At 70.7% G+C, this 57,671-nt stretch carries 44 protein-coding genes and 1 tRNA gene (1 of these 45 running past the window's edge); 22 read left to right on the forward strand and 23 right to left on the reverse strand.

Annotated elements, in window-relative coordinates; all coding sequences use genetic code 11:
* Window positions 1-333 precede the first annotated feature (333 nt).
* Together ACFYYF_RS33080 and ACFYYF_RS33085 are read right to left on the reverse strand one after the other, a co-directional pair.
* Window positions 334-1,092, reverse strand: a complete 759-nt coding sequence (locus ACFYYF_RS33080; protein WP_388781117.1) for a hypothetical protein — start codon at window positions 1,090-1,092, stop codon at window positions 334-336.
* 534 nt (window positions 1,093-1,626) lie between these two features.
* Window positions 1,627-1,956 (reverse strand): hypothetical protein, encoded by a 330-nt coding sequence (locus tag ACFYYF_RS33085; protein WP_388781119.1) that lies wholly within the window; start codon window positions 1,954-1,956, stop codon window positions 1,627-1,629.
* A 206-nt stretch (window positions 1,957-2,162) separates the two neighbouring features.
* Between ACFYYF_RS33085 and ACFYYF_RS33090 the strand changes: the two genes are divergently transcribed.
* Entirely contained in the window at window positions 2,163-3,410 is a 1,248-nt protein-coding gene (locus ACFYYF_RS33090; protein ID WP_388781121.1) for a ricin-type beta-trefoil lectin domain protein, read from the forward strand.
* A 244-nt stretch (window positions 3,411-3,654) separates the two neighbouring features.
* Here ACFYYF_RS33090 and ACFYYF_RS33095 read toward each other — a convergent pair whose 3' ends face one another.
* On the reverse strand, window positions 3,655-4,686 hold the full coding sequence (locus ACFYYF_RS33095) for a LysR family transcriptional regulator (protein ID WP_388781123.1): 1,032 nt from the start codon (window positions 4,684-4,686) through the stop codon (window positions 3,655-3,657).
* Window positions 4,687-4,889: 203 nt separating this feature from the next.
* On the opposite strand from ACFYYF_RS33095, the gene snpA reads away from it, so the two are divergent.
* Window positions 4,890-5,570 (forward strand): snapalysin, encoded by a 681-nt coding sequence (gene snpA / locus ACFYYF_RS33100; protein ID WP_361685161.1) that lies wholly within the window; start codon window positions 4,890-4,892, stop codon window positions 5,568-5,570.
* A gap of 151 nt (window positions 5,571-5,721) precedes the next feature.
* On the opposite strand, the gene ACFYYF_RS33105 is transcribed toward snpA, so the two are convergent.
* Window positions 5,722-8,727: a BTAD domain-containing putative transcriptional regulator gene (locus ACFYYF_RS33105; RefSeq protein WP_388781125.1), complete on the reverse strand. Its 3,006-nt coding sequence runs from the start codon at window positions 8,725-8,727 to the stop codon at window positions 5,722-5,724.
* Window positions 8,728-8,958: 231 nt separating this feature from the next.
* Here ACFYYF_RS33105 and ACFYYF_RS33110 point away from each other — a divergent pair, with 231 nt between their 5' ends.
* Window positions 8,959-9,576 (forward strand): RICIN domain-containing protein, encoded by a 618-nt coding sequence (locus ACFYYF_RS33110; RefSeq protein ID WP_388781127.1) that lies wholly within the window; start codon window positions 8,959-8,961, stop codon window positions 9,574-9,576.
* A 43-nt stretch (window positions 9,577-9,619) separates the two neighbouring features.
* On the opposite strand, the gene ACFYYF_RS33115 is transcribed toward ACFYYF_RS33110, so the two are convergent.
* Window positions 9,620-10,918 carry an endo-1,3-beta-xylanase gene (locus ACFYYF_RS33115; RefSeq protein ID WP_388781129.1) on the reverse strand — a complete coding sequence of 433 codons (1,299 nt, stop codon included), beginning with the start codon at window positions 10,916-10,918 and terminating at the stop codon, window positions 9,620-9,622.
* 78 nt (window positions 10,919-10,996) lie between these two features.
* On the opposite strand from ACFYYF_RS33115, the gene ACFYYF_RS33120 reads away from it, so the two are divergent.
* The 5 genes from ACFYYF_RS33120 (at window position 10,997) to ACFYYF_RS33140 (ending at window position 17,227) form a co-directional block, all read left to right on the forward strand.
* Window positions 10,997-12,196 carry an extracellular solute-binding protein gene (locus tag ACFYYF_RS33120; protein WP_388781455.1) on the forward strand — a complete coding sequence of 400 codons (1,200 nt, stop codon included), beginning with the start codon at window positions 10,997-10,999 and terminating at the stop codon, window positions 12,194-12,196.
* Window positions 12,197-12,286: 90 nt separating this feature from the next.
* Window positions 12,287-13,255, forward strand: a complete 969-nt coding sequence (locus tag ACFYYF_RS33125) for a carbohydrate ABC transporter permease (RefSeq protein WP_388781131.1) — start codon at window positions 12,287-12,289, stop codon at window positions 13,253-13,255.
* Window positions 13,256-13,306: 51 nt separating this feature from the next.
* The gene (locus tag ACFYYF_RS33130; RefSeq protein ID WP_388781133.1) at window positions 13,307-14,254 is read left to right on the forward strand and encodes a carbohydrate ABC transporter permease; all 948 of its coding nucleotides are present in this window, start codon (window positions 13,307-13,309) and stop codon (window positions 14,252-14,254) included.
* Window positions 14,255-14,330: 76 nt separating this feature from the next.
* The gene (locus tag ACFYYF_RS33135; RefSeq protein WP_388781134.1) at window positions 14,331-16,052 is read left to right on the forward strand and encodes a glycoside hydrolase family 43 protein; all 1,722 of its coding nucleotides are present in this window, start codon (window positions 14,331-14,333) and stop codon (window positions 16,050-16,052) included.
* A 140-nt stretch (window positions 16,053-16,192) separates the two neighbouring features.
* The gene (locus tag ACFYYF_RS33140) at window positions 16,193-17,227 is read left to right on the forward strand and encodes a LacI family DNA-binding transcriptional regulator (protein ID WP_388781136.1); all 1,035 of its coding nucleotides are present in this window, start codon (window positions 16,193-16,195) and stop codon (window positions 17,225-17,227) included.
* Between the two features lie 71 nt (window positions 17,228-17,298).
* Here ACFYYF_RS33140 and ACFYYF_RS33145 read toward each other — a convergent pair whose 3' ends face one another.
* On the reverse strand, window positions 17,299-19,431 hold the full coding sequence (locus ACFYYF_RS33145) for a glycoside hydrolase family 6 protein (RefSeq protein ID WP_388781138.1): 2,133 nt from the start codon (window positions 19,429-19,431) through the stop codon (window positions 17,299-17,301).
* A gap of 752 nt (window positions 19,432-20,183) precedes the next feature.
* On the opposite strand from ACFYYF_RS33145, the gene ACFYYF_RS33150 reads away from it, so the two are divergent.
* From ACFYYF_RS33150 to ACFYYF_RS33165, 4 genes are all read left to right on the forward strand, one after another.
* Entirely contained in the window at window positions 20,184-21,995 is a 1,812-nt protein-coding gene (locus tag ACFYYF_RS33150; RefSeq protein ID WP_388781140.1) for a cellulase family glycosylhydrolase, read from the forward strand.
* Between the two features lie 130 nt (window positions 21,996-22,125).
* Entirely contained in the window at window positions 22,126-22,521 is a 396-nt protein-coding gene (locus tag ACFYYF_RS33155) for a VOC family protein (protein WP_388781142.1), read from the forward strand.
* Window positions 22,522-22,692: 171 nt separating this feature from the next.
* Window positions 22,693-23,244: a YciI family protein gene (locus ACFYYF_RS33160; RefSeq protein ID WP_388781144.1), complete on the forward strand. Its 552-nt coding sequence runs from the start codon at window positions 22,693-22,695 to the stop codon at window positions 23,242-23,244.
* A 97-nt stretch (window positions 23,245-23,341) separates the two neighbouring features.
* Window positions 23,342-23,998 carry a DUF6461 domain-containing protein gene (locus tag ACFYYF_RS33165; protein ID WP_388781146.1) on the forward strand — a complete coding sequence of 219 codons (657 nt, stop codon included), beginning with the start codon at window positions 23,342-23,344 and terminating at the stop codon, window positions 23,996-23,998.
* 90 nt (window positions 23,999-24,088) lie between these two features.
* On the opposite strand, the gene ACFYYF_RS33170 is transcribed toward ACFYYF_RS33165, so the two are convergent.
* Together ACFYYF_RS33170 and ACFYYF_RS33175 are read right to left on the reverse strand one after the other, a co-directional pair.
* Window positions 24,089-25,075: an NAD-dependent epimerase/dehydratase family protein gene (locus ACFYYF_RS33170; RefSeq protein WP_388781148.1), complete on the reverse strand. Its 987-nt coding sequence runs from the start codon at window positions 25,073-25,075 to the stop codon at window positions 24,089-24,091.
* 130 nt (window positions 25,076-25,205) lie between these two features.
* Entirely contained in the window at window positions 25,206-26,486 is a 1,281-nt protein-coding gene (locus ACFYYF_RS33175; RefSeq protein WP_388781150.1) for an MFS transporter, read from the reverse strand.
* A gap of 30 nt (window positions 26,487-26,516) precedes the next feature.
* On the opposite strand from ACFYYF_RS33175, the gene ACFYYF_RS33180 reads away from it, so the two are divergent.
* Entirely contained in the window at window positions 26,517-27,812 is a 1,296-nt protein-coding gene (locus ACFYYF_RS33180; RefSeq protein ID WP_388781152.1) for a M48 family metallopeptidase, read from the forward strand.
* A gap of 55 nt (window positions 27,813-27,867) precedes the next feature.
* On the forward strand, window positions 27,868-28,257 hold the full coding sequence (locus tag ACFYYF_RS33185; RefSeq protein ID WP_388781154.1) for a signal peptidase I: 390 nt from the start codon (window positions 27,868-27,870) through the stop codon (window positions 28,255-28,257).
* Between the two features lie 262 nt (window positions 28,258-28,519).
* On the opposite strand, the gene ACFYYF_RS33190 is transcribed toward ACFYYF_RS33185, so the two are convergent.
* Together ACFYYF_RS33190 and ACFYYF_RS33195 are read right to left on the reverse strand one after the other, a co-directional pair.
* Window positions 28,520-29,509, reverse strand: coding sequence for an aldo/keto reductase (locus tag ACFYYF_RS33190; protein WP_388781156.1), 990 nt, complete (start codon window positions 29,507-29,509; stop codon window positions 28,520-28,522).
* A 198-nt stretch (window positions 29,510-29,707) separates the two neighbouring features.
* On the reverse strand, window positions 29,708-30,925 hold the full coding sequence (locus ACFYYF_RS33195) for an MFS transporter (RefSeq protein ID WP_388781158.1): 1,218 nt from the start codon (window positions 30,923-30,925) through the stop codon (window positions 29,708-29,710).
* Between the two features lie 89 nt (window positions 30,926-31,014).
* On the opposite strand from ACFYYF_RS33195, the gene ACFYYF_RS33200 reads away from it, so the two are divergent.
* The 5 genes from ACFYYF_RS33200 to ACFYYF_RS33220 all read left to right on the forward strand — a co-directional run bounded on the left by ACFYYF_RS33200 (window position 31,015) and on the right by ACFYYF_RS33220 (window position 34,814).
* Window positions 31,015-31,776: a DeoR/GlpR family DNA-binding transcription regulator gene (locus ACFYYF_RS33200; RefSeq protein WP_388781160.1), complete on the forward strand. Its 762-nt coding sequence runs from the start codon at window positions 31,015-31,017 to the stop codon at window positions 31,774-31,776.
* A gap of 105 nt (window positions 31,777-31,881) precedes the next feature.
* Complete coding sequence (locus ACFYYF_RS33205) at window positions 31,882-32,478, forward strand: hypothetical protein (protein ID WP_388781162.1); 597 nt, start codon at window positions 31,882-31,884, stop codon at window positions 32,476-32,478.
* 61 nt (window positions 32,479-32,539) lie between these two features.
* A complete protein-coding gene (locus ACFYYF_RS33210) occupies window positions 32,540-33,388 on the forward strand; it encodes an SDR family oxidoreductase (RefSeq protein WP_388781164.1) in 849 nt (282 codons plus the stop codon).
* Between the two features lie 41 nt (window positions 33,389-33,429).
* Window positions 33,430-33,828 (forward strand): nuclear transport factor 2 family protein, encoded by a 399-nt coding sequence (locus ACFYYF_RS33215; protein WP_361685201.1) that lies wholly within the window; start codon window positions 33,430-33,432, stop codon window positions 33,826-33,828.
* A 350-nt stretch (window positions 33,829-34,178) separates the two neighbouring features.
* Window positions 34,179-34,814, forward strand: a complete 636-nt coding sequence (locus ACFYYF_RS33220; protein WP_388781166.1) for a TetR/AcrR family transcriptional regulator — start codon at window positions 34,179-34,181, stop codon at window positions 34,812-34,814.
* 411 nt (window positions 34,815-35,225) lie between these two features.
* Here ACFYYF_RS33220 and ACFYYF_RS33225 read toward each other — a convergent pair whose 3' ends face one another.
* The 3 genes from ACFYYF_RS33225 to ACFYYF_RS33235 form a co-directional block, all read right to left on the reverse strand.
* Window positions 35,226-36,422, reverse strand: coding sequence for an NAD(P)/FAD-dependent oxidoreductase (locus ACFYYF_RS33225; RefSeq protein ID WP_388781168.1), 1,197 nt, complete (start codon window positions 36,420-36,422; stop codon window positions 35,226-35,228).
* A 128-nt stretch (window positions 36,423-36,550) separates the two neighbouring features.
* Complete coding sequence (gene sigJ, locus ACFYYF_RS33230; RefSeq protein ID WP_388781170.1) at window positions 36,551-37,495, reverse strand: RNA polymerase sigma factor SigJ; 945 nt, start codon at window positions 37,493-37,495, stop codon at window positions 36,551-36,553.
* Between the two features lie 181 nt (window positions 37,496-37,676).
* Window positions 37,677-38,225 carry a putative immunity protein gene (locus tag ACFYYF_RS33235; RefSeq protein ID WP_388781172.1) on the reverse strand — a complete coding sequence of 183 codons (549 nt, stop codon included), beginning with the start codon at window positions 38,223-38,225 and terminating at the stop codon, window positions 37,677-37,679.
* A gap of 297 nt (window positions 38,226-38,522) precedes the next feature.
* On the opposite strand from ACFYYF_RS33235, the gene ACFYYF_RS33240 reads away from it, so the two are divergent.
* A complete protein-coding gene (locus tag ACFYYF_RS33240; protein WP_388781174.1) occupies window positions 38,523-39,179 on the forward strand; it encodes a hypothetical protein in 657 nt (218 codons plus the stop codon).
* Window positions 39,180-39,307: 128 nt separating this feature from the next.
* Entirely contained in the window at window positions 39,308-40,546 is a 1,239-nt protein-coding gene (locus ACFYYF_RS33245; protein ID WP_388781176.1) for a hypothetical protein, read from the forward strand.
* A 25-nt stretch (window positions 40,547-40,571) separates the two neighbouring features.
* On the opposite strand, the gene ACFYYF_RS33250 is transcribed toward ACFYYF_RS33245, so the two are convergent.
* Window positions 40,572-41,168, reverse strand: a complete 597-nt coding sequence (locus tag ACFYYF_RS33250) for a VOC family protein (RefSeq protein ID WP_388781178.1) — start codon at window positions 41,166-41,168, stop codon at window positions 40,572-40,574.
* 117 nt (window positions 41,169-41,285) lie between these two features.
* On the opposite strand from ACFYYF_RS33250, the gene ACFYYF_RS33255 reads away from it, so the two are divergent.
* Entirely contained in the window at window positions 41,286-42,518 is a 1,233-nt protein-coding gene (locus tag ACFYYF_RS33255; RefSeq protein ID WP_388781180.1) for a serine hydrolase domain-containing protein, read from the forward strand.
* A gap of 9 nt (window positions 42,519-42,527) precedes the next feature.
* Here ACFYYF_RS33255 and ACFYYF_RS33260 read toward each other — a convergent pair whose 3' ends face one another.
* The 9 genes from ACFYYF_RS33260 to ACFYYF_RS33300 all read right to left on the reverse strand — a co-directional run.
* The gene (locus ACFYYF_RS33260) at window positions 42,528-43,688 is read right to left on the reverse strand and encodes a VWA-like domain-containing protein (protein WP_388781182.1); all 1,161 of its coding nucleotides are present in this window, start codon (window positions 43,686-43,688) and stop codon (window positions 42,528-42,530) included.
* 41 nt (window positions 43,689-43,729) lie between these two features.
* Complete coding sequence (locus ACFYYF_RS33265) at window positions 43,730-44,941, reverse strand: sigma 54-interacting transcriptional regulator (protein ID WP_388781184.1); 1,212 nt, start codon at window positions 44,939-44,941, stop codon at window positions 43,730-43,732.
* On the reverse strand, window positions 44,938-46,890 hold the full coding sequence (locus ACFYYF_RS33270; protein ID WP_388781186.1) for an ankyrin repeat domain-containing protein: 1,953 nt from the start codon (window positions 46,888-46,890) through the stop codon (window positions 44,938-44,940). The genes ACFYYF_RS33265 and ACFYYF_RS33270 overlap by 4 nt, the downstream gene beginning before the upstream one ends.
* Complete coding sequence (locus tag ACFYYF_RS33275; RefSeq protein ID WP_388781188.1) at window positions 46,887-48,020, reverse strand: gala protein; 1,134 nt, start codon at window positions 48,018-48,020, stop codon at window positions 46,887-46,889. Before ACFYYF_RS33275 ends, ACFYYF_RS33270 begins: the two co-directional genes overlap by 4 nt.
* A 106-nt stretch (window positions 48,021-48,126) precedes the next feature.
* Window positions 48,127-48,202: transfer RNA gene (locus tag ACFYYF_RS33280), tRNA-Arg, on the reverse strand.
* 114 nt (window positions 48,203-48,316) lie between these two features.
* Window positions 48,317-49,096, reverse strand: a complete 780-nt coding sequence (locus tag ACFYYF_RS33285) for an alpha/beta fold hydrolase (RefSeq protein WP_388781190.1) — start codon at window positions 49,094-49,096, stop codon at window positions 48,317-48,319.
* Window positions 49,097-49,157: 61 nt separating this feature from the next.
* On the reverse strand, window positions 49,158-50,294 hold the full coding sequence (locus tag ACFYYF_RS33290; protein WP_388781192.1) for an alpha/beta hydrolase: 1,137 nt from the start codon (window positions 50,292-50,294) through the stop codon (window positions 49,158-49,160).
* Window positions 50,291-53,122: a thioester reductase domain-containing protein gene (locus ACFYYF_RS33295; protein ID WP_388781194.1), complete on the reverse strand. Its 2,832-nt coding sequence runs from the start codon at window positions 53,120-53,122 to the stop codon at window positions 50,291-50,293. The genes ACFYYF_RS33290 and ACFYYF_RS33295 overlap by 4 nt, the downstream gene beginning before the upstream one ends.
* A 66-nt stretch (window positions 53,123-53,188) precedes the next feature.
* On the reverse strand, window positions 53,189-57,671 hold the end of the coding sequence (locus tag ACFYYF_RS33300) for an SDR family NAD(P)-dependent oxidoreductase (protein WP_388781197.1). It continues 9,515 nt past the right edge of the window; only the last 4,483 of its 13,998 coding nucleotides appear in the window; its start codon lies beyond the right edge, outside the window — the gene reads right to left on this strand; its stop codon occupies window positions 53,189-53,191.

Below are 57,671 nucleotides of genomic sequence, written 5' to 3' on the forward strand. Positions count from 1 at the left end.
AGACCCGATAAGTCCGACGCGCTCGAAGCCACCCCAACCACCCCCGGGACCCACTGCCAACCAGCCTACGCCTACGACAAAAGCAACGGCATTGGGCTTAGGGGTTGTCTCACGCGACTTGTTGTTCGAGCGGGGTCGGCTGCATCGGGCTGTACGGAGCTCGGGACCTGGGGCGAGGTGGACTGAGCCTCGGTGAACGTCGAAGCGGCCTCCATTCGCGTCAGGGGATCCTGACCGGGGACGAACTCGGTCAGCGGGGCGGCACGTCGCACGCGCTGCCCTGCTGACCGATGCCCTGGACATTCCACTCGCCGTCGATGATCCGGGCCGGCCTCATGGCGTGGGGGCGCGTGTCACTTCCTTCGAGTTCTCCCAGTGCCGATCGAAGTACGACTTGAAGTAGGCTGCGGCCTCGCTGTCCTCGATGCGCATGCCCTGGACTCGGTCGCCGACGGTGAATGCGAGGAACACGGCGCTCGTATCCATGATGGCCATGCTCATGAGATCGGCCTTGATGGGCCAGGTCACTTCACGAATGCTGTAGCTGCGCAGGTGCCGGGTCTGTTCCCGGTGCCGAGCCGTCCAGCTGGCATACCCTCTGGACGAGCCGAGACAGAACAGGCGGCGGACTGATCCGCCGTTGTGCGCCCAGTCCAGTACCGCCTGAAAGTAGTCGGAGAAGGCTGCGGATGACGCACTGAAGTCATCTGGAGTTTCAAGCCGCATGTACCAGGCGTCCATATGACTTGGGCAGCGATTGACGAGGTAGTCGACCTCCGCCCTGTAGAAGGCGGCCGCGTCCGGATAGTGCTCTATACGTGATGAGTTGACCTGATCGAAGTCGCGCCGCAGTAGCTCGACTTCGGCACGGAGATCGGCCAGTTCTCGTTGCGACGCGGTGATGGGGACGAGGGAGCGCAAGATCGCATAGACCGCCGTGAACAGGAATGGCATCTGCCAGGCGGCGGACAGTCCGAAGAGTGCAGCGGTCACTGATCCGCAGACGGCGATGAGGCAGGCGATGGCCAGCCCTCGCTCATCCCAACGCTCCAACAGGCTCCCCGGCTCCGACGCGGTCCGCGAACCAGCCATCCATTCCTCACAGACTCTCGATGCCACGTCCGTCCAGGGGGTGAGCCCCGTTGAGCTCAATTCCCTACGCCTCTTGAGCTGAATCACGCCCGGCACCTGGAGCGCGAACCTCAAGGTGGCCGACACAGCCACTCTGAACGTCTCGGCCGACCGTAACGACGAGGAAAGCAGGTACTGCCGACGGCGGACGGCCTCCACTCGCAACCTGGTCACGCCCCCGCCGAGCATGCCGCGAGGATCGAACTGAGGACCGAACCGAGGACCCAACCATGGACGCCGGACCCTCCAAATCCCGTTCCGTTCCCGAGCCTTGACTGCATTGGTCCGGTCCAATAGCGTCGCCCCGCACAGAACTCCACATGGTTCAACACCAACCAGCCGTCACCTGCACTGATGTTGGCCCGCTGGTCGGGCGACGCAAGCCCGGGGGCCGCTGTGGGCCTGCCTCTCCACGGCAGCCCAGGTCCGTTGCTCGCCCTGTTCCTCGTCATCCGGATCCGCAAGAGCGCGTGCACCGCTCACCGTTGGTGGAGATCACCCGCGGCGGCTCATCGGCAACTCGGTCATGCCTTTTCCTCGGAGGTCAAGACACATGCAATTACCCCTTGCACGACCGCGGCGCGGCGGCTGGAGGAGAGCGCTCAGGCTGGTCCCCGTCGTCGCGGTCACGGTGGCGACCACTCTCGTCGGGGCGCTGAACGCCGAGGCGGCCGTGCCCTCGCCGCCCGCCGGCTTCAGCCTCACCTGGAGCGACGACTTCAACGGCGCGTCCGGCACCGGCATCGACCAGAGCCTGTGGAAGTACGACACCGGGCCGGGGAGCAACTTCGGCACCGGTGAGATCGAGACCATGACCAGCAGCACGTCGAACGTCTATTACGACGGCCAGGGCCACCTGGTGCTCCAGGCCCTCCGGTTCCGACCCGCGGGCCGGTTGGACCTCCGGGCGGGTCGAGACCCAGTCGGCGTCCTTCGGCGCTCCGGCGGGCGGCGTCGTACGCATCGAGTCCGTCCTTCAGCAGCCCAACGTCACCACCGCCAGCGGAGCGGGCTACTGGCCGGCGTTCTGGATGCTCGGCGCGCCGCTGCGCGACGGTGTGACCTGGCCGAAGTCCGGCGAGGTCGACATCATGGAGGACATCAACGGCCGCAGCTCCGTCTTCAGCACCCTGCACTGCGGCGTGAACCCGGGCGGCCCGTGCAACGAGTCGACCGGCCTCGGCTCGGGTGAGCGCGCCTGTTCGGGCTGCCAGACCGGCTTCCACGACTACGCGGCCGAGATCGACCGCTCGGTGTCGCCGGAGCAGATCAGGTTCTACCTCGACGGGAACAACTTCTTCACCGTCAACGCCAACCAGGTGGACGCGACGACCTGGGCCGACGCGGTCGACCACCCCTTCTTCATCATCTACGACCTCGCGATCGGCGGCGGCTTTCCCGACGCCTTCGGCGGCGGCCCGAACGCGTCCACGGTCTCCGGCGGCAAGCTGGTCATCGACTCCGTGGCCGTCTACAACAAGGGGCCCGGTTCCGGGGGTGGCGGCGGCGGTTCGGTGACCGGTCAGACGATCACCGGTCCGGGTGGCAAGTGTGTGGACGTGGCAGGCGACGACACCGGCGGCGACGGCACCGCGGTCCAGCTGTGGGACTGCCAGTCGGCGGCCAAGGACCAGCACTGGACCTGGAGCGGCCAGACTCTGCAGACCCTGGGCAAGTGCCTCGACATCGCCGGCGGCAACAGCGCCGGGGGGACGAAGCTCCAGCTCGCCACCTGCAACAGCGGCGGCTACCAGAACTGGGCGCGGCAGACCGACGGCTCACTGCGGAACCCGACCAGTGGCCGGTGCATCGACTCGCCGTCGGGCGCCACCGCGAACGGCACCCGCCTGCAGATCTGGGACTGCAACGGCTCCGACGCGCAGAAGTTCGCCATCGGCACCCCCCTCTACGGTCCGGGTGGCAAGTGCGTGGACGTGGCAGGCGACGACACCGGTGGTGACGGCACCGCGGTCCAGCTGTGGGACTGCCAGCAGGCCACTTCGCTCGACCAGAAGTGGACCTGGAGCGGCCAGACCCTGCGAACTCTCGGCAAGTGTCTGGACATCGCCGGTGGCGTCAACGCCAACGGCACAAAGCTCCAGCTGGCCACCTGCAACGGCGGCGGCTACCAGAACTGGGTCGCCAACGCCGATGGTTCGATGTCCAACCCGGCCACCGGCCGGTGCATCGACTCGCCCTCGGGTGCCACCGCGAACGGCACCCGATTGCAGATCTGGGACTGCAACGGCTCCGGTGCCCAGAAGTTCTCCCTGGCATGAGCGAGGATCGCGGCCGTCGGCACCAGCCGGCTCTTGTCGGGTTCTGACAGATCGTCCTCCCGTACGAACCGTGGCCGGGTACATCGAAGAGCTGCACCTCAACCGGTGTGGCTCTTCGGTGTTGCCTCGGTGGGGGCGGACGGAGGACACCAGTCACGTCCCCGTGTGGCCTCCGACTCCACGTGATGCCGACAGCGGACCGGTGCTTCAGTCGAACTCCGCGGGCCGAGACACTCGGCGGCGTCTAACCGTGTCGCCGCGCTTTCGGCTCCGGCACCGGCACCGGCGCGGGTGTCTCGAATGTGACGGCGGTCGCGGTTTCACACAGCCCTGGCGAGGCTTCCGGTGTGCCCGAACGCTCCAGCCACGCGCGGTAGACGGGCGCCTGGTGGGCCACCTCCCAGTAGGCCTCCACCAATTCCTCGTAGCCGTCGTCCAGTTCGGCCTCCGAACGGGCGGCGAGCAGCAGGCGCACCCCTATCGGGTCGCCCTCCAAGGGACGGGCCACGACGTCGGGGCGCGGTAGCGCGGTGGGCTGGCTGACCGTGACGACGTCGCCGGTGGCGGCCAGTGAGTACGCCGTGAGGTAGTCGCCGTGGAGCATGTCCGGCTCGATCCCCGCGTCACGCAGGACCCGGCAGAGGCCGTCCCATTCGCCGTCCACCGTGGAGTCCACCATCCACCGGTCGTCGGCCAGGTCCGTGAGGCGTACCTCGGTCCGCCGGGCCGCGGGGTGGTCGGGGGCGAGGGTGACGAACTGCGGTTCGCGTTCGATCACGGCGCGCAGACAGAGCCCGGGCGGGACGCACAGGGGGCTGCCCTCCACCTCGTGCACGAATGCCAGTCCGAGCCATCCCCCGGCGACCATCCGCAGCAGGGAGTTCGCGGAGACGTCCATCCGGAGGGTGGGATCGGTGCGGGGAACGCGGGCGCGTAATCGGCGCAGCCAGCCCGGCAGGGCCCGGCTCGCGGTCGCACCGATGTGCAGGGTGTTCGCGTCCGCCGCCCTGGCCACCGCCGCTCTCGTCTCCGTGACGATCGCGGCGAGTTCGGTGACGAGCGGTCTGGCGCGGCTCAAGACCGCCAGGCCCACTGGTGTGGGGCGGCACCCCGTGCCCGCGCGGACGAAGAGCTGCGCGCCGAGCGCCTGCTCGATGCGACGCAGCTGGGCGCTCAACGAGGGCTGGGCCACGCCGAGTTCACGTGCGGCCTTGTGCAGGCTGCCCGCGTCGGCGATGGCGCACAGGGCACGTAGGTGCCTCACCTCGAGCTCCATTCGGGAAGGGTAAGGGAGCTTCCGCTTGGTGCACCAGATGTTCAAATCGCTACGAACACAGACGAGTTGGTGGCCTGATAGTGCCGCGCTATCCCCGATTGGCATTACCCAGGACCCCCTTGGTCTCCGCGAGACTCCTGCTGAACCAATCGTTCACCACCCCACACGAACGAGTAGGAGCACCACACATGTTGTCCTCCCCCATGAGGTCGAAGACATCCAGGAGACTCCTGGCACTCACGCTCGGCCTCGGTCTGGCATCCGCGGCGATCGGCACGGCGGTCCCGGCGAGCGCCCGGCCGGCGGACTCGGCCCCGGCAGGGTCCACCGCCGTCGCGAGCGCCCGGTACGCCGGCTCGGCCGAAGACACCGCAGGCAACAAGGCGTTCTTCGAAGCGGTGCTGAAGTCGGTCGCCAAGAAGCAGGCGGCGAACCCCTCCCTGGCGTCGGTGACCGTCTACTACAACGCCTCCCAGGCGCCGACCTTCCGCTCCCAGATAGCGAGTTCCGCCTCGATCTGGAACAGCTCCGTGTCGAACGTCAAGCTCCAGGCGACATCGAGCGGTGCGGACTTCACCTACTACGAGGGCAACGACTCACGCGGGTCCTACGCCTCCACGAACGGCCACGGCCGGGGCTACATCTTCCTCGACTACGCGCAGAACCGGCAGTACGACTCGATCCGTGTCACCGCTCACGAGACCGGTCACGTGCTGGGTCTGCCGGACCACTACAGCGGTCCGTGCAGCGAGCTCATGTCGGGAGGCGGCCCGGGTACGTCCTGCACCAACCGCTACCCGAACGCGGCCGAGCGCTCGCGTGTCAACCAGCTCTGGGTCAACGGCCTCGCGAAGGCCATCGCCAAGCTGAACAAGACGCGCTGACCCGACGCCCGGCGGAAACTCCGGGCCGTACAGCACAGCAATCCGGTTCGGGCCGTGACCTCACGTCACGATCCGAACCGGGGTCGTTCCGGGCAGGGGTCCGTATCCTCGCCGATGACTCTGAGACGCTGCGCGCGGTTCCTGAACGTTCTCACCTCCCGCGAACGCGAGCGTTCGACGGCGGCGGAGGATCCCCCGGCCCCGGTACGGCGTCGTAGGCGTACGCAAGCACCTCGTCGAGACTCAGTTCCGCTCCCCGGGAGTACGCGCTCTCGTAGGAGGCGTCTCCGATGAGCTCTCTTGCCGCCTGTTCACACTGAACGCGTGCCGCCCTCAGCTCCGGCGACCCCAACTGGGGCGGGCCCGACATCTGCCAGATGCGCTGGCCGGCTGCCAGTAGGCACACGGCACGCCGGGCGTCTCCTCCGGCCAGGGCCGCCTGCGCCAGGGTTTCGATGCACATGGCGAAGCCCAGCGAGTCACACAGCTGGTATCGCACGGTCAGAGCGGCCCATGCGTGGGTGACCGCGGAACCGATGTCGCCGCGTGCGAGATCGACGGAGCTGCGAAGGCTGTCCCCCCAAGCTCGTGTCCACACCTCGCCGCAACCGTCGGACAGCGATCGCTGTTCTTCCAACACGCCGACAGCAGCCTCGAGCTCACCACGGAGAAGGTGCACGAATCCGCGGCCGATGAGACACATCGCCAGAGCGTTCGCTCCGGAGCCGGTGTCTCTCTGCAGCCGGACCGCCCCCGCGGTGAGCACGGCAGCCTTATCGAGATCCCCGCGCAGTGCCGCCTCCGTGCCGAGCAAGTGCTGGGAGAAGCCGAGTGCCAACCCATCACCGGATGCCGCAGCTAACGACCGGCACGCCACAGCGACTCGGTGGACGGCATCGGCGTCCCCCTGCCCCATGGCCACATGCCCACAGGCCCACAGCGCCCGGACCCGCTCGGCGCCGGGCTCTTGATTCAGGCTCAGAAAGCGGTCGAGGTAGTGGCGTCCCTCCGCGTAGAGCCCGCACGACGTCCAGTACCACCACAGGCGTCCGACCAGGTCGAGGCCGGCACGGTGCTCCTCCGGACGGGAGAGGCAGAAGTCGATCGCCGACCGGATGTTGTCGTGCTCCAGCCTCATCAGCCGGCACCAGCTCAGTTGATTCGGTCCGAACCATCCGTCCTCGAACCGGCGTGCGGAGCCCAGGTAGTGGTCGCGGTGCCGTATGCGCAGGCGCTCCGGCTCGCCGCGCCGCCAAAGCTGCTCGGCACCGTACTGGCGTACGACGTCCAGTAACCGCAGCCGGGTCCCGGAGATGCCGTCCTCCCATTGCAGGACAGACTTCTCCACCAGGCCCGACAGCAGATCCGCCGCAGCTGCCCGTGGCAGTTCCCGGTCGCAGCAGACGGCCTCCACGGCATCGAGACGGAAACTGCCGGAGAACACCGACAGCCGGGCCCACAGCAGGCGCTCCCCCGAGGAGCACAGGTGATAGCTCCAGTCCATCGTCGCGCGCATCGTCTGCTGTCGGGGCAAGGCCGTGCGCCTGCCGAACCCGAGTGGGGTGAACGAATGGTCCAGGCGTTCCATGATCTGCTCCACCGACATCGAGCGGAGCCGTACCGCGGCAAGCTCCAGAGCCAGGGGAATGCCATCGAGCATGGCGCACAAGCGGCCGACCGCCTCACGGTTGTCGGGGGTGAGGGAGAATTCCTGGTTCGCGGCATGAGCCCGCTCGACGAAAAGCGCGACTCCGTCGGATTCCACCGTGCTCCCCCGTGGGTGGACGGGCCGGGGCACCGACAAGGGCGCGAGCACGAAAACCTCTTCCCCGACGATGTTCAGGTGCTCTCGGCTCGTGGTGAGAACGTGGACCCCCGGCGCACTCTTCAGCAGGCTCTCCACCAGCACGGCGCATGCGTCGATCAGATGTTCACAGGTGTCCAGCACCAGTAGCGACTCGCGGGAGACCAGGAACCCCTGCAACACCTCAGCAGGTGGTTTGACGGTCCGGTCGTCCAGTTCCAGCGCCTGCACGACACTGTGGGCGACCATGCCGGGGTCCTGGACGGCCGATAGTTCGACGAACCACACGCCGTCGGGAAAGATCTGATGCGCATCGCGTGCCACCCGCAGCGCCACACGTGTCTTCCCCACACCGCCCACTCCGGTCAGTGTCACCAACCGGGATCCTTTCACCAGTTTTCCTACGGCCTCCAGTTCGGACTGGCGCCCGACGAAGCTGGTGACCTCGACGGGTAACTCGCCGGCCCCGCGCCGGCCCGTCCGTACTCGCAGCGCCGGCCCACTCTCAGCGCCTTGCGTATCTCCTGGCACCACGGGCGACTCTGTGAAGGAGGCCGACTCGGCCGATCGCTCCCCCGGCTCCACCGCACCTCTCGTCGTGACCACATCCAGTGTCCCGTCGTGCCGGCGCAGCATGGCTGCGTGCAACTGCTGGAGCGCCGCGCCGGGTTCGATGCCGAGTTCTTCCGTGAACTGCCTTCGCGCGTCGCGGTACAAGGACAGCGCGTCGGCCCGGCGCCCAGTGCGATAGAGCGCCAGCATGGCCTGGCCACGCAGTCGCTCACGAAAGGGCTGAGATCGCGTCAGTTCCTCGAGTTCGACTACGACGTCCGCGTGCCGACCCAGTTCCAGTTCGACCTCGGCGTACTCCTCGTAGACTTGAAGGCGCTGCTGTTCAAGGCGTGTCGCTTCCGTGGCGAGCAGGCCGACATCGCTGACATCAGCCAAGGCGGTCCCCCGCCACAGCGAGAGGCCCTGCCGGAGCAACTCACCGGCCTCCTCCAACAGCCCGCTTCGCCGGGCGAGCAGACCTCGGTCGGCAAGGTCCACGAAGCGCAACAGGTCCAACTCCGTACGGTCGACCGTCAGCGAGTAGCCCAGCGGCCCGTGCCGCAGGTTCTGGGCGCCTTGCAGTTCCCGCCGCAGCCTGTGCACGTAGACCTGCAGGGTCTTTCTCGCACTCGGCGGCGGCCGGCCGTCCCACAGCGCGTCGAGCAGGTCCGAGAGCTGAACGGGCCTGCCCGCACGGATCAGCAGCACGGCCAGCAACCGCCGGAGCATGGGCGCCGACAATACGACGGGCCGACCGTCACGGTGCACGATCAGCGGCCCGAGAACACCGAACTCGAACATTTGTCCCCCCGTGGATTCGAAGCGAGCTTGCCCGAGCCCAAGGAAGCGGGTCAAGAACCGGCGCAACCACGGCGCAACCAGGTTGCAAGCGACGAGGCGGACAGTGGGGCGGACGCGAGCCCCCCGGCAAGCCGAGCATGCCGCCGGACCGGAATGGTGGCAGGACGACGGTCCACCGGTGCACGAGCGCCACCGACCGCCCGACGATCGTCCAAGCAGAAGGGATAGGGCATGAGCAACCTGCGCCATCGACTCGCCCGCGTCATGACGAGCGCCGCAGTCCTCATCGGACTGGGTATTTTTCCGGTCGCCGTGAGCGGGCCGGCCCACGCCGCCTCGCTCAGCTGCTCCTCGCGTTTCGACTCCACCTGGAGCAGGGGTCCGTACTTCTACGGAGCCGTGGCGGCGAGCAACGCCCGGGGACAGCGCACGGTGATGGACATCAAGGGTCCCTCGACGGCGAACGGGGCACTGGCCCACATCTGGCACTGGTACGCCGGGAACAGCCAGTACTGGTGTCTGAAGAAGCACACCTTCACTGATGGTTCCTACGCCTACCAGATGCGCAACTACTACGGCGGCGGCTGTCTCGACGTCGCTGTCAACAGCCCGATCGCCAACGGCGACAAGGTGTGGCAGTGGGGTTGCAAGTCCAGCAGCATCAGTAGTCAGCTCTGGGCCATCGAAGCACGAGGGACCGTGAGCACGCCCGACGGATCGGAGACGTCCTACGTGATCCGGCACGACGACACGACCCAGTGTGTGGACGTCAAGGGCGAAGGCGTGACCGACGGCACCACGTTGCAGACGTGGTCGTGCAAGTACAGCGGCAACCAGCTGTTCTACTGAGTCCTGAGGCCGGGGCCCGCCCCAGTGCGGACCCCGGCTCGGGTCAAGGGGCGGTGTAGGTGAATGCCGGGCTGGTGATCTGTGCGGTCTGGTTCGTGGGCTGGTAGTCGAAGGTGTACGTGAGCGTGTCGTGCGAGGTCAGGGGAACCGGCTTCTCCCAGCGGTTCGCCGAGGTGTTCCAGGTGAGGAAGTAGTTGGCCTGGGTTCCGTCGTTCACGCGGTAGTGGACGGTCACGAACGTGGCGGTGAAGCCGGTGGGCTTGAACCAGACGACGGGGCTCGCGCCTTGGGTGACGCCCTGGGTGAAGCCGGACTGGGAGGGCGGGTCCGTGGGGGTCGGCGTGGGGGTGGGAGTGGGGGTCGGCGTGGGAGTGCCTGTGCCGCCGTCTCCCGGTGTGGTGCCGGTTCCGCCGGCCCACTGGGAGCCGCGCAGTTCGTTCAGGAAACGGTCGCGGATCGTCGGGTCCGCCTGGATGCGGGCGTCACCCCAGTAACCGTTGGAGCAGCCGGCGCCGCCCGCCGCGGCTCCGTCGGCGCACTGCCACTGCGTCTGGCTGTCCCAGTCGGTGTTGATGTAGGCGGCCGCACGGACCACATCGCGGTTCGCGCCGATCCAGGCGAAATAGGGTTTGTACCACTCGTTCCAGATGGTGTCCGCGTCGGCGGCGACACGGTTCTTGCGCATGATGCAGCTCTTGGTGTGCCCGCCGTTGTCGTAGCCCTGGGGTGAGGACTCGGCGACCATCACCGGTTTCCCGTGGCCGCGGGCGAAGTTGAGCACACGGTCCTGCAGCGCCGTGGGAGAGGTGTCGTAACTGCTGCATCCCCACTGGGTACTGATGGATCCGCTCCCGTAGAAGGCGGAGATGCCGACCCAGTCGACGTACTGGTCACCGGGATACCAGGTGTCGTAGTGGGCGGGGTCGGTGACGACGTACTTCCATTCGGGGTGGTCGGGGCTGGTGTTGAGGGGCCAGGCCGCGGTCTGCCAGACGGTGGCGACCTTGGTGGCCCCGAGGGCGTCGATGCGGCCCTTGATGTAGACGAAGGCCTTCTTGTAGAAGTCGGCGTTGTAGCAGTTCCAGGGACCGTCGAACTCGTAGCCGATGCGCAGGTAGACCGGGCGGTTGTAGCCCTTGAGCTTGTTGACCATCTCGTCGACCTTGGCACGGTACTGGGTGACGAGGTTCGGGTTGCCCGCCCTGACGTCGCTGTCGGTAGTGCCGATGATGGCGCGCAGCGGCTGATTGTTGCACCCGGTCGTTGCATCGGACAGGCGAAGGACGGCCGGTGGGGCGTCACTGCGCCCCGTCCGTCCCCGCTGCCCTCCGGAGGTCTCCATGGGCCCCTCGCACATCCGCCATCTCGCCGCGGCCGCCGGCCTGAGCATGCTCGTCGCACTCACCGGCTGCTCCTCCGAATCCGCCGGGTCCGGCGGCGACATCACCCTGACCGTCGCCACCTTCAGCGACTTCGGCTACAAGCCCCTGATCGCCGCCTACGAGAAGTCCCACCCCGGCATCACGATCAAGGAGCGGGTCTCCCAGCTGGACCAGCACCACAACAGCCTCGCCACGCAGCTCGCCTCGGGCAGTGGCGCCGCCGACGTGGTCGCCATCGAGGAGGGCTACCTGCCCAAGTTCCGCCGGTTGTCGGACAAGTTCACCACCTCGCCGACTACGGCGCGCTCCGGCGCAAGGACGAGTACCTGCCGTACGAGTGGTCCCAGGCCACCGCGGACCAGGGGAAGTTCGTCCTCGGGTACGGCACCGACGTGGGCGGCCTGGCCATCTGCTATCGCCGTGACCTCTTCCAGCGGGCCGGACTGCCCACCGACCGTGAAGACGTCGGAAAGCTGTGGCCCACCTGGGACGACTACTTCAACGCCGGCGACACGTTCAGGTCCAAGGTGAAGGACCACGCGTGGTTCGACTCGGCGGGCAATGTCTTCAGCGCGATGATGAACCAGACGGAGGTCGGCTTCTTCGACACGTCCGACTCCTACGTCGCCGACACCAACCCGGACGTGAAGAAGTCCTTCTCCGTCACCTCCGAGGCGGCCGCGGACGGACAGTCGGCGAACCTCGTGCCGTTCAGCCAGCAGTGGAACGCCGGCATCAAGCAGGGAAAGATGGCCACCATCACCTGCCCCGCCTGGATGACCGGCCTGATCCAGACCGCAGCCGGCTCGGACGGCGCCGGGAAGTGGGACATCGCCTCCGTCCCCGGCGGGGGCGGCAACTGGGGCGGCTCGTTCCTGACCGTGCCCAGGCAGGGGAAGCACATCAAGGAAGCCGCCGAACTGGCCGACTTCCTCACCTCGGCCGACTCGGAGAAGAAGATCTTCACCGGCCCGACGGGGTCTCTGCCCTCCCTCACCGAGGCCCTGTCCGACCCGGCCGTCCAGGACACCCGCAAGGCCTACTTCAACGACGCGCCCACCGGCAAGATCTTCGCGGCCTCAGCCAAGGGCCTGCGCCCCAGTTTCCGCGGCACCAAGGACCAGCAGGTGCGCATCCCGTTCACCAACGCCCTCCAACTGGTCGAGCAGGGCAAGGAGTCTCCCGCCGGGGCATGGCGCAAGGCCCTGGCCGACGCCGAGAAGAACCTCAAGCACTGACCGGCCCGCACGTCCCGACCCGCCCCGCGCTCACCCGCCAGCTCGTCCTCGCCCTCGTCCTCGTCCTCATCTCCGCCAGGAGGATTCACCGTGACGGCCGACGCCGCCGGTACCGCGCGCACGCTCGCGACCGCGCCGGGACAGCCCCGTCGTTCCGGGATCCGGTCCCGGCGCGCCGGCCGACTGGTCCCCTACAGCTTCATCGCCCCCTTCTTCCTCGTCTTCGGGCTGTTCGGCCTCTACCCGCTGCTGTACACCCTGTGGGTCTCGCTGCACCGCTGGGAACGGCTGACCGGCGACGGAGGCAGCGGACTGGCCAACTTCCGGGACCTGTTCGCCGACCCGGACTTCTACACCGCCACCTTCAACACCTTCAGCATCTTCGTGCTGTCGACGGTTCCGCAGCTGATCCTCGCCCTCACCGTGGCCTGGTTGCTGGACCGCCGGCTCCGGGCCCGTACCGCCTGGCGTGCTCTCGTCCTCGTACCGCAGTACGTGTCGGTCGTCGCGGTAGCCCTCGTCTTCTCCCAGCTCTTCGGCCGCGACTTCGGAGTGGTCAACTGGGCTCTGGAACAGCTGGGTCTCATCAGCGATCCGGTCGACTGGACGGCCGACAGCTGGAGTTCGCACCTGGCCATCAGCTGCATGGTGATGTGGCGCTGGACCGGATACAACGCCCTCATCTATCTCGCGGCCATGCAGGCCGTGCCACGCGACCTCTACGAGTCCGCACTCGTCGACGGCGCGGGACGGCTGCTGACCCTCCGACGCATCACCTTGCCCGCGATCCGGCCCACTCTCGTGTTCACCGTCGTCATCTCCACCATCGGCGGACTCCAGCTCTTCGCCGAACCGTTCCTCTTCGACCCGCAGGCCAACGCCGAGGGCGGCACCGAGCACCAGTTCCAGACCCTGACGCTGATGCTCTACAAGTACGGCTTCATCAACAACGACGCGGGCTACGCCTCGGCCATCTCCTGGGTCCTCTTCCTGGTCATCGCCGCCGTCGCCGCCGTCAACTTCCTCGTCGTCCGCCGCCTGGGCGGCTCCGCCCGCTGACCCGAGGCGGTTTCCGGGAGGAGACCGCCCGCCCCGAGAGGAGCCACGCCCATGGCCTCGCCACTCACCACCGGCAGTCCCCGCCCGGACACGGCCGGACGCGCTTCGGCCGAGGACGCACCACGATCGCACGCCCGCGCCTCCCGGCTCCCGGTCCGCCGCGGCAGCGGCCTCCGTCATCACGACAGCGCGGGCCCGCTGTCCTACGCGTTGCTCGCCGCCTTCGTACTGGCCTCCGTCTTCCCGCTGTACTGGACGTTCGTGGTCGCCTCGCACGGAGACAACTCCGTGCTCGGCGGCGCGACTCCGTCCCTCGTGCCCGGAGGTCACCTGGCCGAGAACATCCAACGGGTATTCGACACGGTCGACTTCTGGAAGGCGCTCGGCAACTCCGTGACCGTCGCCGCCTGCACGGCCGTCAGCAACGTCCTGCTGTCCTCCCTGGCCGGTTTCGCGTTCGCCAAGCTCCGCTTCCCCGGCCGCAACGCCCTGCTCGTCGTCGTGGTCACCACGGTGATGGTGCCGACCCAACTCGGCATCATCCCGCTGTACTTGCTGGTCACCGACATGGGTCTGTACGGACGGCTCAGTGCCCTGATCGCGCCCGCGCTGGTCTCCGCCGTCGGAGTGTTCTGGATGCGCCAGGCCATGGAGGAGAACATCCCCGACGAACTCATCGAGGCGGCCCGCGTCGACGGAGCGGGCCGGCTCCGTACGTTCTGGTACGTCGCCTGGCCGGGGGTGCGTTCCACGGCCGCCGTCCTCGGCATGTTCACCTTCATGTTCGCCTGGAACGACTATTTCTGGCCCCTGATCGCGCTGCCCCCGGAGAACGGGACCGTCCAGATCGCCCTGAACCAGCTGGCAGCGGGCTACTACACGGACTACACGCTCATGCTCGCCGGTGTCGTGGTCTCCGTACTGCCCGTACTGGTCCTCTTCGCCCTGCTCGCCCGGCAGATCGTCTCGGGTGTCATGGCCGGCGCCGTGAAGGGATGAACGCCGGGACCCGGCCGCCCCGACCTCTCCTTCCCACCGCCGTACGACGTCATCCCACCGAGCCCCGAGGACGAGCATGACCGCCGCCGTACCCGCGACCGGACGCCCCGTACCGGTCCCCGACGACACCCGCGCACCGATCCGCAACCCCGTGCTCACCGGGTTCCATCCGGACCCTTCCCTGCTGCGGGTCGGCCAGGACTACTACCTCGCCACCTCGACCTTCGAGTGGCTCCCGGGTGTCGCCCTCCATCACTCGCGCGACCTCGTGCACTGGGAACACCTGGGCGGTGCCCTGACCGAGGAGCGCCTCCTGGACCTGGTCGGCGTGCCCGACTCGGGCGGTGTGTGGGCCCCGTGTCTGTCCTTCGCCGACGGACTCTTCCACCTCGTCTACTCCGACGTGAAGAGCCTGGCGGGCGCCTTCAAGGACGTGCACAACTACGTCGTGACCGCCTCGGCACCGACCGGCCCCTGGTCGGACCCCGTCTCCGTGGCCGGTCAGGGTTTCGACCCCTCGCTCTTCCACGACACCGGCCCGGACGGCACCGGACGCAGCTGGCTCCTGTGGCTCGAATGGGATCACCGGCCGGGTGACAACGCGTTCGCCGGCATCCTGCTCCAGGAATGGGACCGCGCAGCGCGCCGCCTGCGGGGACCCGTCCACCGTGTCTTCACCGGTACCGAACTCGGCCGTACGGAAGGCCCTCACCTCTACCGGCGCGACGGCTGGTACTACCTGGTCACCGCCGAGGGCGGAACCTCCTGGGACCACGCGGTCACGGTCGCCCGCTCCCGCGACATCACCGGCCCGTACGTCCCTGATCCGGCGGGACCTCTGCTCACGTCCGCCGGCGACGAACGCCTCGGCCTCCAGAAGGCCGGCCACGGCAGTCTGGTCGACACCCCCGACGGCGACTGGTACCTCGCCCACCTGGCGGCCCGCCCCCTCACCCCGCGCGGGGCCTGTGTCCTGGGCCGCGAAACCGCGATCCAGCAGGTGCGCTGGACGGACCACGGCTGGCCGCGCGTCGACGGAGACGCCGGTGCCGCCCGGCCGGCCGCTCAGGTACCGGCACCGACTTCCGCGGCACGCTCCGGACAGGCGCCCGCATCGCCCTCCACGGCGCGCTCCGCCCCTGCCCGGCAACGGCCCGACTCCCCCTCCGGACTCCTGGGACCGGAGTGGATGACCTTGCGACGCCACCCGGACCCCCGCTGGCTGACCGCCGCGACGGAGTCCGGCGGACTGCGCCTGTACGGGGAGGAGTCGCTCTCCTCCCGGCACCGCCAGAGCCTGGTCGCGCGCCGGCAGCAGCACACCCGGTTCCGGTTCGAGGCCACCGTGTCGTTCGCACCCGGCGTGCCCCAGCAGATGGCCGGCGTCGTCCACTTCTACAACACCGGTCTGTGGCACTACGCGCACCTGACCAGGGACGAGCGGCTCGGCCGAGTGCTCCGACTGGCCGTGTGCGACCGGGGCCGCTACAGCGAAACTTCCGCCCCCGTGCCCGTACCGGACGAGGAGCCCGTACGGCTGCGACTCACCGGACTCCACGACGAGGCGGCCTTCGCCTGGTGGGACACGCGGACGGGAACCTGGTCCCCGCTCGGCCCGGTCCTCGACGCCACCCGGCTGTCCGACGAACACGCGACGGTCGGGGACGCGGACGGGCACTTCAGCGACTGGGGCTTCACGGGCGCCGTCGTCGGACTCTGCGCCCAGGACCTCACCGGCGCCCGCCTCCCCGCGGACTTCACGGGTGTCAGCTACCGGGGGCTCGACGACGAACGGTGACGGTGAGCGGGCCGGGATGTCGGCAAGGCGGGGACCCGGACCGCTCGGCAGGGCCCCGGCCTTAGGCTGACCGGGCAAGGAAACGGCCGGCGCGGGCCACAGCGCCGTGCGGCCGGACGGAGAAGGGGAACACACGGCGCATGAGCAGTCAGCCGGGAGCCAAGGTGACGATCGGAACCATCGCCGCCGAGGCCGGTGTCTCCACCGCCACCGTGTCGAAGGTCCTCAACGGTCGCAGTGACGTCTCGGCCGCCACCCGCGAGCGCATCCAGCAGATCGTGGCCCGGCGTCACTACCAGCGGCGCGGCGGCCGTCGCCGCGGCGGCATCGTCGATCTCGTCCTGAACGAACTCGACAGTCTGTGGTCCATCGAGATCATCCGCGGTGCCGAGGAGACCCTGCGGGCCGCCGGTGTCAGCATGGTCCTCTCGGCCGCGCACGGGAGCGGCGCGGGCACCAGTGCCTGGCTGGAGCAACTGACCGCACGCAGATCCGACGGTGCCGTCCTCGTCGTCTCCGACCTCAACCTGCGCCAGCGTACGAAACTGACGTCACTCGGGGTTCCGTTCGTCCTCGTCGACCCGGTGGGCACCGTGGAGGCCGGTGTACCCACGATCGGCGCCACCAACTGGGCCGGTGCCGTCGCGGCCACCGAGCACCTCATAGGTCTCGGACATCGGCGGATCGCCCATCTCGCGGGCCCTCGGCAGCTGTTGTGCAGCAGGGCCCGTGCCGACGGTTTCCGCGCCGCGATGGAGGCCGCCGAACTCGACGTGCCGACTGGGCAGGTGAGATACGGCGAGTTCAACGACGAGTCGGGGCGTGCGGAGACCGACGCCCTGCTCGACGAGGCCGAGCGCACCGGACTCCCCCTGCCCACCGCCCTGTTCGCCGCGAGCGACCTCCAGGCGTTCGGCGCGTTCACGGCACTTCGCGCACGGGGGCTGCGCGTCCCGCACGACATCAGTGTCGTCGGCTTCGACGACGTTCCGATCGCGCGGTGGAGCGACCCCACCCTCACCACCGTGCGGCAGCCGCTCCAGGCCATGGCCGCCATGGCCGCCCGCACCCTGCTGCGGCTGATCGACGGGGAGGACGTCGACCTGCCGCGGGTGGAACTCGCCACGCAGTTGATCGTCCGTGACAGCACCTCCGCCCCGCGTCAGGGCGGCTGAGCGGCGCGTCCCGAACGCGCGGCATGGGGCCGGAGCGTCACCGCCCCGGCCCCCTTACGGTTGTGCCCGCTCTACGGCTCGGTGCCCCAGACCAGCGTGCCCGACACGTACACGGTCACCTTCGCCGCGTCCGCGTAGGACGTGCCCGTGCCCCGGCTGTAGTCGTTCGACTCGTCGAAGTTCGACCAGTCCGACTTGGCCATGCGGAGCTGCAGATCGCCGCTGTCCGCCCCGGCCGCCAGCGAACCGGAGGTGAAGCCCACCTCAAGGTAGTGGTCCGCACCCGTACGGCTCGGGGAGACGGAGCCCACTGACGTCTTCACCGTGGAGCAACCGAGCTGCGCCCAGTCGCAGAAGGTCTGGTAGCCGGCGGAGGAGGACTCCCCGGTGAACCAGTAGCGGACGGTCACCTTGGACAGATCGACCGCGGCCGAACCGCCGTTGACCAGCTTGAGACCGGGCTTGACCTGGTTGTCGGCGGCGGAGGAGTCGTTGTTCTTGTACTGAACCTTGAGGCCCGACGAGCCTCCTCCCCCGCTCGACGCCTTGGTGGTGGTGGACACCGCCGTGGACGAGGCCGATGCGTTGCCGGCCGCGTCCTTCGCCTTGACCGAGTAGCTGTAGGTCGTGGACGCGGCGAGTCCGCTGTCGGTGTACGACGTGGCGGTGGCGCTGCCCACCTTGGTGCCGTCGCGGTAGACGTCGTATCCCGTGACCGCGGTGTTGTCCGTGGACGCGTTCCAGCTCAGCGAGACGCTGTTGCTCGTCGTGGAGCCGACGGTGAGGCCGCCGGGAGTGGTGGGCGCCTGCGTGTCACCGCCGCCTCCGCCCGATCCGCTCAGCGGCGGGTTGGCGTTGGCGAGCAACTGACGGAACTGGGCGGAGAACCAGTGCCCGGCGAGCGGGGAGTTGGGCAGCGCTCCGGTGAGGTTGTTCCCATTGCGCCCGTTCCCGGTGTACGTGGGGTCGCACATCCGGTCGAAGCCCTTGCCCTCGTCGTTGTCGACGGCCTGGCTGGCCCCGTCCGACTCGCCCGGCGGCTTGGCCCACACATACGCGTCGATCCCGGTGTCGGGTGCGGTCGCCGGGCGTTCGCCGAGTCCCGCCCCGCTCTGGTTGCACCAGTTCCCCGCGTGAATGCGCCGGTCGATGCGACCGCCGTCCACGTAGGCGTCGACGCTGGTCGTCGGGCCGGGGCCGGTCGGCCGGGCCGAACCGCCCCAGCCGTTGCGCGAGGTGTCGATGAGCATGCCGATGCCGGCGTCGAAGCCCTGTGCGACGAGCGCGGTGCGCAGGCCCTGCGCGTACGAGCTCTCGTCGTCGTACTGGTTCCAGTCGATCCACTTCGACTGCCGCACCGTCTGGCCGTTGACCGTGTCCGTCACCTTCACGTACGGCTCTTTGGTGGCGGAATAGTTGGCGGTGTTCACGATGAAGCCGGTCACGTCGCTCACGGTGGCGCCGTTGGTGGTGGCCGCCTTCTTGAACTCCTGGGCGGACGGGACGAGGTTGCTGTCCCAGCCGAGCCAGCCGTGGTGACCGGCGTCGATGTAGTTGTACGTGTTGGACAGGGCGCCGAGCTTGTGGAGGGCGTAGCCGACGCCCTTCTCGTAGTTGCCGTTCGCCTTCATGGTGGCGCACTGGGTCGTGGAGCCCGCGGTACCGCCCGCGTTGGTCACGAGGTTGGGCAGCGAGTCGGGCTCGATGAGGTTGACGATCCGCAGGCTCGCGTAGGCCGGGTCGGCGAGGATCGTGGCGATCGGGTCGATGTAGCTGCTCTGGTAGGTGGCCAGGTCGTCGGGGCCGAGTTCGCCGTTGGAGGCGAGGGCCGCGCAGTCCCGGCCCGGCAGGTCGTAGATGACGAGCTGGACCAGGTTGGCGCCCTGGGCCTTCGCCGCGTCGAGGTGCGCCTTGAGCCCCCGGGCGTCGGCGGTGCCCTGGATCGCGGCCATCCGGTCCAGCCAGACGAAGGTGGGCTGGTCGGAGATCGCCGAACCACCCGGCTCGGCCGCGGCCCTGGCCGACCAGTCGGGGTTCACGTAGGCCTTCGCGCCGACGTAGGGATTGTCGAGTTTGGCGGCCGCGACCGCGGTGGTCGGGAGCGCGGTGACGGACAGGGCTCCGAGAAGGGCGCCGACGGCCAGAGCGGCGGTCCGCTTCCGTCCGCTGCGGCGCACGGTGGAGTCGGGTCTACGGGAAGGCATCAGCCATCTCCTGGGGAAAGCAGGCAGGTACGGGCGGCGTGCTGGGTCGCCGGCGGCCGTCCGGTGTGCCGCGTCCCTGGCACACCGGGCGGAGTTCCGCCGGACGGACATTGCGTGCGGGCATGACGAAGGTGCGACCGTGTGCGTCGCGCGGGGTGGAGCCGAGGGAGCGCCGAACATGATTGCGCCGCGGCGTCGTCCGGACGTGGGTCCGGTGTTCTCGTCATAGCGCGCGGAACGGTGACCGGTCGTTGAGGTGACGGTAGAGCTGGGACACCGAACGTGGGAGCGCTCCCAAAGTGCAGCGGTTCGACTTTGGATGTCAACACCCGCGCAACAAGTACCTTTCTGACGGTCCGTTGATCTCGCACCACCTCCCGTGGACCCGGCCCGGCCGCGCGGCGTGCCCGGGCCGAGGCTCGCGCGACGGCGGCAGGAGCCCGAGACGTGCTCGGCACAGAGCACGGAAGGCGAGGTCACACCACACGCGACCGGATCGGCAGGGGCGCGGCCGACGCGAAACGCACCCACGGCCGACTGCTTCACGGAGTACGCGATCGCCGCGCGAGGTATTGACGCGGACACGCTTAGTGGCTTCCATGTGCGCAGTCCGGCTTCGACGAGCCGGCCGTCGGGAGCGGGACACTCCTGCCGGTCCGCGGGAGCCGCCACGCCGGACGCCCATCCGTCTGCCCGCCCGGAGACGCGCGCCCGCGCATGGGAGCGCTCCCACCCGGAGAGGACCCCCCACCATGCGGCACCCACCCTCATTCCGCGTCAGGCGCGTCCTGGTCACGCTCCTCACCGCGGCCTTCGCGGCCCTCGTTCCGTTCACGGTGACGGTGCCGGCGCAAGCGGCCGCCGCCCCCTCGCGCGCCGCGGCCGCGTCCGGCGCCGGATACTGGCACACCGACGGCCGCCGGATCCTCGACGCGCAGAACCAGCCGGTGCGCATGGCGGGCATCAACTGGTTCGGGTTCGAGACGTCCAACTACGTGGCGCACGGCCTCTGGTCACGCGACTACAAGTCGATGATCGACCAGATGAAGACCCTGGGCTACAACACCGTCCGCCTCCCGTACAGCGACGACATCTTCAAGGGCACCCAGCCCAACGGCATCACCTACGCGAACGGTCTGAACGCCGACCTGCAGGGACTCAACTCGCTCCAGGTGATGGACAAGATCGTCGGTTACGCGGGCTCGATCGGCCTCAAGGTCGTACTCGACCGCCACCGGCCCGATTCCTCGGCCCAGTCGGCGCTCTGGTACACCTCCGCCGTTCCCGAGGCGACCTGGATCGCGAACCTCAAGGCCCTGGCGGCGCGCTACCAGGGCAACACCGCCGTCATCGGGATCGACCTGCACAACGAGCCGCACGACCCCGCCTGTTGGGGGTGCGGCGACACGAGCACCGACTGGCGGCTCGCGGCCGAACGTGCCGGCAACGCGGTCCTGTCCGTCAACTCCAGCCTGCTGATCTTCGTCGAGGGCGTCCAGACGGTGAACGGGCAGAGCACCTGGTGGGGCGGCAACCTCGCCGGCGTCGCCGCCGCGCCGGTGCGGCTGAGTGTCGCCAACCGTCTCGTCTACTCGGCCCACGACTACGCCACCAGCGTCGCTCAGCAACCCTGGTTCAGCGACCCGTCGTTCCCGGCGAACATGCCGGCGATCTGGGACAAGTACTGGGGCTACATCTTCAAACAGAACATCGCCCCCGTCTGGCTCGGTGAGTTCGGCACCACGCTTCAGTCGACGGTCGACCAGAAGTGGCTCGCCGCGCTCGTCGACTACCTGCGGCCCACGAACACGTACGGGGCCGACAGCTTCAACTGGACGTTCTGGTCGTGGAATCCGAACTCCGGCGACACGGGAGGCATCCTCAAGGACGACTGGCAGACCGTGGACACCGTCAAGGACGGCTATCTCGCGAGCATCAAGGCGCCGGGCTTCTCCGGGGGCGGAGGCGGAGGCGGGGACACGACCGCGCCCTCGGCACCGACCGGACTGGCGGTGACCGGCACCACCGCGTCGAGTGTGTCCCTGTCGTGGCAGGCGTCCACCGACGACACCGGGGTGACCGGCTACGACGTCTACCGCGGCACCACCAGGGCCGGTCAGGTCACCGGCACGTCCTACACCGACACGGGCCTCACCGCCGGGACCCCGTACGACTACACCGTGCGGGCTCGCGACGCGGCCGGAAACACCTCCACGGCGTCCGCGTCGGTCACCGCGACGACCACAGGCACCGGGGGCGGCTCCAGCGGGTGCAAGGCCACGTACAAGGTGAGCAGCGACTGGGGCAGTGGATTCAACGCCGACGTCACCGTCACCAACACAGGCTCCTCGACGACCAAGTCGTGGCAGGTCACCTGGGAGTGGGCGGGCAACCAGTCCGTCTCCGGAATGTGGAACGCCTCGTACAGTCAGGTGGGCAGGACGGTGACCGCGAGCAATGCCGACCACAACGGCGCCGTCGCGGCCGGTGCCTCGACCGGCTTCGGGTTCAGTGCGGCGCCCGAAGGCGCGGGTACGCCGGTCCTGAGCTGCCGGGCGGGCTAGACGGTTTCGGGCGGGCCGGGCGGCTTCGGTTTCCCCCGGATCGAGCCCGCCCGATCTCCCTGATCAAGAGGTCTCGGATCTGTCGGGCGGGCAACCTACCCTGTGCCCGTCCGTACTATCTGGGAGAAGCATGACAAGCAGGTTCACCGAGTTGGTCGTCGACTGCCACGATCCGGAGAGGCTCGCGGACTTCTGGTGCGAGGTCCTGGACTTCAAGGTGATCGACCGGGGCGAGGGAATGGTCGAGATCGGCTCCTGGGTGCCCACCGTCGAGGAAGTCCGGGCCCGCCAGATGCCGCCCACCCTGGTGTTCATCCGTGTGCCCGAGGGCAAGACCGTCAAGAACCGGCTCCACCTCGACGTCAGCCCGATCGACGGCAGCACCGAGGACGAGGTGACCAGGCTGCTCGGCCTCGGCGCCGCCACGGTGGACGTGGGCCAGGGCCCGGACCGGAACTGGGTGGTCATGGCCGACCCCGAAGGCAACGAGTTCGACGTCCTGCGCACCCTGGCACCCCAGGGCTAGAAGGATCGGTGCGGCGGGGCGCGACGGCCGCAAGACCGTCACACGCCCGCTCGAACGACGCGGAGTCATGTCGGCCGCGGTGCCCGCACGCCGCTTCCGGACGAAGCTGACGGGCGGTCCCCACTGGAAACCCACTCGCCCTGACCACGTCCTCGCGGACAACCTAGGGGCATGGAGTTCCTCTGCTACCACCGCGACCGGCGTGACTCCCTGCCGCTGCGCGACGAACTGCTGGAACGGCACTGGTCCTACATGGACCAGTACGCGAAGGAGATGATCGCCCGGGGCCCGACCCTCGCCGACGACGGCGACACACCCACCGGAAGCGTGCACATCCTCGACCTGCCCGATCCGGCCACCGCCCGCGCGTTCGCCTTCGACGAGCCCAACTACCAGGCCGGCGTGTACCGGGACGTGCTGCTGCGACGGTGGCGCAATCTGCTGGGGCGCACCATGTGGGACTTCCCCGGCGGCCGGACCGACGGCAACCGGTATCTGGTCCTCGGCCTCGGCGCGGGGCAGGCCGCCGATCTCAGGGTACCGCCGGACCAGGACGAACTCATCGCGTACGGGCCTCTGCTGGCCGACGACGGAACCACCTGGCTGGGCACCGCGGTTCTGCTCAGGGCACCGGACCCTGAGACGGCCCGCGCCGTCCTCACCCCTGACCGGTACGCCGACATCGAGGTGCACCACTGGCAGTTCGGCGGACGGCCCTCCTGACCGAGGGGCACCATCTCCTGCCCGGGGCAAGCGCCGACGCCCCTCGCCCCGGGCGGAGTTATGAAGTCCCGGGCCGACCGCTCGGTAGGGTGTCGCCATGACACCTGGCGCCTCCCGGGACCCGCTGCACGGCGGGCCTTCGGACTGGGAAGGCATCGTCGCCCGGTACGCGTGGGCCGATTCCGATGAGCTCGACGCCTACACCTTCTCCGTGATCGCGGGGAAGACGGTGGACGAGGTGATCCGGGCGTTCGGCGGCGATCCCGAGGTGTCATGGCTGATGACCTTCGCGGAAGCCGTGGAAGCGCAGGCGTCTCACCCGTACGAGGCGTACGACCTGCTCCGTGTGCTCACCGTCGGCCCACACGTCGTCGCCATCGAGTGGGGCCGCCACGGCAGTATCCCGGAGATCGCCAGACGGGCTTCGGCCGACGGCGGCGAGTTCTTCAGCTTGCACCGGAGCGTGAACGCCGGACTCCAGGTGATGCACGCCCGTGACGGCCGCGTGGACGGCATGTTCGACCCCTTCGAGTTCGAGGGTTCGGCTCGGACAGAACGAAAACCGGATCTCCCTGCTTGGGCGGCAGGAGTCACGTTCCACGGGGAGACCCTGTGCGCCGAGTCCTTCGCGCTCATGGAACGCACCATGGGTGTGGCTGTCGATTACGCCTGGTTGGGTACGGAGCTGCGCACGGCCCGGCTCAGCTCGCCCGCCGAGCTCTTCGGCCGGTCGAAGACGGCATGGCTTCCATGAACACGGCTGTGATCGGCTGACCTGTGGTGTTCCGGACCCAGGGACATTGGTCGCGCTGGGGGGCGGCCGTCTTGGCAGAGAGCAAGCGCGTCAGCCGAGAGCGTCGAGCAACTCGCGTTCACGCCGGGTGCTGAGGCCGGCGCGCCTGGCCCGGTCGAGTCCCTGCTCGCGCTCCCAGCGCAGTGTGTCGATCAGCAGATCCGACCGGGACCGGTGACGCAGCCCGGCGGCGGCCGCCGCGGCCCCGTTCCGGGCCGAGAAGCCTTCCCAGCCCGGCTCGACCACCCACATCGGCAGGGACTCGGGCCCCGCGAACTCGGCCACGCCGTTGGCCGACAGCCAGGCCGAGTCGGCGGTGACCACCGGACCGGTGTGCCCGCCGATGGTGCGGGACAGCTCGATCCACTCCTGGAACGGGACGACCGGGCCGACGGCGTCGTAGGTCCCGGTGCTCCCCGCCTCCGCGGCGTCGAGCAGCCAGGCGGTGAGGTCCCGTACTTCCACGACCTGAGTCGGCGCTTCTGGCGCGTCGGGAACCAGCATCGGCCCCTGCCGGTCACGCGCGGCGCGGGCCACCCAGTAGCCGGAGCGTCCGCTGTGATCGCCCGGGCCGCCGATGAGACCCGCGCGGGCGATGAGGAGCCGGTCGCCCACGACGGTCGCCGACGCCTGCTCGCAGGCGACCTTGGCCTCGCCGTACACCTCATGGTCGACCTCGCCCCGGTCCGTCGGGGCGAGGAGGTCCGCGGACTCGTCCGCGCCTGGGGCGGCATGGCTCGCATAGGCACTGACGGAGGAGACATAGGCCCAGTGCCGGGCTCTGCCTCCCAGTGCCTCGACCGCTCGGCGAACGAAGGCAGGCTGCCAGGACACCTCGACAACCGCGTCCCAGTCACGGTCGAGCAGACCTTCGTACGCCGAAGGATCGCGCCGGTCGGCGGCCACCAGCCTCGCCCCGTCCGCGACTCCCCCGCTCTCACCGCGAGCCAGGCACGTCACCCGGTGCCCGCGTTCGATCGCCTGCCGGGACAACTCCCGGCCCACCCATGCCGTACCGCCCAGAACCAGGATCTCCACTCCGCCACCCAAACACCCTGGAGGCCGGGCGCCCAAGCCGTTCTGCCGACAGCAGACCCGGGCGGCGACCCGAGCGGTGTGCGGCGCTCGCGGTGCGGCAGCCGCCGTCCGGCTCGGATCGGATGGTCCCCTACGGGGAGTCGGCCCGGGAACGGGCTTGTTCCGGGGCCCGTTCCGGAGTCTGTTCCGGCGCGGGTGCCGGGATGCCGCTGGTGGAGGTGAAGGTCGTCCGCCATGGCAGGAGGAGTGCGCTCGACAGACACAGCGCGCCGGCGATGAGCAGCGCGCCACGGACACCTGTCGCTTCGGCGATCAGCCCGCCGCCGATCATGAAGGCTGCCTGGCACGTCTTCGTGCCGACCGACCAGGATGTGGCGACGCGGGACATGAACGCGTCCTGGGTCACCTGCATGCGGTAGGTCGTGAACGACGGGTTGAAGACACCGGCGGCGAGGAGCAGACCGAAGTCGACGGCCACGATGGTGCACACGCCGAGGGCACCAGAAGGCGCCAGCGGCAGCAGGATCGTCCAGACCGTGCGGGCGACGCCGGAGAGGAGCAGAATCCGGCGCTGCCCGAACCGGCGGGTCAAGGGAGGGGCCAGACGTGATCCCAGTACGCCGCCCAGACACGGAAGGCCCAGGGCGAGCCCGTACTGCCAGGGCGTGAGGCCGAGGTCGCGCAGCATCAGGACGGCCATCAGCGGGGACGCCATCATGATGGCACCGCCGAAGAGCAGGGCGTTGCAGAACAGCGGGCGCAGCCCGGGATGCCGCAGGAGATACCGCCAGCCTGCGGCGATGTCGCGACCCAGGCGAGGGGCGGCGCCGAGTTCCGGTGGCGCCGGTTCGGGCCGTCGGATGCGACGGACACCCAGTGCTGATCCGAGGAAGGACGCGGCGTCGACCGCGATCGTGGCGGTGGCGCCCAGGACGCCGACCAGGAGGCCGCCGACCGGCGGGCCGGCGCTCACACTGATCCAACTGGTGGTCTCGAACAGGCTGTTGGCCCGAAGCCGGTGCTCGGGCCGGACAAGGGCCTTGAGGTGGGCACCGCTCGCCGCGTCGAACGCGATGGACGCGGCCGTCTGAAGGACGCCTACGGCACACAGCTGAACGAACGTGAGGCCGCCGAATGCCGCCGCGACCGGAACGCTCACCAGCACCGCGCAGCGCACCAGATCGGCCGTGACCATGACGGGGCGCTTGTACCGGTGCTCGATACGGACACCGAGCGGCAGCGCGATCAGCGCACTGGCCACCGCGGACAACGCCGTGAGAAGGGAGACCTGGAACGCCGAGGCGTGCAGCACCAGCAGGGCGACGAGCGGCAGCGCGCCCATGGCGACGGCACTGCCCGCGGCGCTGACTCCGTAGGCACCCCACAACCGTCGAAAGTCCTGCCCGAGCATGTCCCGCCGCACCAACGAACCCTCCCCCGCGTGAAGGCAGTCAGCATAGGGGCATCGCCTCTTGGCAGTGCTTCGCAAGAAGAGGAGGATGCCGCTTCCAGTGACGATCGGGGGAGAGTCATGACGGATCGAGGACTGACCGCCGAGGCGGAGCCTGACTTATCGCGCCGGGAGCACGTGTCGACCGCTGCCGCCTATGGCGTCGCTTGTCTGCTGCATATCCTGACGGCGAGCTTGCTGGTCGGCGGGCTGCTCCTGGTCGTTCTGCGCCTCAAGACGGTGGTGCAGCCGCTGATCGGACTGGTTCTGGTCCTGTCGGCCACCGTCCTGCGTCCACGGTGCGGAAGCCTCGACCCGGATCTGCCCACGCTGCCGCGGGAAGAAGCGCCCGCCCTGTACGCGCTGCTGGACGACGTGGCGGATGCGGTGGGCGCACGGCGCCTCGATGTCGTACAGGTCAGCCCGGATTTCTCCGTCCGGGCAACCACCTACGGAATACGACGCAGACGGCGACTGGTGCTCGGCTATCCCCTCTGGCTGACGTTCGCGCCACAGCAGCGAGTCGCCGCTCTCGCACATGAGTTGGGGCACTTGGCCTCCCACGATGTCCGACGCGGGGCGCTCGTCGGCAGCGCGCTCGCTTCACTGACGAGCGGCGCGGAACAGATGGAACATCAGCCCCTCCGAACGGAGGCGGCCTTCGAGACCTCGCCGCTGTCCCGGTACGCCGACGAGATGGCCATTGCAGCCCTCCGGTTCAACGCCCACGGCCGTACGGCCAGTTGGGCACTCTGGATCCCGGCCCTGCTCATGAAGGGCGCCGCCCGCCTCCTGACGCGACTCACACGGTCGAGCGCCCGGCGCGCCGAGTTCCAGGCGGACGCCGCCGCCGCGCGTGCTGCTTCCACACCGGCGGCCGTCTCGGCGTTGCGTGACCGGCGCCTGGCCGGCGCCGTCGCCATCGAGATGCACCGACTGACCGTCGCGGCACGAACCTTCGGCTGGACCGGCAGTACCCAGAGCGTGGACAAGGACTTCTGGGCGAAGGTCGGCACACTCACGCCATCGCTGCGCGACAGCGAGAGGAACGAGTCCGATCCCCTCGATCCAGGCCCCGGCGCGGCGGATTCCGAACCGCCGGGTCGGCAGGCCGAGGATTCCGGTCTCCCCGCCATCGGTCTGCGCGTGTCTCGACTGTCCATGGGCGAGCCTCTTCCGGCCACCGTCCTGCTGGACGCGGTCCGGGCCGACGCCATCGAGGACGAACTCGGTGAAGCGAAGCGCCTGCTGGCTCGCAGGATGGTCCAGGACTGCGTCCAGGCGTGACGTCGCATGGACGAAGGCACAAGGGTCGTCGGACGCGGCTGCTACCTTCCGAGCCATGACCGACAGCGTGTATGTGGGCAACGCGGGCAAGGACGCGGCACTGGACCGGGGGTGGCTGCTGGGGCACTTCCAGGACGCCTCCGATCCGCGGCACAGCCAGGACGTGGAGATCAAATGGGGCGTCCACCCGCGGGGAGATGAGCGGGCCCAGTGGGTGACGGGCGAGGAACGTACCGCCCTGCTGGTCCTCATCAGTGGCCGCTTCCGGGTGGAACTGCCCGGGCGCAGCGTGCTCTTGGCCGAGCAGGGGGACTATGTCGTGTGGGGGCGGGGTGTCGATCACTCCTGGTTCGCCGAGGAGGAGTCCGTGGTGCTGACGGTCCGCTGGCCCTCACTCCCTGGCTACAAGGCGACCGAGGCGACCGAGGCGACCGAGGCTGTGTAGCGCGATTCCGCCGCTGGTAACGGCCGCGCCTTGTCCGGGCGGCCAGTGGTGGCGTCGTGGCTGAAGGTTCCGCAGCTGCGGCCGGAGCCCGAGCCGGGCCCGGGACCCAAAGCCACCGCCGCAGCCACAGCCACAGCCACAGCCACAGCCAAGAGTTCAGGCCCCGCCAAGAGTTCAGGCCCAGCCTCAGGCTCAGCGAACCCGAGGGTTCTAGTGGCGGCGGGACCTGCCGGCCGCCACCGACTGCGGCCGGCCGGAACGGCTAGCGATTGACGGATCGCATGCCGGCCTCGTCGTAGCGCTCACCCGCCGCCTCGGGCAGTTCCGCGTCGATGCGCGCCAGGTCGTCCTTGGTCAGCTCGATGTCGACCGCGGCGGCGTTCTGCTCCAGATAGGTGCGGCGCTTGGTGCCCGGGATCGGCACCAGGTGCTCGCCCTGGGCCAGCACCCAGGCGATGGCCAGCTGGGCCGGGAGCACGTCCTTCTCGGCGGCGATCTCCTTCACCTTGGCCGCCAGCCGCATGTTCGCCTCCAGGTTGGCGTCCTGGAAGCGCGGGTTCTGGCGGCGCCAGTCGTTCGCGTCCAGCTCGTCCGGCGAGCTGAAGCGGCCGGCGAGGAAGCCGCGGCCGAGCGGCGAGTACGGCACGAAGCCGATACCCAGCTCGCGGCACGCGGGCAGCACCTCGGCCTCCACGTCCCGCGACCACAGCGAGTACTCGCTCTGCACCGCGGTGATCGGGTGTACGGCGTCGGCGCGGCGGATGGTCTCCGCGCTCGCCTCGCTCAGACCGATGGCCCGCACCTTGCCCTCGGCGACCAGTTCGCCCAGCGCGCCGACCGTCTCCTCGATGGGCACGTTCGGGTCGACCCGGTGCTGGTAGTACAGGTCGATGTGGTCGGTCCCCAGACGCTGCAGGGAGCCGTGGACCGAGCTCCGGACGTGCTCGGCCGAGCCGTCCTGCGGGCCGACCGTGCTGATGTCGCCCGGTACCGCGTCGTCCATCCGGTAGTTGAACTTCGTCGCGATCACGTAGTCGTCGCGACGCCCGCGGATCGCCTCGCCGAGGAGCGACTCGTTGGTGAGCGGCCCGTACATCTGCGCGGTGTCGAGGAAGTTCACCCCGAGGTCCAGGGCGCGCCGGATCGTCGCGACGCCCTCCTCCTGATCCGTGGATCCGTAGAAGGCGGACATGCCCATGCATCCCAGACCGATGGCCGACACCTCAAGGTCTCGCAGAGTGCGCTTCTGCATGACGTCTCCCCGCTTCCTGTGCTTACTCGCGTCTCGTCATGTCGTCATGTCGTCATGTGGATCACCGGGCGTTGAGCCCTTCATCCATCTAGCGACGAAATCCACGGCCGGGCATCTCGTGAGGCGCCGGGTCCGCGGCCTTCGTACGCCGTCGTGTCTGCGACGCTACGACCTGGAGCGCACTCCAGCGCAAGTCGGTCAGCCGGCGACGGGTTCCAGGTCGTTCCGGGGTGCGCGGTCCGATCCCGTACGCAGGATCCCGGCGGCCGCGGCGGTGATCACACACAGCAGGCTCAGCAGTACGAAGGTGTGGTTCAGGGCCACGACGTGGGTCAGCCAGCCGATGACGGCGGGGCCGGCGAGCATGCCGACGTAGCCGAGCCCGGCGACGCGGGAGACGTTCGCGCCGGCGGCCGCGGGGTCGGCGTGCCCGGCCGCGCTGAACAACTGCGGGACCGTGCCGGACAGGCCCAGGCCGAAGAGCGCCCAGCCCGCGAACGCGGCCCACATCCAGGGGCCGAGCGCCACGAGTGTGATGCCGACGCCCGCCATGGCCGCGCCGTGGCGCAGGATCGCCATGGAGCCGAACCGGGCCACGAGGCGGTCGGCGAGCAGTCGCCCGGTGGTCATGGCCGCGGCGAAGGTCCCGTAGGCGAAGGCGGCCGTGCCGGCGGGCGCCCCGAGGACGTCCTTGAGGTGCAGGGCGCTCCAGTCATTCGCGGCGCCCTCGCACAGCATGACCATCAGGGCCAGGACGGCGAGCATCCAGACCCGCCGCCCGGCACCGCGGGGCGCGGCGGCCGGTGCCGTCCCGGTCTCCTCCGTGGAGCCGGTGTCGGTTTCGGGGGCCGACGCGGGGGCGGCGGGCAGCAGGGTGCGTGCCCATGCCAGGGCGATCACGATGCCCACGGCTCCCATCGCGGCCATGCTCGCAAGCGGGTTCAGGCCCGCGCTCGCGGCTCCCGCCGCGACGAGCGCGGCGAGGACGCCGCCCACGGAGAAGGTGGCGTGGAAGCCCGACATGACGGGGCGGCCGTACGCTTTCTCCACGTGGACGGCGTGGGCGTTCATGCTCACGTCCAGGCAGCCGTTGCAGAACCCGAAGACCAGCAGCGCTCCCGCGAGGGCCCAAGGGGTCTGGGCGAGACCGGGCAGGACCAGCGCGGCACCGCACAGCACTCCGCTGACGGGGACCACGACGCGTGCGCCGAGGCGGTCGGTCAGGGGTCCGGCCATCTGCATTCCGAGGAAGGCTCCGAGCCCGAGCAGTACCAGCAGGCCACCCAGGGTCGCGTGACTGATGCCCACGCGCTCCTCCACGGCGGGAATGTGCACCACCCAGGCGCCCATCAAAGTGCCGCACAGGACGAAGTAGACATAGGTCGCCACGCGGGCGGCTCGAAGCGAAGAGTGCATGCCGTCACCGTAACGAACGATTCCGATGTTCGAAAGACCGGCTCTTGAACACATTGCATGTTCATTGTCTCGTGGTGTTCAATCCCGGTATGAGCAACGCAGAGCGGCACGGGCTGATCGCGAAGGCCGTCATGGACTCCGGCGGCGCCACGGTCCAGCAGCTCGCGGAGCTGACCGGCGCCTCGGAGATGACCATCCGGCGCGACCTCGACGTCCTGGCCGGCCAGGGTGTTCTCGAACGGGTCCGAGGCGGCGCGCGCACCCTGCTGCTCAGGGGCGAGGAGCCACCGTTCGCGCTGCGCAGCAACGAGTCGGTCGACGCCAAGCGCCGGATCGCCGCCGAGGTCTCCGCGCTCATCGCCGACGGAGAGAGCGTCCTGCTGGACAGCGGCACCACCTGCCTCGAAGTCGCCCGTCTCCTGCGCGAGCGCCCCGTCACCGTGATGCCGCTGTCCCTGCAGGCCATCCACCTGCTCGGCGAGACACCCGGTCCGGCCACGCTGGTGGTGCCCGGCGGACAGCCGCGCGCCGCCGAGGGAGCCCTCACCGGTCCCCTCACCCTGGCCTCCCTGGCGGCCCTGCGTTTCGACACCGCCGTTCTCGGATGCTGCGGGCTGAGTGCGGCCGACGGCCTGACCGCCTACGACCTCGACGAGGCCGCGGTGAAGAAGGCCGCCATCACCTCGTCACGCCGTGTCGTCCTCGCGACGGACGGCAGCAAGTTCGGCCGCACCGCCTACGCCTACGTCGGCCCCTCCACGCTCCTGCACACCCTTGTCACCGACACCACCGCACCCACCGAGGAGCTGGCCGCGGTCGAGAGCGCCGGCACCGTCGTCAAGACCGTCTGACCACCGTGCCGCGGTCGTGTGTCCGCCCTGCCGCGATCGTGCGTCCGCCGGGGCCCGCCCGACCCTCACGGAGGTGGGCGCGACGACCGTGAGTAGGGTGATGACATGCACATACGGGGGCGCAGGCTCAGATTCACCGCGGTATCGGCACTGGTCGTACTGGCCCTGACGGGCTTCTCGTCAGGTCGTGGTCACGGGCACCGCAGCCACGACAGCGGGGGCGGTTGCAGCAGTTCCGGCCAGGACCACGACAGTTCGTCGACCTCGGGCGGCACGTCGGGCGGCGGCTCGTCCGGCAGTGAGACGTACGGCAGTGACGCCGACGACTCGAGTACGAGTGCGGGTGACAGCGGCGGTGCCACGTACCGTTCCCGCCCCACCGGCCGGGCCACGACCACGGCGCCCTCGGCCCGCCACACCTCCCGGCCGCTCAAGGACGGGACCGCCGTGCTCATCCACTGCGCGAGCACGGACGACCCGTACGCGACCGTCGAGATCAGGAATCCGAACGGACGCGACGGCATCTTCACCGTGAAGATCGGCTTCAAGGACCGGAACGGCGTGACCATCGCGGAGACCGGCGATCAGGTGTCGGTGCCCGCGAAGGACAAGACCACCTACCGGGTACCGGTTGCCGGCACGGGCAACGTGGACCAGATCGCTCACTGCGAGGTCGATCCACGGGCTGCCGTCGTCCGGTAGGGCCCGGCGGAACTCACCACGGCCGGGACCTCCTTGGCCGCCCTCCACTACCGTGGCGTCCATGACGGTCCTGGTCATCGGCGGCAGTGGCTTCCTGGGAACCGAACTGGTCCGGCAGGCCGTCGCGGCGGGTCATGAGACGGCCGCGACGTTCGCGTCCCGCGCCGGCAGCGCCTCGGGCGCGACCTGGCATCCACTCGACATCAGGGACCCTCGGCATGTCGCCGCGGTGATCGCCGACGTCGCGCCCTCGGTCGTCGTCAACGCGTCCAGCGGACAGTCCGACTGGGCGGTGACCGCCGACGGCGCGATCCATGTGGCGCTGGCCGCCGCGGAACAAGGCTGCCGCCTCGCCCACGTCTCCAGCGACGCGGTGTTCTCGGGTGCGCGCGTCCGCTACGACGAGAGCAGTCTGCCCGATCCGATCACCCCCTACGGTGCGGCGAAGGCCGCCGCCGAGACGGTGGTGCGGCTGACGATGCCTGATGCCGTCGTCGCCCGCACCTCACTGATCCTCGGACACGGCCGCTCCCCTCACGAGCGCATGGTGCACGCCCTGGCGGCCCGCACCCGCCAAGGGGTCCTGTTCACCGACGACATCCGCTGCCCGGTCCATGTCGAGGACCTCGCCACCGCCCTGTGGGAGATCGCGCTGTCCGACGCGGTCGGCATGTTCCACCTCGCCGGGCCCGATGCGCTGAGTCGTTACGACCTCGGTGTGCTCATCGCCCGGAATCAGGGACTCGACGCCGCGGACCTGCCCGCCGGGCGGCGAGCCGACACCCAGCTGCCCGGTGCCCTCGACCTGCGCCTCGACAGCCGGGGCACACAGGGGCGCCTGGGGACCAGGATCCGTGGCGCCCGCGAGTTCCTCCGCGACGAGGGTCGCCCGGTGCGGGAGCCGTGGTGAGGTCGCGCGGCAACGCGCAAGGGCCTTGCTACCGTCGCGCCATGTCCAAGACCGAGATAGACGCAGTGACCGCCGAGTTCTTCGGTGCCTTCGACAACCGGGACGGCAAGGCTGCCGACGTGGCGCGGATCAGCCGACTGGTTCTCCCTGGCGGGGTGATCGTCAAGACCGGCCCCGAGTTCACCGTCTACACCGTGGACGAGTTCATCGAGCCCCGCCGGAAACTGCTGAGCGACGGCCGCCTGGTCGAGTTCTCCGAGTGGGAGACCTCCGAACGGACGGACATCGCGGGCGACATCGCCTCCCGGTTCAGCGACTACCGCAAGTCAGGGATCATGGACGGCCGACCCTTCGAGGGCGGCGGCACCAAGACCCTCCAGTTCGTACGCACTCCACAGGGATGGCGGATCACCGCGGTCGCCTGGCACGACCAGTCCTGACCGCACCTGCGTCCTGGCGACGACATGCGCTGGAGCGAGGGGACACACAGGCCGTGACGGCTCCAGCGACGGACGCCCGATGCCGGCCCTGCGCGCGCGGGAAGACCGTGACCGGGTGCTACGGGGGGGGACCTGGCCCGGCCTCGGCCGCCCGCAGCGGCTTCGGTCAGGACCCGCCGGGCACCTCCCACCAAGGTTCAATCCACTCAGACTTGACGACTCGTCAGAACCTTTACGCCCAGCCACCTTTGTCGAAACGCACCGAGAGTGGCACGCTCGTCACCACGCGCGCTTCCGTCGACTCCCGGGCGGGACCGGCGGAAGCGCGCCCGTCATGGCACACTGCGGCCATGCCCGACGGTCCCACCTCCGCGACGCCCCATCTCCGGCCGGATCCGCCCCGCGTGGCCTGGCGCAAGGAGATGCGCGAGCGGGTCATCGCCGAAGCCAGATCGCTCGCCGCCGAAGACGGCTGGGACCGCGTCCGAGTGGCCGACCTCGCGGTGCGCGCCGACGTGTCACGCCCGTCGATCTACAAGGAGTTCGGCGACCGGGCGGGGATCGGCCGCGCCCTGGTGGAGCGCGAGACGGACGAGTTCCTCGTCGGCCTCGCCGCGGTACTGGACTCCCATCGTGGCCGGCTCGCCCCGGCCCTGGAGGCGGCCGTGGCCCACGCGCTGGAGCAGGCGGCGGTCAATCCGTTCGTCGGTGCCGTACTGACGGCCACGCGCGGGGGGACCGATGCCCTGCTGCCCTTCCTGACCAGCAGACCCGAGCCCGTCTTCTCCAGCACGCGGCGGCTGCTCTGCGCATGGCTGGGCGAAACGGTCCCGCAGGCCGCCGAGGACCGCCGCGCCGCGGCCGCCGATCTGGCCGTGCGCCTCACCGTCAGCCACATGATGCTGCCCGCCGATGACCCGGGAGCGACCCCGCGCCTCATAGCGCGGACCGTGTCCACGGTCCTCGGAGCGCCGGAACAGGGCTGACGTCCGCGCCGCCGTCCGTTCCATGGAGGCAGGCGCCGGACAGAAGGAATCACCTCCGTCGCGCCGTCCGGCATGAGCGCCACCGCGACGCCGCGGCTTCAGCGCCGAGATCTCGAACGGCGCCAAGGCCGGCGAACGCCGAAGCGGGGCCGGCCGGGACCGGCGGGTGCCGGGTGAGAAGACGATCACTCTTCAGGAAGGACGCGCCGGACGGACGGAACGGCGCTCGGACACCGAAGACTGACGGGCCGACCCCGCCACGGCCCATGTTGCTGCATCGATATCGCTATTGCAAGATATTCGCAATAACGTCGGGCTGGCGTCCCGGAAATCGACCGGCGACCGGGCCCCAGGCGGGCGGCCTGGGGCTTCGGTCGCGTCGGAGCTTCGGCCGGGGTCGGCCGGGCCTGGTCAGGCAGTCGCCTCCGCAGGAGCGAGGTCCTCAGTCTCCTGTCGTACGACCCGTCGACGCCTGGCGGGCAGGCCCACCGTCGGGTTGGCGACACCCCAGGCCGCACCCTTGCAGATCAGCTCCTTGTACAGGGCGGCGGTGCGGCCCGTCAGGGCGCGGTCGACCGCTCGGTCGTCGGCGGTGACGAACTGGATCAGGCCCTCCTTGCGGCCGAGGGAGATGCACTGCTGGAAGTAGCGGATGGCGACGTGCGGGACCTTGGTCCCGGCGAGCCGGGCGGCGATGGCGTCGGCGGCCTGCCAGGCCATGGGGACGCCCGAGGCGCAGGACATGCGCAGGGGCTTGTCCTGGGGGCCGATGGCCATCGCGGCGTCACCCACGGCGTAGACGTCCGGGTGGGAGACCGAGCGCATCGTGGCGTCGACCACGATCTGTCCGCGCTCGGTGACTTCTAGGGTGGTCGCCCGGGCGATCGGGTGGACGGCGAAGCCGGTGGTCCAGACAGTCACCGCGGCGGGGACGGTCCGGCCGTCGGAGGTCGTGACGCCGTCCTCCGTCACGGCGGTGACCGCCGCGTGCTCGTGGACCTCGATGCCGAGCCCGTCGGTCACCTTCCGCAGGTGGGCGCGGCCCTTCGCCGAGAGCCAGTCGCCGAGGGCGCCGTGGGCGGCCAGCGAGACGCTGAGGTCCAGCCGGGCCTCGGCGATCTCGGTCGCGGCCTCCACGCCGGTCAGGCCGCCGCCCACGACGACCACGGGCTTGCCGGCCTCCAGGGCGGCGAGGCGTTCGCGCAGGCGGCGGGCGCCGGGCCGGCTGGCCAATTCGTCGGCGTGCTCGGCGACGCCGGGGACGTCTCCGTCGTTCCAGCCGCTACCGAGGGCGTAGACCAGGGTGTCGTACGAGAGCTCGGCCGGGCCGTCGGTGCCGGTGACGGAGACCGTCCTGCGGTCCACGTCCACGGCGGTGACGCTCGCGAGCCTCAGCTCCACCCCCGTACCGGCGAACATCTCGTCGAAGGGCCGGGGCTTGAGGTCCTGGCCCGCGGCGAACTGGTGCATCCGGACGCGTTCGACGAAGTCGGGCTCGGGGTTGACGAGGGTGATGGCGACGTCCTCGCGGTGCAGCCTCTTGGCGAGGCGGCCGGCGGCGACGGCTCCGGTGTATCCGGCTCCAAGGACGACGATGCGGTGCAGCATGTCCGTGCTCCTGTCTGGACGGGTCCGCCGTTGTCCGGCGTGGTGTCGCCCCTTGAACCGGGCAGCCCCGCGTTTCCTGACAGGATCGGAATGTGACCTGCGCCACACCACATCAGCGCCACACTGCATCAGAGGGTGTAGAGCGGGCCCTCCCCGTGGTCCGTGGCGGCCCACTGCTCGGTCGCGCGGACGAGCTTGTCGGGGTTGACCTGGCTGCGGACCGCCACGATGCCGTCCGCGGTGACCTCCAGGCAGGTGATCCCGACGACCCGGCCGTCCACGACCGCGACGATCGCGGGTCCCCCGTTGGCGATCGTGGCGTACATGTCGGGCGCTCCGCCGATGTACTTCCGCTTGGCGTCGCTGGGCTTGAACAGTCCCCGCAGGAACGTGGCGACCGCCTGCGCGCCCTCGAACGCCTTCGCGCGGGCCGGGATCTTGCCGCCGCCGTCGCCGACGGAGACGGCGTCCTGGGTGAGCAGGCGGACCAGCGGTTCGGTGCGGCCGCTGGTCGCCGCCGCCAGGAACTCCTCGACGATCCGCCGGGCGGTGGCCTCGTCGACCTCGGTGCGCGCCCTGCCCTCGGCGACGTGCTTCTTGGCCCGGTGGTAGATCTGCTGTCCGGTCGCCTCGGTGATGTCCAGGATCTCGGCGATCTCCCGGTGCGGGTAGTCGAAGGCCTCCCGCAGCACGTACACCGCCCGTTCCTTGGGCGACAGGCGCTCCAGCAGGACGAGGACGGCGTACGAGACGGACTCGCGCTGTTCGGCGGTGTCGGCGGGGCCGAGCATCGCGTCGCCGGCGAGCAGCGGTTCGGGGAGCCACCGGCCCACGTACGTCTCCCGCCGCGCGCGGGCCGAAGTGAGCTGGTTGAGGCAGAGGTTGGTGAGGACCTTGGTCAGCCAGGCCTCGGGCACCTCGATCCGGCCGATGTCGGCGGCCTGCCAGCGCAGGAAGGTCTCCTGCACGGCGTCCTCCGCCTCACCCGCCGAGCCGAGCAGCCGGTAGCCGATGGCCTCCAGCCGGGGCCTGGCTGCCTCGAACCGGTCCACGTCACTCATGCTCAGGGCCATGCCCGCGATCTTAGGCGCCCGCGCGCCGGAACGGCAGGCGGCCCTCCGTCCGGCAAGGACCGGGTCCCGCACACCTGTTGACCGCCACGACCGACGCGTACTGCGGTACGCGGACGAGAGCACGCCAGGCGGTACGGGCCCGACGCCGGGCGAACGGGATCGAGCCCGGCGCCGCCGGACGCTATTCCGTGAAGGTGAGTGAACGAAGGTCCGCGTCCAGCAGCCGCGTCAGTTCACCCACCCGTCCACCGCCGTCGGGTGCCGCCGGGAAGCGACGGAGTACGTCCACCACGACCGGTGTCGCGAGGCGCACCGCTCGCGCGATGTGTTCGGCACCGGTGCCCGGCTCGTCACCGGCCGCGAGTTCGGCCGCCCTGGCGGCGTGTGCGGCGGCTCCGAGAATGTGCTTCACCTGGGTCGCCTTGGCCAGCGGATGCAGGTAGGCGGCGCCCGCCGCGGCCATCGCCGCCCGGGCGGCCTCACGAGCGGCCGCCGTGTCCGCGTTCTTGGCCGCTTTCAGGGCCGCCCACGCCGTGTCGCGCAGCGGCTTCCCCCGTTCGCCGCCCCGAGCGAAGTCCCACGCGGCGCCGACGGCCTCGCGCGGCCGCGCGTCGTCCGGCCGATCGGTCTCGAACACCTCCAGCACCACGTCCGCGCACGCCGCGGCGAACCCGGTGACCTCACGAAGCTCCTGCTTGCTCAGAGCGATCTCACTCTCGTCCCCTGCCACGCCTCCATCCTCGGCCATCGCGGTGGATGGGCCGGGGGCAGGGGGCAGGGGTTCCGGAGGCCCGCGAGAGCCCGGAACGGGCAGGGCGAGGCGGACGCAGGCGGGCCCGGGCGTGGGGCGGGTGCCGCGCGCCATACGTGTGAACCTGCACCAGGCACTTTGACCTGCGGCGTGCCGCGAGGCGTCCCGCGGCGGCTTCCCCCTTAGCTAGAGGTCTTCTCGCGGTTCAGCAACCGCTGGCCTGCCTGATCGACGCGACCGGAGGAGAAGACATTGGGCACACAACCATCCGCTGTGATGTCCCGTGCCGCGACCGTGCGCCGTATCGACGCACTGTTCCGGGCCATGGAGACGGACTTTCTCCTGCGAGAGCAGTTCATCACCGGTCCGTCCCAGATCCTGATGGACTACCTCGCGGGCCCGTCCGTCTCGGATGAGGAGGCGGCCCTCACCGACCGGCTCATCTACTCGGTGTTCGCCAGCCCGAAGCTGCTGCAGTGGTTCGAGGAGTACGTGCGCCTGCACCGGGACGAGGTGCCCACCGGCGGACAGTTCCTCGCCGACTTCTGCGAGGCGACCGTCAGCCACGGTGCCCGGGAAGTCGTAGCCACGCTGATGCACGGATGCGCGGCGGATACCGGGCTCTACGGGCTCACCGACGATCTGCTGCACTACTTCGTCAACCTCCATGTCGCGCAGACCATCGCCGCCCAGAGGGACGGTGGACAGGAGGCGCAAGCGGCGGCGGACCAGGAGAACGTCGGCATCCAGGCCCGGGGCACCACTCCGTTCGTCACGAACATCACCTGGACCACCTACGTCCACGTCCAGGCGGAGGACGACGCCCAGGCGTTCAGTGCGCAGTTCGTGCCCGCGTACGCCTCGGTGACCCTCAACGGTCTGGCCCGCTACGCGGTGGAGCTCCAGGCACGCGACGTCTTCCGGCTCGGATGAACCGCGCGGAGGATCGGTGGGACGCCGGATCGGTGGTCGCCCGTGCGAGGGCGGCTGCCGGAACCGGCCGTGCGGAGGACGCGGCGCGTGTTCTCCGCGACACCGTCCGGGCCGACCCTCAAAACCCCTTGCCGCGCCGCGAGTTGGCGCTCCTACTGGCGACTTCGGGGCGCCGGGACGAGGCCCTGCCGCTGCTGCGGGACGAACTGCGCCCGGCCGCCGATGGTTTGGCGTGGGCGCCGGACGTGCTCAAGGCGGCCCTGGAGCACAGCGACTTCCCGTTCGCCGAGGCGTGCGCCTCGCTCTTCGCCCAACTGCGCTGGGGCACTTCCTCCGACCCGGCGGCGCGCTCGACCATCCCCCTGAGCGTCCCGAAGCTGCAGCACGACATCGACCAGATGCACTACCTGCGACGCCTCGGGCTGCTGGGCACGGAGTACGGCCCGGTCATCGACGCCTACCAGGCTGTCCGTGACCGGCTGGCGGCTCAAGGCCCCGACGCCCGGGAGCCCTTGGACTCCGATGCCAACCGGTGCATCGCCGGCACCTACAACCGTCTGCTGCACGTGCGCGACTCACCGCGCATCGCGCGAGCCCTGTCCCGGCGCTGGGATCCCGCGTGCGTCGAGGAGCAGTACCTGGCGAACGCGCCCGGTGTGGTGTACGTGGACGACTTCCTCACGGAGGAGGCGCTGGCCGAGCTGTACCGGTTCTGTCTGGAGTCGACGGTCTGGTTCGGCAACCGCTACGCCCACGGCCGGCTCGGCGCACTCATGCAGGACGGGTTCATGTCGCCCCTGCTCATGCAGATCGCCGAGGAACTGCGGGCCGCCCTGCCCCGGCTCATCGGAGACCGATACCCGCTGCGTCAGATGTGGGGCTTCAAGTGCGGTCCCCAGGTGCCGGCCGACGTCACGACGCACGCCGACTTCGCCGCCGTCAACGTCAACTTCTGGGTCACCCCGAACGACGCCAACGCTGACGAGAACTCGGGCGGCCTGGTCGTGCACGACGTGGACGCGCCCCTGTCCTGGGGCTTCGACACGTACAACGGCCGCCAGGACGTGATCCGGCCGTTCCTGCGAGGCCGACGGGCCCGCAGCATGACGATCCCCTACCGGCAGAACCGGGCCGTGATCTTCAACTCCGACCTCTTTCACGCCTCGGACGCCGTCCGCTTCCACCCCGGCTACGAAAATCTCCGCATCAACGTGACCATGCTGTACGGGGACCGCGAGGCGGAGGTCGATCATCCCCGGCTGTCGGGCACCGGCACGGCGGGTCTCCGGCCGGCGTGGCGGTCGGCGGCGTTCACGCGGACGGGTATGCGAGGCGTCCGGGTGCGAGCGTCACGTGGGCGTGGATAGCCGGGAGTTGCGGGATGGCACGGCCTCAGTGGCTGACGTGGAACTCGTTCCCGGCCGCGTCGAGGAACTCGCCTGGTTTCGCGTCGGGTCGGGTGACCTCCAGGCGCAGCCTGTTCCGTCCCGCCTTCGGCGCCGCGGGCGGCCCCATCACCAGGGAGACGGGGCTGGAGGGTTCGTGGCGCAGCCGGACGCCCCAATCATGCTGCTCGACCGCGTGCCATCCCGCCTCGGACTGCCAGAACGTCGCTTGAGCGTGGCGGTCCTCCTCGGCGACGTCGAGGCAGACGGCCACGAGGCCGGAGTCGGCGAGCACGCCGGGGTGTCCGGGCCGCAGCACGCAGAATTCGTTGCCCTCCGGATCGGCCAACACGTCCCAGGGAACGTTCCCTTGACCGATGTCGACCGGCCTCGCCCCGAGTGCGACCAGGCGTGCCACCTCGGCTTCCCAGTCCGGTCCCCCGGCCAGGTCGAGGTGAAGTCGGTTCTTGTGCGACGACGGCTTCGGCGTCACGGTCGGCACGAACCGCAGGCGCAGACCGCCCGTGCGGCCCTGTACCGCGTCCCGCCAGAAGCGGTCCATGCGCCCGGCGTCCAGCGCGTCGACCACGATCCCCGTCAGCATCCCGTTCCCCCAACCCGTCGAATCCGTCCGCTCGTCATTGTCCGCCAACGGGTGATCTTCGCGCGGGTCGTCGTCGGCATCGCCGCCGTCGTGGTGGGCCCGGCCGATACTCCGGCCATGAAATCAGCCCGGTCCCAGAAGCGGTCGCGACGTGTCGTCGCCGCCGCACTCACCGCACTCGTCGCTCTGAGCACACCGGCCGTGGCCGTCGGCGGTGCCGCGGGCGAGGGCGGTCATCGCCGGCCCTGCACCGGTTCCCGGATTCCCGACCGCGGTCGGGCACAGGACGTCCTGCGGGTCGCGGAGCAGGCCAGGAAGGAGATGGATCTCAAGTCCGTGACGCTGCGGGTCACACTCGACGGCCGCGAGATCGTCACCACCGCCCTCGGCGAGTCGATGACCGGGGTCCCGGCGGACCCCGCCATGCACTTCCGCAACGGCAACGTGGCCATCAGCTACATGGGCACCGCGCTGCTGAAGCTGGTCGATCAGGGCAAGGTCGACCTGGACGACCCGGTCGCGCGCTGGCTGCCCGGCCTCGCCGACGGGCGGCGGATCACCCTGCGGATGCTGGGCGCCTCGACCACCGGTCTCGTCGACTACGTGACCGCCCCCGGATTCGGCGAGGCGGTCTACGCGAACCCGTTCCGCCAGTGGACGGCGAAGGAACTGGTGGCCATCTCCACGAGCCTGCCGCGCTGGTACGCGCCGGGCACCAACTGGAGCTACTCGCACGCCAACTTCGTCCTCCTGGGCGCCGCCCTGGAGAAGATCACCGGGACCCCGCTGGACGTGCTGCTCCAGCGGGAGGTGCTCGACCCGCTCGGACTGCACGAGACCCGCAACAGCTTCACGCCCGGCATCCCCTCCCCCGTCCTGCACGCCTTCACCTCCGACCGGGGCACGTACGAGGAGTCCAGCTTCTGGAACCCCTCGTGGACGACCGCTCCCGGCGCGGTGGAGACCACCGACATCTGTGACCTGGCCCGCTCCGCGGCCGGCGTCGGTTCGGGCGAACTGCTCTCCTCCTCCGCCTACCGGGAACTGCTGAACCCCGGGACGGTGGGGCTCGGCACGCCCACCGCCAAGTGCCCCGCGACGGTCTGCATCGCCCAGACCGAGGCCACCCATTACGGCATGGGCGTGCTCGTCCTGGGTGACTGGGTGTCGCAGCACCCGTTGTTCTTCGGCTACTCCGCCTCGATGGCGTACCTGCCGTCCCAGCGCCTGGCCATCGCGGTCTCGACGACGCAGGGACCCGACACCCCGGCCGGTCACACCGCGCACACGATCACCCAGCGCATCGCCGCGGCGCTGGCTCCCGGGCACCCGATCCCCGACTTCGGCTGACCGCGCGGCTCAGGTGGTGGGGATGCGGACCGTCTCCACCCAGCTCGGGGGCTGCGGTGCGGTCGAGCCGATCAGGGCCGCGATGACGCGGCAGGGCAGGTTCTGATCGGGCCAGGGAGTGAGCCCGTCGGTGAGGACGACGACGATGTTGGGGCGGTCCGGCATCGCGAGCGCGGCCTCGATGCCGACGCGCATGTCCGTGCCGCCACCGCCGCCCAGGGTGATCTGTTCGGTGGCCACGACCCGGGACACGGCCTGGACATCGGCGTCGCACGCCAGCACGGTCACGCGATTGCCTCGTACACCCACCTCCCGCAGGACTCCCGTCACCTCCGCGAGGGCGGCGGCCAGTTCGGCATCGCCCATCGAACCGGAGGTGTCGATGACCACGGCCACCCTCGGCAGCGGCCGGCGCAGGCTGGGCATCACGACACCGCGCAGCGCCGGGGTGCGGCGCGAGGGGCGGCGATAGGTGTAGTCGACGGCTCCGCCCGCCCACGCTGCGGCTTCGCGGACGGCGCCGGACAACGCCTGGCGCCAGTCCACCGTGGGTTCCAGGATCTCCTCGGCCCAGCGTTGCCAGCCCCCGGGCAGGGTGCCGTGCGAGCGTTGATGGGCGCGCATCGCGTCGGCGGTCTGCCGCCGCAGTGCCTGTGCCTCGATGTCCCCGATGCGTGCGGTCCCGGACTCTCCCGGCAGCTCCCAGGGTGCGGGCCGGCCGTGGGCACCCGATCCGCAGTCCGGTGTACGTACCTCGGGGGGCAGCCGGTCCAGGTACTCCTCGAACAGCCGGCCCTCGGGAAGGCCGAACAGCCGTGGTTCCATGCGCCCTTCGGGCAGACGCAGTCCGTCGGAGAGCAGATCGTCGTTGATCTCGCAGTCCTGGGCGACGTTGACGCGGTGCCCGTCGCGCTGGGCGGCGGCGGGGAGCCGGTCAGCCCGGCCGTGGTGGTGGCGCAGCAGGTGCGCCACCTCGTGCACCCACACGCCCGCGAGCTCGGGCACCGCTGTTGCCTCGACGAAGGCGGGGGACACGTAGCAGCGCCAGTGCCGGTCCACTCCCATCGTGGGCACCTGTGTGCTCGGCACGACGGTCAGGGAGTACAACGCGGCCGCCAGATAGGGCCGGTCGCTCGCCGCCCGGTACCGGGCGGCGAGCAGTTTGGTCATGTCCAGGGCACCACGGGCGTCCCCCGTGGTCCCGGCAGCCGTCACCGGCCGCCGCCGGGCAGCGCCCCCGACATCTGCAGCAGGTCGAGGAACCCGTCGATGCCGGGCGGTACGGGCCAGTCGAGGTGCCGCATCATCGCGAGGTCGGTGGCGGCGCGGGCGGCCACGTCCGGCACGCCCGCGTCCACGGCCTTCGCCAGGACCACCCAGCCCGCCTCCCAGCGGGGTCGGGTGAGGTCGCTCTGGATGGCGGCGACCACCGCGATGAGGAACGCCAGTTGCCTGTCTCCCCGGTCGGGCAGGGCGAAGGCCTCGGGGTCGGCGAGGACGCGGTCCGGGTCGGGCAGGTCGAGGTGTTCGAGGTACGACAGCAGCTCCAGCCCCGAGCCGTCCCCGACGGCACCGGTGAGCGCGGCGGCCAGCGCCTCCCGGCCGGCGCCGGCCGCGTATCCGGTGGCGAGCAGCTTGAGCGCCATCTCCCAGGTACGGGGAGATGGCCACGACCGGCCGCGGCTCCCGGCGTCGCCGGGGATGTGGTGGACGAGACCGGGCCGGGCCGTGAGGAAGCCGGATATCGCACCGCGGGCCCGCGCGACCGCGCCCGGCACCTTGGCGGCGCCGACGACGGGCACGGTCACTTCGGGCCAGGTTCCGGCCAGGCCGCGGGCGACGGTCCGGGGATCGTGGGTCCATTCGAGGTGGACGAACCGGTTGGCGAGCGGCGGGCTGAGGTGCCAGCCGTCGGCCGCGCTGGAGGGCGGGTTGGCCGCGGCGACGATGCGTACGGCCTCCGGCAGGACCAGGCTGCCCACGCGTCGTTCGAGCACCACGCGCAGCAGAGCCGCCTGCACGGCGGGCGGCGCGGAGGAGAGTTCGTCGAAGAAGAGCAGGCCCTGCCCGGCCTTGGCGAGACGGACCGCCCAGTCCGGCGGGGCCATCGGGACGCCGGTCGCGGCCGGGTCGTCACCGACGATGGGGAGTCCCGCGAAGTCGGAGGGTTCGTGCACGCTGGCGATGACCGTCTCCAGCGGCAGGCCGAGCCCGCCGGCGAGCTGTTCCAGGGCGGCCGACTTGCCGATGCCCGGTTCTCCCCAGAGCAGGACGGGCTGATTGGCCGTCACGGCCAGTGCAAGCGCCTCCAGTTGAGGGTTCGCGGCGGGTTCCGTGCGGTGCGTACGCAGCCTGCGGTTGAGGTCGTCCGCAGCCGCCAGCGGGCCGGACGGCGCCGTGGGGGCGGTCACGTCGGTGCTCACAGGGGCAGCCTCTCCTCGTCGGCGGGCTCGTCTTCTCGGGCGGTATCGTCCCCGTCGGCGGGCTCGTCCACATCCGCTGGTTCGTCCTCGTCCGCGGGCTCGTGGGGTGCGAACACGTCAGCAGCCACGTCAGGGGTCAACTCGCCGTCAGTCACGTCGGGTTCGAATTCGTCCTCGGGCTCGTCGGGCTCGTCGGCGTAGTCGTCCGCCTCCTCCTCCATCCATTCGTCCCACCAGTCGGCGCCGATGCCGGGGTGCTCCGTCTGGACGCGCTTCTGCAGGAAGGCCAGGTCGCGCCGCTTGTAGCGGCGGACGATCTGGGCGAGCGACAGCTCCGACTCGTCGACCACGTCGAGCCGTGCGCCGGCGGCGACGAGCGCCTTGACCAGCGCCTTCGAACCGAGGTCGTTCACCGCCACGTACAGCGGGGTGCGTTCTCGCTGGTCGCGTGCCTCGAGGTCGAGCCCGGCCGCCAGCAGTCGCGGCAGGAGCGGCTCATGGTCGAGGAGGTTCAACAGGTGCAGCAGCGTACGGCCCTTGGGGTCCCGGACACGCGGATCGACACCGGCGTCGAGGAGTTCGAGCACGCCGGAGGTGTCGCCGTGCTGGCAGCGCAGGAACAGGTCGTTGCGCTGTGCCCGCAGTGCCTTCGGCAGGCGGCCGTCTCCGGAGGTCCACGTCTGTTCCATGGCGAAGCATCCGGCGACGGCGCCGCCGAAGGCGCGCAGGGCGCGCTCGCGCTGCTGTTCCGCGTCGGTGTGCGGCATGGACAGCAGGCCGCCGGGACGGAAGGCCACCTCGTGCCATTCCCCGCGACACCTGACCCGCACCGGTTCGGGGGCCGTCGGCCCCGGTGGGCCGGCCGGGGATGCCGCGACGGGGAGCGCGGGGAACAGTGCCTCGCGGACGAGCGGGTGGAGATGTTCCGCGGCGATGCCCCCGGCGCGCATGAGGTCGAGGTCGGGGAGCCTGCGCCACAGTGCCTCGGCGAGCACCGGGACGCCCTTGAACTCGTCCCGGTCGACGGCTCGCATCAGCAGTCCGCCGCCGGCCGCGGGCTCCAGGAGGATGTAGGTCCGCCAGTGGGCGGCGACGACGAAGCGGTCGCCGACGCCCTCGGCCGTCAGCCGGCGGATCTCCGGCTCCAGACGGGTGTGGTCGAGCGCGGTGCCTTCCAGGAGCTGTTCCAGGTCGACCTGGTACCAGCGCGAGTTCTCGATGGGTGTCAGGTCCGCCTCGATGCCGGCGGCGGCGAGGGCTGCCCGTGTCTCGCCCTTCTGGTGCAGCAGCGTGGCCCACTCGGACCGTGCGGCCGGGTCGCTCGCGCCGGGATCGGCCGTGGGCAGTTCGTCGGAGCCGCGCGGGGTGGCGTCGGCGTGGAAGAACGGCGGCCGGTCGCTCCCGCCGCAGCGTTCGAGCAGTTCGGCGGTGTTCCGTACGTCCCACAGGTGGCGCGCGTACCGCCAGTCCTCGGTGCCCGGCCCGAAGACTCCCGCGGCCCGCTCGGCCTCGACCGTGCCGAACCGCAGGGTGATCCGCTGCGGCCCTTCGACCATCGCGGGGGTGGTGATGTGCAAGTAGGGCGTGGTCAGGCGGTCTTCGTCGGCGGCCTTGGGCCGGTAGCGCGCGAGAACGACCGTCCGGTCCGTGGCGAGGGTGGTCCGCCCGCCGAGTATGCGCGGCAGATGCCAGCGCAGCAGGTCGGGGGCGAGGTGGCGGAGGTCGTCCTCCAGGGCCGTGGCGACGTCGTCGCCGCAGTGCTCGGCCACTTCGGACAGGGTGAAGTCGACGTCGACGTTCGCCGCCGCGCAGGCTCCCCGCCAGTCACCGGCCAGCCGGGAGGCGGCGGCGCGTTCGATCATCCGGCGGGGCACCGCGTACCGGCGGATGCGGCGCCGGCTCGACGCCTCGTCGGCGGGGAAGCAGCGGAGTTCGCCACGGGGGCTCAACGGTAGACGCTCCCTATCGCGCGCAGGTCGGGGTGCGCCCTGCCGACGGGCCGCAGGCGCTGGGTGAAGGACCGCTTCACCTTGCGGGGCAGGCCGGGGCCCAGACCGACGTATTCGAGACGCGAGTTGTCGGGCACGGCGGCCAGCAGGGTCTTCGCGCCCCGTCCGGTCAGGCCGGTGTGGCACAACTCCAGTCTGCGCAGCGGGCTTCCGGGGAGGGCGGCGGCCAGCGCGTGGGCGCCTTCGTCGCCGGTGGTGTTGGCGGGGGCGCCGAGGCTGCGCTCCGACAGCGGCCGTCCGAGGTCCAGTGCCTCGATGCCGCCGAGGGAGTCGGCGAGGGCGCGGGCACCGGCGGGGCCGATGCCGTTGCCGCCGAGGCCGAGGCGTACGGGCCGGGTGGGGTCGGCGGCTGCCGCGAGGATCGCGGCGCCCTCGTCTCCGAGGTGGTTGGCGGGGAGGTACAGCTCGCGTACGCCCGCGTCGCGGATCAACGCCGCCAGGAGCGGGGCGGCTTCGGCGGTCAGGCCGTTGCCGCCGAGGAAGAGGCGTTCCACGGGGCTGGGCCGGTCGATGAGGGTTGCGCACAGGGTGCCCAGCCCGTCGGTGGACAGTGCGGTGTTGACCAGGTCGAGGGTGCGCAGTGTGGTGTTGCGGCGGAGCATCGCGGCGAGGGCGCGGGCTCCGTGGTCGCCCACCGGGTTGCGCTTGAGCCACAGGGCGTGGACGGTGGTGTCCGTCGTCAGCGCGGCGGCGAGCGCGTCGACTCCCTCGGGGCCGATGCGGTTGCAGCCGAGGTAGAGCGTGTGCAGGCCGTGGTCGCCCGCGAGCGCGTCGGCGACCGTGCGGGCTCCCTCGTCGCCGATGGCGTTGGTGCCGAGGAGGACGTGCGCGGCGTGCGGGGAGCTGGCCGCCACGGGCATGAGCCGGGCGGCCCCGCCGGGACCGAGTCCCTGCTTGCACAGGTCGACGCGCCCGTCGGCGCGCACCGTGCCGAGCGGGAACGTCTCGTCGGTCTCGACCGGGCGGGCGGACCGCAGCCGGGCGAGCAGCGGTTCCAGGGCGGCGGGCTCGCTGATCGGGATGTCGGGATGCTCGATCGCGGGGCAGCGTACGGGCGTCGGCTGCGTCATCACCACTCCACCGGTCCATCGCCGGTGCCCGGCGCGCGGAGAGCGGCATCGCTCTCCGCCCTCCGGGGGTGAACCGACGCCAATCGACATTCCTCCACGAAAAGGGTGGCAAGACCGGCCGGATTCGAACCGACGTCCTCCAGCTCGATGCTTGGGCGCGACGACCTCTGCGCTACAGCCTTGCCACGGTGATCATAACCACCGCCGCGTCCGCGCCGACACCCGGTCGGCCCAATCCGTGGACGTCCAGGCCGGGTGGAGGATGTGCGACTGCCGGCCGGGTCCGAACCACTCGGCTACGCCTTCCCGTTGAGGAAGCTGTCGAGCGCTGTGGTGAGTTCGGCCGGCTTCTCCACGGGCAGTTCGTGGCCCGCGTCCACGATCCGCACCACGGCGTCCGGGTAGGCCTTCGCCATCCGGAGCATCTGGGAGACGGGCAGTTGGATGTCGTGGTAGCCGTGGATCAGGAGGGTGGGGGTGCGGATCTCGCCGAGGCGGTCCAGGACGTCGAAGGCCCGCATGGCGCCGTAGCAGGTCATGACGACCTCGCGGGGCGTGTCGCCCGAGGCGCGGACGTACTCGCGGATCTTCTCGCGCGGGTAGCCGGGGGCGAAGGCCCGCTGGATGTTCGCGGCCACGAACAGCTTGAACGGCACCTTGGTCGAGACCGCCATCAGCAGTCCCCTCCCCCGGCTGTACGTCATCCTGCTGATCGAGTTCACCAGCACCAGCCGCTCGACCCGCTCGGGGTGGGCGAGCGTCAGGGTCTGCGCGATCATCCCGCCCATCGAGTGGCCGACGAGGACGAACCGGTCGAGCTCCAGGTGGTCGAGGACGGCGAGTACGTCGTCGGCCAGCTCGGCCACGGTTCGCCGGCCCGACCCCTGGCTCTCCCCGTGCCCGCGCAGGTCCAGCCGGACGACCCGTCGCTTCTGGGCGAAGTGCTCCATCTGGTGGTCCCAGCGGTGCCGGTCGGCGGTCCAGCCGTGGATGAACACCAGGGGCACACCGTCGCCGTCGCGGGGGCCCTCGTCGTCGTACGTCAGCGCGGCGCCGTCGACTTCGAGCTGCGGCATGCTGCCTCCTGGGTGCGGTCTGGTTACTGGTCGGTACGGTAACGGGCGACGGGGCCCGCCGTCACCGTCGTTCGCCGAGGAATTCGAGGATGTGGCCGAAGACGTCGAGGGCGGCACCCCGGCCCAGGAACGTGTCGAGGTGACCGTAGGCGGGAATCTCGGTGTACGACACGTCCAGCTCGGGTCGGCGGTGTGCCAGCACCTCGTGGCACAGCCGCTGCGAGTCCAGCCACAGTCCGTTCTCGCTGCCCGCGAGCAGCAGCACCGGCGTGTCGATGCGGGCCGCCGCGTCCAGCGCGTTCGGCGGCAGCGCCCGGTAGCGGTGGTCGGTGTCGTGCCAGCGGACGACGCTGCGGGCCAGTTCGATCCGGCGCAGGTGCGGCAGGATCCACAGCGGGGCCGGTCCGAGGAGTTCGGCGAGCCGGTCGTGCGTGGCGTCGGACAGGTTCTCGTGCAGGAACAGCGAAGCCCCCGAGCCCCAGGCCGAGTTGTGGAGGATCTGACAGGTCGGGTCCGGGCAGGCCGCCCCGCGGGACGCCAGTGCGAACAGCGGCGTGTACCTCGACCGGAGACCCACCTTGCGGAAGTCGACCGGGATGTGGTCGATCCGGCTCTTCAACAGTTCGCCCGCCACCGTCATCCGCAGCGAGGTCCGTCCCGCGAGCTTGGGCGTCAGGAACACGCCCTGGGAGACGACGCCCGCGAGCCCGGGCACCAGTCCCGCCGTCATGCTCATCGACAGGGCGAGGGAACCGATGCAGTGGGCGACCACGAACAGCGGCCGGTCACCGATGCGTTCGCGGATGCGGGCGACGGCGTCGGGGATGTCGTGGAGGGCGACATCGTCGTACGTGTACCTCTGGCCGGTCTCGTTGTAGGGCAGCCGGCAGCTGCCGCGCCAGTCGAGCAGCCAGGGTTCGTAGCCGTCGTCGAGCAGGACGTCGACCAGATTGCGGGTCTCGGGCAGCAGGAACATGTCGGCGGACGCGGTGTGGCCGTGCAGGAGCAGCACGGCGGGCCGGTCCCGCTCCCCGCTGTCGATGCGGGTGAGACCGAGACGTACGCCGTCCCCGGCCCGGAAGGGGATCTCCTCGACGCGTGACGGGTCGAGCCGATGGCGCAGCGGGCGCAGGGCCGTGCCGGTCCTGACCTTGCGGATCGGCTGCCTGTACCGGGAGTTGGCGGTTCTGAGGATCATCGGTGACGCTCCGAGGGGGTCGGGGTGCGGCGCAGGTCGAGGAGGTCCGCGGTGGCGCGGGCGAAGGGGCCGAGCAGGCCGCGGCCCATCTCCATGCCGAACCAGGCGAGCCAGGTCAGCTTGGCGGCGCGCTTCTCCCGCCCGGTCAGTCGCGGGTCGACCTTGATGCCGTCGATCTGGTCGCGCACGTAGCTGTCCGCGGGCACGACGAGTTCACCGGCGAGACAGGCCGGTTCGCCCTCGCGGCCGATCTCGACGCTCAGCGCGCGGGTCTGCCGCCACACGTCTCGACGGGCGCGGGCGTACTTGTGCCCCTCCAGCCACCAACGGTCGCCGCCCGTGTCGACCAACGTCAGCCGGTAGCGCAGGAGTTGGTGGCGCATCCCGTGCCGCTGCGGTATGCCCTCCTCGGGGCGGACCCAGACGTCACCGCGTTCCACGACCAGCGGCGCGGGATGGACCGCGGCGCACACCAGCTCACCGCTGACGTCCACCCGGCGCTCCTTCACCAATTGGTACATGCTGGCGATGGAGAGGGTGAGAGCCATCGAGCAGGGAGTGTCGGTGGCGGCGCCGGCCGGGCCCACCGCGCCTTCGGTGGTCTCGGAGAACCACAGGTAGGGCTGGTCGTCCTTGTGGGGAATCCGGGCGAGACCGTCCTGGGCGAGCCGTTCGAACGTCGTGAGCTGAGCCTGGGCGTCGTAGCGGGCCGCGGGACTCAGTCCCAGGGCTTCGACGAGCGCGGCGGTGCGTTCGCCGGTCGCCGCGGGCCCCTTCAGGGTCGCCTCGCACAGCTTGAGTGCCGTGGGACTGCGCAACACCCGGGTGAGGAATTCGAGTTCGGGAACGGGGTCGGCTTCCAGTCGGGCCAGGACGTCGGTGCGCCACTCGTCCCAGTCCTGTACGCGCACGTGCATTCCGCCGAACGCCATGTCCCGTACGACGTCGTCGAGGGTGTTGGGTACGCCGGTCAGGTTGTAGTCGAAGCCCCAGGCGTCGGGTTCGCAGATGACGGCGGCCGCGACCCGGCTCACCCAGTCCACCGGGGCCGCGTTCAGGCAGTGGAAGGCGGGAACGGTGCGGAAGCGGCCGAAGGCGGCGATGAGGCCGCTGCTGAGGTCCTGCGGGTTGTGCGCGCCCGTCCGGGTGTGGCCTCCGATGCCTCCCGGGCGCATGGCGGTGACGATCAGACCGTGGTCGCGGGCCCGCCGCAGGGCGACCTCGGCGGCCCATTTCGTCTGGTCGTAGCCCGCGACGAGACGGTCGACGTGGGCAAGCGGGTCGTCCTCGCCCATGGAGGTGATGCCGACCTCGTTGAAGACCGCGATCGAGGAGATGTGGTGCAGCGGTTTGGGCGGGCCGGTGGCCGCGAGTTCCGCGAGGGTCAGCGCGCCGATGACGTTGCTCTGCCGCAGCGACTGGTAGCCGCGCAGGAAGTCCACGGCCGCCGCCACGCCCACGACGCTGTCCAGTTCGTGGGCGAGTCTGTTCCAGACCTCGTCGGACAGGCCGAGGCGCGGTCGCCTGATGTCACCGGGGAGCACCGTCACCCGGCGGCGGATCTCCGCGGACCAGGGCAGACGGTGGCCCTTCAGCGCCTCGCCGAGACGGGCCGTGGCCGCCTCCTCGTCGGCCGCGCGCACGAGGCAGTGGACGTGCGCGTCGCTGTGTCTGAGCAGATCCAGGAGCAGGTGGCTGCCGAGGAATCCGGTGGCGCCGGTGAGCAGGATGCGGCGGGGGGCCGCGGGCTCGGGCGATCCGGTCCAGGGCAGGCGGTCGGCGAGGGCGAGGTCGGCCAGGATCTGGTCGAGGTCCTCGGGACGGGCCGTGGCGTACGGGGTGTCGCCACCGGTGGTCCGAGCCGTGACCGTCGTCGCGGGCGCGGCGACGGTCGTATTGCTCACCGGGACGGGGACTCGTGTGTCCGGCGAGGCCGAGACCTGTTGGTCGGCCGGGGTCGGGGTCGGGGTCGGGATCTGGGTCCATGCGGCCGTCGAAGTGGCCGTCGCGGTAACCGGCCCGCCCGGGGACGAGAGCGCCGCCGTGGCGCCCGCGGTGGTCAGCCAGCGCCGGGCGAGGCTTCGCGGTCGGGCGTCGGCGAACACCTCGTCCAGGTCGATCTCCATGCCCAGCTCGTCCTCGAGCGCCGCGACGAGTTCCACGGCGCCCACGGAGGTGCCGCCGGCGTCGAAGAAATCGGCGTCGGGTGAGAGCTCTCCTCCGGGGACGAACCGAGCGGCCGCCGCGGCCACGACGGCGGCCAGACCGTCCACGTCGGGGGCGACGGCGGCGGGCGGGGCGAACGCGTCGGTCAGGGCCGGCGCCACGGGCGAGGCGGGCGCGGCAATCGCGGCGGGCGGGGCCACCGTGGCGGGCAGGGCGGGCGAGGCCACCGCGACGGACGGGGCGAGCGGAGATACCACCCCGTGATCCAGTGCGACGCCAGCACCCGACGTGGCGGTGGCCGCCCCGGTCCCCGCCTCCGGATCAGCGCCGGTCTCTGCCGCCGTGGTGCCGGTTCCGGTCGCCGTCGTACTGGTAGCGGTCGCCGCCGCACCGGTTCCGGTCGCCGTCCCACCGGCTCCGGTCGCCTTCACCCCGGCGGCGGTCCCCGTCGTGCCGGTTCCTGTCGCCGCCGCACGGGTTGCTGGAGCCGTCGCCCCGGTGGCGGTCGGTGCCGTGCCGGTCCCTGTCGCCGGCGACGCCGCGGCCTCTCCGATCCTGGCCAGCAGGGCTTCCACGCTCGGCCCGGCGTCACCCCTTTCGATCGCCTCGGCAGTCGCCCGCTGTCCGCCGTACGGCGCCGCGGTCTCGTTCACTTCACGCATAAGGGCCCTTCCCCGTGTGCACTGTCCTTTTCCGTGCTGCCTCGGCAGGTCGAGTCGCCGTCCGGTTCACCCCCGACGCCAGGAGCGGAAGGCCCGCAGCTGCTCCGGCGTGACCACGGCCTCCAGCCGCTCGTCGTCCTGGTCACCGCCACCGAGCGCGGCCAGCAGACGCCGCGCCGGTACGTTGCGGTCGGTGCGCTCGGCCGTCAGCCGGACCTTCGTGCAGCCCAGACGCTCGGCGTGGTCGGCCAGCCAGCACAACAGCCGTTCCTCGACGCCCCGGCCGAGCGCGCGGCAGCTCAGCTTCCAGGCCAGGACGTCGAGTTGACCGCCGTCCGCGCGCACGGCCAGCAGGCCGATCTGGCCGTAGTCGCCGAAGCGGTCCCGTGCCGCGGCCGTCCACACCTCGCCGTCCGCCAGCCATCGCGCCAGATCGCCGCCGTCGGCGGAGCGGGGGCGGAGAGTGAACTGGTTGGTGCGGCGGACGAGTTGTTCGGCCCGTTCGACATCGGCGTCGGACAGGGCGCGGATGTCGACCTCCAGCTCCAACCGGTCCAGGAACTCCTCGAATCCGGCCTGTTCGCGCACGGCGTCCCGTTCCCGCTCCTGGGCATAGAACCCGGCCCGCAGTGCGTCCTCGGCCGTGGCCGCCGCCGGAACGAGCGGCCACAACCGGCCCAGGAAGTCCTCCAGTTCGGCTGCCGGAGGGCAGGTCAGGGACAGCACCTCGGGCAGGGTCGACCGCACTCCCTCGACCTCGACCGGGTTGTCGTCGAGGAACAGGAAGCTGTCCAGCCCGAGGTTGAGGGTGCGTGCCGCGTCCGTGAGCCGGTCGGGCTTCGGGCCCCAGCCCGCGGAGAGGACGCTGAAGTGTTCCGCCCTCAGCGCGCTGTCCGGACGGTCCAGGACGGCTCGTACGGTGTCCTCGTCGTTGTTGCTGACCAGGGCGAGCAACGCGCCCGCGGAACGCCATCGCAGGAGCCTTTGTGCCAGCAGGGCGCGCGGTCCGGTCAGGTCCACCGACTCGGGACCGATCTCCCCGGCGACCCCGCCCCACAGGGTCTCGTCGCCGTCGACCGCGATCACCTTCGGCGCGGGGCGCAGGACCGCTCGTACCACCTGGGCCAGGCGCAGGGCCACCGCCGCCTGGAAGTGCGGGGTGAAGGGGAGATGGGCCAGCCGCTCGGTCCGTTCGTCGAAGCGTTCCGCGACGGCGTGATGGCGCGTCCAGTCGTCCGGGCCGAGCACCGCGATGCCGGGCGCGTCGGCCAGTTGGGCGACGAGGGCGCTCTCCCATCGCGCGAAGCGGTCGTTCGTTCGCGCCGAGGGCAGGATGCCGACGATCAGGGGTCTGCGGGTCCGCTCGGACAGCGCGCGCAGAGCGGCGGGGTACTCGGTGCGCAGTTCGGTCAGGACCTCGTCGGTGAGCGGGCCGAACCGTTCCAGGTCCACGGCCCGCAGCAGCACCACGCCCACGGCCGTCGTGGGATCGCTGAGGACGCCCGAGGGATCCCGCAGGGCGGCGAGCACCTGGTGGTACGGAGCTTCCGCCACCGTCAGGCCCTCGTCCCGCGCCCGCTCCCCCGCTCCCGTTCCTGCTCCTGCTCCTGCTCCTGCTCCTGCTCCTGCTCCTGCTCGGGCGCCCTCCCCGATCGCCGCCTCGCACAGCAGCGGCAGATTGCCGAGCGCGAAGGAGGCGGCGAGGGCGAGCGAGCGGCGCGGTTGGCGGACGGGGCCCTGTTCGAACGGGGTCGCGCTCGTCCGGACGGCCGCCGTCGGATCGTCGGCGGTCTCCGCGAGCAGCCGCAGGAATTCCTCCGCCAGCTCAGTGGTGGTCGCCGCGTCCAGGATGTCTAGGTTGTGGTCGAGCCTGACGCGATTCGCGTCGGGGGTCATGGTGACCATGAGGTCGAGGTCGGAGTATCCCGTCCCCGCGGGCAGCACCTCCAGCCGGCCGAGGCGGGCCGCCGAGGAGCGTACGTAGTTGAAGTACACCTCCACCAGCGGGGCGTTCGGCCGGTGCAGTCCCTGGCGGGCCAATGTCGCCAGCACGTCCGAGAACATGGCCCCCTTCGCGAGGACCCGGTTCAAGCGCGCGTCCGTGCGCCGCAGCACGTCTCCGACCCGCTCCCCCGCCTCGGCCTGTGCCGGGAACGGCACCGGCACCCCGAAGAAGCCCACCGCGTCGTACGCGTCGGCGTGGATGCGCGTGTCGACGGGCACGGCGAGCACGAACCGCTCCCGCTCACGCATCCGCGCCAGCAGCACGGTCAAGGTGCCGAGACAGAAGGCCGCGGGTGTGACGGCGAGCCCGCTCGCGGCCGCCGACACCCGCTCCATCAGTCCGTCGGGGATCGCCACGGTCACGCTTCCGGCCCGGTATGAACGCGTCTGCGGGCGCGGCCGGGCGAGCGTCAGGTCGAGACGCCCACTGCCGTGGAAGGCCTCGCGCCATTCGGAGTCGGCGGCGCCGGAGCCGTCACCGGCGCGCTGGGCCTCGATGAGCAGGTCGATGTCACGGTTGGTGACGGCGTCGCCGAGTGGCGTGCCGGAGAGTTCGGCGTCGATCTCCCCCGCGACGAGCAGCAGCGACTGCAGATCACTCACCGCGTGGTGCGCGCCGAACACCAGCGTCTGGCCTCGTGTGCCGGCGTCGAGCAGTTCGAACCGCCACAGTGGTGTCCTCGCCAGGTCGAACGGCGGCTCCAGCATCCGGGAGAGCCGGCCGTCCGCGTCCGCATCGGCGTCGGCGGGCAGCTCCGTCCAGCGCAGCAGAGGCTCGGAGGGCTCCCGCTCCACACGAAGCTGTCGGCTTCGTCCGTCGCCTCCGTCGATCGCCGTGCGCAGGGCGGCGTGCCGCCCGGCGAGCCGGGTGACGATGTCGGTGAGTGTTTCGCGTGTGGTGGGCGTGGTGAGCCGGACGGCCAGGCCCACCGCGTGTGCCGCGTCCGGCATGCCCGGCTGCGCGCTGCGCAACAGCCGTACGACGTCACGGGTCGCTGGCCGCAGCTCGCTCGGCGGCACCTCGGAGGGGGCGTCGGACCGTGGCTCCTCGGTTCGTGGCACGGTGTCGCGTTCGGGCAGCACCTCGCCCAGGGCCCGCGCGAGGCCCCTGATGTCGGACGCCGAGAAGACCGCGGCGGCCGGGAGTTCGGCGCCCAGCTCGCGGGTGAAGGCGTTGCGCAGCCGGACCAGCATGAGCGAGTCCAGGCCCAGTTCCTTGAGGGCCGTGTTCGCGGACACCTCCACGGCGCCTCCGGAGACCTGGCCGACCTTGGCCCGTACATACGCTTCGAGGCGTGTGGCCCGGTCCTGGTCGGTCGTCGCCGCGAAGACCCATGCGACGAGGTCGTCCGCGCTCGCGGGGCCCGCGGCGACGGTGATCAGGTCGGCCAGGATCGGTCGGGTGCGGGCCGCGTCCGGGTCGAGTTCCAGTGCCGTGAGGTCCAGGGCGAGGGGGGCGAGCTGGCGGCGGGAGGTGGCGAGCACCCGCTCGAACAGGTCGCCGCCTTCGGCCGGGGTGAAGGCGATGAGTCCCGAACGGCTGGTCTCGGCCGCCCGGGTGCCGGCGCCGGCGACCATGCCGACCTCCGCCCAGGCGCCCCAGTCCAGGCTGAGGGCGTGGCGGCCGGTGCGGGAGAGGTGGTGTGCCCACGCATCGAGGTAGGCGTTGGCCGCCGCGTACGGGCTCTGGCCGGCCGAGCCGAGGACGCCGGCCGCGGAGGCGAAGAGGACGAACCTCTCGGCCTCCGGGGTCAGTTCGGTGAGCAGGGTGGTGCCCAGGACCTTGGGGGCGAGCACGCGCAGGACGCGTTCGTCGGTCAGGTTCGCCACGGTGGCGTCGTCGAGGACGCCTGCGGTGTGGACGACCGTGGCGATCGGTCCGGCCTCTTGTCGTACCGCGTCCAGGGCGGCGGTCAGCGCGGTACGGTCGGCGACGTCGGCGCGGGCGAGGTGCACGGTCACGCCGCGTGCCTCGATCCCCCTGATCCAGCTCTGCGCGACCGCGTCGGGTCCGCTCCGGCTCAGCAGGGCGAGTCGACGGGCGCCCCTGCGGACCAGGCGCTCGGCGACGACGCGGCCGAGGCCGCCCAGCCCGCCGGTGACCAGGTGCACGCCGTCGGAGCCGATCCCGTCGGCGCCCCTACCGTCGTGCGGCTCGTCCGCGGCGATGGCGTCCTTAACACGGCTGGCGCTGACGCCGCCCTGACCGCCGTCGTCCGGGCGGGTGCGTGCCAGCCGGGGCACCAGCCGTCCCGATTCCCGCAGTGCGACGAGGCGTTCGTCGTCCGCTTGCCGGAGCTGCGTCCACAGGGCGTCGTCGCCGTTGGTGTCCGGCAGGTCGATCAGCGTGGTCGACAGTTCCGGGTACTCCTGGGCCACCGAGAGTCCGAAGCCCCAGGCGAGCGCCTGCTGAGGGTGCGTCACCTGCGTGCTGTCACCGGCGGCCTGGCTGCCCCGTACGACCACGAACAGGCGTGGGGCGCGGCTCCGGGGCCGGTCGGCGAGCGCCCGCACCAGGTGCAGGGTGCTCAAAGTGCAGCATCGC

Origin of the sequence: Streptomyces sp. NPDC001914 (assembly GCF_042891215.1) — a bacterium.
In the GTDB taxonomy this organism is placed as follows: Bacteria; Actinomycetota; Actinomycetes; order Streptomycetales; family Streptomycetaceae; genus Streptomyces.

Bases quoted from the DNA above. Each gene is read 5' to 3' on its own strand.
- ACFYYF_RS33080 (WP_388781117.1), bottom strand. From the start codon at position 1,092: ATGGCTGGTTCGCGGACCGCGTCGGAGCCGGGGAGCCTGTTGGAGCGT.
- ACFYYF_RS33090 (WP_388781121.1), top strand. From the start codon at position 2,163: ATGCTCGGCGCGCCGCTGCGCGACGGTGTGACCTGGCCGAAGTCCGGC.
- ACFYYF_RS33095 (WP_388781123.1), bottom strand. From the start codon at position 4,686: ATGGAGCTCGAGGTGAGGCACCTACGTGCCCTGTGCGCCATCGCCGAC.
- snpA (WP_361685161.1), top strand. From the start codon at position 4,890: ATGAGGTCGAAGACATCCAGGAGACTCCTGGCACTCACGCTCGGCCTC.
- ACFYYF_RS33105 (WP_388781125.1), bottom strand. From the start codon at position 8,727: ATGTTCGAGTTCGGTGTTCTCGGGCCGCTGATCGTGCACCGTGACGGT.
- ACFYYF_RS33110 (WP_388781127.1), top strand. From the start codon at position 8,959: ATGAGCAACCTGCGCCATCGACTCGCCCGCGTCATGACGAGCGCCGCA.
- ACFYYF_RS33115 (WP_388781129.1), bottom strand. From the start codon at position 10,918: ATGGAGACCTCCGGAGGGCAGCGGGGACGGACGGGGCGCAGTGACGCC.
- ACFYYF_RS33130 (WP_388781133.1), top strand. From the start codon at position 13,307: ATGGCCTCGCCACTCACCACCGGCAGTCCCCGCCCGGACACGGCCGGA.
- ACFYYF_RS33135 (WP_388781134.1), top strand. From the start codon at position 14,331: ATGACCGCCGCCGTACCCGCGACCGGACGCCCCGTACCGGTCCCCGAC.
- ACFYYF_RS33140 (WP_388781136.1), top strand. From the start codon at position 16,193: ATGAGCAGTCAGCCGGGAGCCAAGGTGACGATCGGAACCATCGCCGCC.
- ACFYYF_RS33145 (WP_388781138.1), bottom strand. From the start codon at position 19,431: ATGCCTTCCCGTAGACCCGACTCCACCGTGCGCCGCAGCGGACGGAAG.
- ACFYYF_RS33150 (WP_388781140.1), top strand. From the start codon at position 20,184: ATGCGGCACCCACCCTCATTCCGCGTCAGGCGCGTCCTGGTCACGCTC.
- ACFYYF_RS33155 (WP_388781142.1), top strand. From the start codon at position 22,126: ATGACAAGCAGGTTCACCGAGTTGGTCGTCGACTGCCACGATCCGGAG.
- ACFYYF_RS33160 (WP_388781144.1), top strand. From the start codon at position 22,693: ATGGAGTTCCTCTGCTACCACCGCGACCGGCGTGACTCCCTGCCGCTG.
- ACFYYF_RS33165 (WP_388781146.1), top strand. From the start codon at position 23,342: ATGACACCTGGCGCCTCCCGGGACCCGCTGCACGGCGGGCCTTCGGAC.
- ACFYYF_RS33175 (WP_388781150.1), bottom strand. From the start codon at position 26,486: ATGCTCGGGCAGGACTTTCGACGGTTGTGGGGTGCCTACGGAGTCAGC.
- ACFYYF_RS33185 (WP_388781154.1), top strand. From the start codon at position 27,868: ATGACCGACAGCGTGTATGTGGGCAACGCGGGCAAGGACGCGGCACTG.
- ACFYYF_RS33190 (WP_388781156.1), bottom strand. From the start codon at position 29,509: ATGCAGAAGCGCACTCTGCGAGACCTTGAGGTGTCGGCCATCGGTCTG.
- ACFYYF_RS33195 (WP_388781158.1), bottom strand. From the start codon at position 30,925: ATGCACTCTTCGCTTCGAGCCGCCCGCGTGGCGACCTATGTCTACTTC.
- ACFYYF_RS33200 (WP_388781160.1), top strand. From the start codon at position 31,015: ATGAGCAACGCAGAGCGGCACGGGCTGATCGCGAAGGCCGTCATGGAC.
- ACFYYF_RS33205 (WP_388781162.1), top strand. From the start codon at position 31,882: ATGCACATACGGGGGCGCAGGCTCAGATTCACCGCGGTATCGGCACTG.
- ACFYYF_RS33210 (WP_388781164.1), top strand. From the start codon at position 32,540: ATGACGGTCCTGGTCATCGGCGGCAGTGGCTTCCTGGGAACCGAACTG.
- ACFYYF_RS33215 (WP_361685201.1), top strand. From the start codon at position 33,430: ATGTCCAAGACCGAGATAGACGCAGTGACCGCCGAGTTCTTCGGTGCC.
- ACFYYF_RS33220 (WP_388781166.1), top strand. From the start codon at position 34,179: ATGCCCGACGGTCCCACCTCCGCGACGCCCCATCTCCGGCCGGATCCG.
- ACFYYF_RS33225 (WP_388781168.1), bottom strand. From the start codon at position 36,422: ATGCTGCACCGCATCGTCGTCCTTGGAGCCGGATACACCGGAGCCGTC.
- sigJ (WP_388781170.1), bottom strand. From the start codon at position 37,495: ATGGCCCTGAGCATGAGTGACGTGGACCGGTTCGAGGCAGCCAGGCCC.
- ACFYYF_RS33240 (WP_388781174.1), top strand. From the start codon at position 38,523: ATGTCCCGTGCCGCGACCGTGCGCCGTATCGACGCACTGTTCCGGGCC.
- ACFYYF_RS33250 (WP_388781178.1), bottom strand. From the start codon at position 41,168: ATGCTGACGGGGATCGTGGTCGACGCGCTGGACGCCGGGCGCATGGAC.
- ACFYYF_RS33255 (WP_388781180.1), top strand. From the start codon at position 41,286: ATGAAATCAGCCCGGTCCCAGAAGCGGTCGCGACGTGTCGTCGCCGCC.
- ACFYYF_RS33260 (WP_388781182.1), bottom strand. From the start codon at position 43,688: ATGACCAAACTGCTCGCCGCCCGGTACCGGGCGGCGAGCGACCGGCCC.
- ACFYYF_RS33275 (WP_388781188.1), bottom strand. From the start codon at position 48,020: ATGACGCAGCCGACGCCCGTACGCTGCCCCGCGATCGAGCATCCCGAC.
- ACFYYF_RS33285 (WP_388781190.1), bottom strand. From the start codon at position 49,096: ATGCCGCAGCTCGAAGTCGACGGCGCCGCGCTGACGTACGACGACGAG.
- ACFYYF_RS33290 (WP_388781192.1), bottom strand. From the start codon at position 50,294: ATGATCCTCAGAACCGCCAACTCCCGGTACAGGCAGCCGATCCGCAAG.
- ACFYYF_RS33295 (WP_388781194.1), bottom strand. From the start codon at position 53,122: ATGCGTGAAGTGAACGAGACCGCGGCGCCGTACGGCGGACAGCGGGCG.